39 protein-coding genes and 2 pseudogenes (1 of these 41 only partly in view) are annotated in these 45,665 nt (G+C 68.5%); 25 read left to right on the top strand and 16 right to left on the bottom strand.

What is annotated here, in order from left to right; translation table 11 throughout:
• Positions 1 to 535, bottom strand: a 535-nt coding sequence (locus A5730_RS25125; protein ID WP_067898021.1) for a hypothetical protein, incomplete at its 3' end; no start/stop codon positions are given.
• Between the two features lie 302 nt (positions 536 to 837).
• Between A5730_RS25125 and arc the strand changes: the two genes are divergently transcribed.
• The gene (gene arc, locus A5730_RS08025) at positions 838 to 2,667 is read left to right on the top strand and encodes a proteasome ATPase (protein WP_067898017.1); all 1,830 of its coding nucleotides are present in this window, start codon (positions 838 to 840) and stop codon (positions 2,665 to 2,667) included.
• A 39-nt stretch (positions 2,668 to 2,706) separates the two neighbouring features.
• Here arc and A5730_RS08020 read toward each other — a convergent pair whose 3' ends face one another.
• Together A5730_RS08020 and A5730_RS08015 are read right to left on the bottom strand one after the other, a co-directional pair.
• Complete coding sequence (locus A5730_RS08020) at positions 2,707 to 3,351, bottom strand: hypothetical protein (protein ID WP_067897983.1); 645 nt, start codon at positions 3,349 to 3,351, stop codon at positions 2,707 to 2,709.
• Between the two features lie 9 nt (positions 3,352 to 3,360).
• The gene (locus tag A5730_RS08015) at positions 3,361 to 4,551 is read right to left on the bottom strand and encodes a hypothetical protein (protein WP_082946747.1); all 1,191 of its coding nucleotides are present in this window, start codon (positions 4,549 to 4,551) and stop codon (positions 3,361 to 3,363) included.
• A 103-nt stretch (positions 4,552 to 4,654) separates the two neighbouring features.
• Between A5730_RS08015 and dop the strand changes: the two genes are divergently transcribed.
• From dop to A5730_RS07960, 11 genes are all read left to right on the top strand, one after another.
• A complete protein-coding gene (gene dop, locus A5730_RS08010; protein WP_055399388.1) occupies positions 4,655 to 6,163 on the top strand; it encodes a pup deamidase/depupylase in 1,509 nt (502 codons plus the stop codon).
• Between the two features lie 117 nt (positions 6,164 to 6,280).
• Positions 6,281 to 6,475 (top strand): ubiquitin-like protein Pup, encoded by a 195-nt coding sequence (locus A5730_RS08005; protein WP_007170369.1) that lies wholly within the window; start codon positions 6,281 to 6,283, stop codon positions 6,473 to 6,475.
• On the top strand, positions 6,472 to 7,350 hold the full coding sequence (prcB, locus tag A5730_RS08000; protein ID WP_067897978.1) for a proteasome subunit beta: 879 nt from the start codon (positions 6,472 to 6,474) through the stop codon (positions 7,348 to 7,350). Before A5730_RS08005 ends, prcB begins: the two co-directional genes overlap by 4 nt.
• Positions 7,347 to 8,120, top strand: coding sequence for a proteasome subunit alpha (prcA, locus tag A5730_RS07995; RefSeq protein ID WP_067897975.1), 774 nt, complete (start codon positions 7,347 to 7,349; stop codon positions 8,118 to 8,120). Before prcB ends, prcA begins: the two co-directional genes overlap by 4 nt.
• 182 nt (positions 8,121 to 8,302) lie before the next feature.
• Entirely contained in the window at positions 8,303 to 9,661 is a 1,359-nt protein-coding gene (gene pafA / locus A5730_RS07990) for a Pup--protein ligase (protein ID WP_156349405.1), read from the top strand.
• Positions 9,662 to 9,746: 85 nt separating this feature from the next.
• Complete coding sequence (locus A5730_RS07985; RefSeq protein WP_067897972.1) at positions 9,747 to 10,736, top strand: YafY family protein; 990 nt, start codon at positions 9,747 to 9,749, stop codon at positions 10,734 to 10,736.
• Positions 10,733 to 11,698: a YafY family protein gene (locus A5730_RS07980; protein ID WP_067897969.1), complete on the top strand. Its 966-nt coding sequence runs from the start codon at positions 10,733 to 10,735 to the stop codon at positions 11,696 to 11,698. The genes A5730_RS07985 and A5730_RS07980 overlap by 4 nt, the downstream gene beginning before the upstream one ends.
• Positions 11,699 to 11,770: 72 nt before the next feature.
• A complete protein-coding gene (gene tatA, locus A5730_RS07975; protein ID WP_055399400.1) occupies positions 11,771 to 12,025 on the top strand; it encodes a Sec-independent protein translocase subunit TatA in 255 nt (84 codons plus the stop codon).
• 45 nt (positions 12,026 to 12,070) lie between these two features.
• On the top strand, positions 12,071 to 13,039 hold the full coding sequence (gene tatC / locus A5730_RS07970) for a twin-arginine translocase subunit TatC (protein WP_156669657.1): 969 nt from the start codon (positions 12,071 to 12,073) through the stop codon (positions 13,037 to 13,039).
• Positions 13,040 to 13,058: 19 nt separating this feature from the next.
• The gene (locus A5730_RS07965; RefSeq protein WP_067897965.1) at positions 13,059 to 15,833 is read left to right on the top strand and encodes an RNA helicase; all 2,775 of its coding nucleotides are present in this window, start codon (positions 13,059 to 13,061) and stop codon (positions 15,831 to 15,833) included.
• Positions 15,834 to 15,913: 80 nt separating this feature from the next.
• The gene (locus tag A5730_RS07960; protein WP_067897962.1) at positions 15,914 to 16,672 is read left to right on the top strand and encodes a DUF4333 domain-containing protein; all 759 of its coding nucleotides are present in this window, start codon (positions 15,914 to 15,916) and stop codon (positions 16,670 to 16,672) included.
• A 4-nt stretch (positions 16,673 to 16,676) separates the two neighbouring features.
• On the opposite strand, the gene A5730_RS07955 is transcribed toward A5730_RS07960, so the two are convergent.
• Positions 16,677 to 17,648 (bottom strand): 5'-3' exonuclease, encoded by a 972-nt coding sequence (locus A5730_RS07955; protein WP_067897958.1) that lies wholly within the window; start codon positions 17,646 to 17,648, stop codon positions 16,677 to 16,679.
• 102 nt (positions 17,649 to 17,750) lie between these two features.
• Between A5730_RS07955 and A5730_RS07950 the strand changes: the two genes are divergently transcribed.
• The 4 genes from A5730_RS07950 to A5730_RS07935 all read left to right on the top strand — a co-directional run bounded on the left by A5730_RS07950 (position 17,751) and on the right by A5730_RS07935 (position 24,128).
• Positions 17,751 to 18,878, top strand: a complete 1,128-nt coding sequence (locus tag A5730_RS07950) for a Xaa-Pro peptidase family protein (protein ID WP_067897955.1) — start codon at positions 17,751 to 17,753, stop codon at positions 18,876 to 18,878.
• Positions 18,879 to 18,913: 35 nt separating this feature from the next.
• The gene (locus A5730_RS07945; RefSeq protein ID WP_067897952.1) at positions 18,914 to 21,169 is read left to right on the top strand and encodes a prolyl oligopeptidase family serine peptidase; all 2,256 of its coding nucleotides are present in this window, start codon (positions 18,914 to 18,916) and stop codon (positions 21,167 to 21,169) included.
• An 89-nt stretch (positions 21,170 to 21,258) separates the two neighbouring features.
• Positions 21,259 to 23,868 (top strand): hypothetical protein, encoded by a 2,610-nt coding sequence (locus tag A5730_RS07940; RefSeq protein WP_067897949.1) that lies wholly within the window; start codon positions 21,259 to 21,261, stop codon positions 23,866 to 23,868.
• Positions 23,865 to 24,128: a hypothetical protein gene (locus tag A5730_RS07935; protein WP_067897945.1), complete on the top strand. Its 264-nt coding sequence runs from the start codon at positions 23,865 to 23,867 to the stop codon at positions 24,126 to 24,128. The genes A5730_RS07940 and A5730_RS07935 overlap by 4 nt, the downstream gene beginning before the upstream one ends.
• 12 nt (positions 24,129 to 24,140) lie before the next feature.
• On the opposite strand, the gene A5730_RS07930 is transcribed toward A5730_RS07935, so the two are convergent.
• Positions 24,141 to 24,554, bottom strand: coding sequence for a F420-dependent biliverdin reductase (locus A5730_RS07930; protein WP_055399415.1), 414 nt, complete (start codon positions 24,552 to 24,554; stop codon positions 24,141 to 24,143).
• Between the two features lie 35 nt (positions 24,555 to 24,589).
• On the opposite strand from A5730_RS07930, the gene A5730_RS07925 reads away from it, so the two are divergent.
• From A5730_RS07925 to A5730_RS07910, 4 genes are read left to right on the top strand one after another with little or no spacing between them, the layout of a single operon-like run.
• Positions 24,590 to 25,339 carry an SDR family NAD(P)-dependent oxidoreductase gene (locus tag A5730_RS07925; protein WP_067897942.1) on the top strand — a complete coding sequence of 250 codons (750 nt, stop codon included), beginning with the start codon at positions 24,590 to 24,592 and terminating at the stop codon, positions 25,337 to 25,339.
• On the top strand, positions 25,336 to 26,508 hold the full coding sequence (locus tag A5730_RS07920) for a bifunctional cobalt-precorrin-7 (C(5))-methyltransferase/cobalt-precorrin-6B (C(15))-methyltransferase (RefSeq protein WP_067898009.1): 1,173 nt from the start codon (positions 25,336 to 25,338) through the stop codon (positions 26,506 to 26,508). The genes A5730_RS07925 and A5730_RS07920 overlap by 4 nt, the downstream gene beginning before the upstream one ends.
• Positions 26,505 to 27,260: a precorrin-4 C(11)-methyltransferase gene (gene cobM / locus A5730_RS07915; RefSeq protein ID WP_067897939.1), complete on the top strand. Its 756-nt coding sequence runs from the start codon at positions 26,505 to 26,507 to the stop codon at positions 27,258 to 27,260. Before A5730_RS07920 ends, cobM begins: the two co-directional genes overlap by 4 nt.
• Positions 27,257 to 27,985, top strand: coding sequence for a cobalt-precorrin-6A reductase (locus tag A5730_RS07910; RefSeq protein ID WP_197506210.1), 729 nt, complete (start codon positions 27,257 to 27,259; stop codon positions 27,983 to 27,985). Before cobM ends, A5730_RS07910 begins: the two co-directional genes overlap by 4 nt.
• On the opposite strand, the gene sigC is transcribed toward A5730_RS07910, so the two are convergent.
• Together sigC and A5730_RS25115 are read right to left on the bottom strand one after the other, a co-directional pair.
• A complete protein-coding gene (gene sigC / locus A5730_RS25120; RefSeq protein ID WP_231633729.1) occupies positions 27,982 to 28,539 on the bottom strand; it encodes an RNA polymerase sigma factor SigC in 558 nt (185 codons plus the stop codon). The genes A5730_RS07910 and sigC overlap by 4 nt on opposite strands.
• Before the next feature lie 180 nt (positions 28,540 to 28,719).
• Positions 28,720 to 29,337, bottom strand: a pseudogene (locus tag A5730_RS25115) (DUF2275 domain-containing protein); the annotation flags it as partial.
• Between the two features lie 154 nt (positions 29,338 to 29,491).
• Between A5730_RS25115 and A5730_RS07900 the strand changes: the two are divergent.
• On the top strand, positions 29,492 to 31,069 hold the full coding sequence (locus A5730_RS07900) for a PPE family protein (RefSeq protein WP_067897933.1): 1,578 nt from the start codon (positions 29,492 to 29,494) through the stop codon (positions 31,067 to 31,069).
• A 3-nt stretch (positions 31,070 to 31,072) separates the two neighbouring features.
• Here A5730_RS07900 and A5730_RS07895 read toward each other — a convergent pair whose 3' ends face one another.
• Genes A5730_RS07895 through A5730_RS07880 form a run of 4 tightly spaced genes read right to left on the bottom strand, consistent with a single transcriptional unit; the run spans position 31,073 to position 35,705 of the window.
• Positions 31,073 to 32,548 carry a precorrin-2 C(20)-methyltransferase gene (locus A5730_RS07895; RefSeq protein WP_067897931.1) on the bottom strand — a complete coding sequence of 492 codons (1,476 nt, stop codon included), beginning with the start codon at positions 32,546 to 32,548 and terminating at the stop codon, positions 31,073 to 31,075.
• The gene (locus A5730_RS07890; RefSeq protein WP_067897928.1) at positions 32,545 to 33,171 is read right to left on the bottom strand and encodes a precorrin-8X methylmutase; all 627 of its coding nucleotides are present in this window, start codon (positions 33,169 to 33,171) and stop codon (positions 32,545 to 32,547) included. Before A5730_RS07890 ends, A5730_RS07895 begins: the two co-directional genes overlap by 4 nt.
• Positions 33,172 to 33,175: 4 nt before the next feature.
• On the bottom strand, positions 33,176 to 34,273 hold the full coding sequence (cobG, locus tag A5730_RS07885) for a precorrin-3B synthase (RefSeq protein WP_067897925.1): 1,098 nt from the start codon (positions 34,271 to 34,273) through the stop codon (positions 33,176 to 33,178).
• A gap of 40 nt (positions 34,274 to 34,313) precedes the next feature.
• Positions 34,314 to 35,705 (bottom strand): EspA/EspE family type VII secretion system effector, encoded by a 1,392-nt coding sequence (locus tag A5730_RS07880; protein ID WP_156745727.1) that lies wholly within the window; start codon positions 35,703 to 35,705, stop codon positions 34,314 to 34,316.
• Positions 35,706 to 35,835: 130 nt separating this feature from the next.
• Between A5730_RS07880 and A5730_RS07875 the strand changes: the two genes are divergently transcribed.
• On the top strand, positions 35,836 to 36,504 hold the full coding sequence (locus A5730_RS07875) for a S9 family peptidase (RefSeq protein ID WP_067897918.1): 669 nt from the start codon (positions 35,836 to 35,838) through the stop codon (positions 36,502 to 36,504).
• Between the two features lie 3 nt (positions 36,505 to 36,507).
• The gene (cobN, locus tag A5730_RS07870) at positions 36,508 to 40,083 is read left to right on the top strand and encodes a cobaltochelatase subunit CobN (RefSeq protein WP_067897915.1); all 3,576 of its coding nucleotides are present in this window, start codon (positions 36,508 to 36,510) and stop codon (positions 40,081 to 40,083) included.
• Between the two features lie 79 nt (positions 40,084 to 40,162).
• On the opposite strand, the gene A5730_RS07865 is transcribed toward cobN, so the two are convergent.
• The 4 genes and pseudogenes from A5730_RS07865 to A5730_RS07850 all read right to left on the bottom strand — a co-directional run bounded on the left by A5730_RS07865 (position 40,163) and on the right by A5730_RS07850 (position 44,001).
• On the bottom strand, positions 40,163 to 40,966 hold the full coding sequence (locus A5730_RS07865) for an SDR family NAD(P)-dependent oxidoreductase (protein WP_067897912.1): 804 nt from the start codon (positions 40,964 to 40,966) through the stop codon (positions 40,163 to 40,165).
• A 473-nt stretch (positions 40,967 to 41,439) separates the two neighbouring features.
• Positions 41,440 to 41,649 (bottom strand): annotated as a pseudogene (locus A5730_RS25390) (helix-turn-helix domain-containing protein); the annotation flags it as partial.
• On the bottom strand, positions 41,636 to 42,781 hold the full coding sequence (locus A5730_RS07855) for a sulfotransferase (protein ID WP_067897906.1): 1,146 nt from the start codon (positions 42,779 to 42,781) through the stop codon (positions 41,636 to 41,638). The gene A5730_RS07855 and the pseudogene A5730_RS25390, both read right to left, overlap by 14 nt.
• The gene (locus A5730_RS07850; protein ID WP_067897903.1) at positions 42,778 to 44,001 is read right to left on the bottom strand and encodes a DUF1214 domain-containing protein; all 1,224 of its coding nucleotides are present in this window, start codon (positions 43,999 to 44,001) and stop codon (positions 42,778 to 42,780) included. The genes A5730_RS07855 and A5730_RS07850 overlap by 4 nt, the downstream gene beginning before the upstream one ends.
• 126 nt (positions 44,002 to 44,127) lie before the next feature.
• Here A5730_RS07850 and A5730_RS07845 point away from each other — a divergent pair, with 126 nt between their 5' ends.
• Positions 44,128 to 44,523: a PPOX class F420-dependent oxidoreductase gene (locus tag A5730_RS07845; protein ID WP_067897900.1), complete on the top strand. Its 396-nt coding sequence runs from the start codon at positions 44,128 to 44,130 to the stop codon at positions 44,521 to 44,523.
• Positions 44,524 to 44,529: 6 nt separating this feature from the next.
• Positions 44,530 to 45,384 carry a type 1 glutamine amidotransferase domain-containing protein gene (locus A5730_RS07840; RefSeq protein ID WP_067897897.1) on the top strand — a complete coding sequence of 285 codons (855 nt, stop codon included), beginning with the start codon at positions 44,530 to 44,532 and terminating at the stop codon, positions 45,382 to 45,384.
• A gap of 5 nt (positions 45,385 to 45,389) precedes the next feature.
• Here the strand turns inward: A5730_RS07840 and A5730_RS07835 are convergent, their stop codons facing one another.
• A protein-coding gene (locus tag A5730_RS07835; protein ID WP_067897894.1) for a dienelactone hydrolase family protein crosses the window boundary here: on the bottom strand, positions 45,390 to 45,665 show its final stretch. It continues 429 nt past the right edge of the window; 276 of the gene's 705 nt are visible here — the last part of the coding sequence; its start codon lies beyond the right edge, outside the window; it ends in the stop codon at positions 45,390 to 45,392.

The raw sequence follows: 45,665 nt of genomic DNA, 5'->3' as shown, positions 1-45,665 counted from the left end.
CGGGGGCGGGGGGCGGCGCCGGCGCCGGCGACTTGCCCAGCGCCAGCAGCATTTCGGCGGTCCGCCGCGACAACTGCCAACCCCCTTGGAACGGCGTGAATTCCATTGGGAAGCGGAAGCTGCCGTTGGCCCGCTGGGCGGTGTTGACGTCGATGGTCGCCACCACGTTGGCGGGGGTCTTGTCGGACCAGGCGATGTCGTGCGCGACGAAGTTGATGGGCAGGTAGCCGTTGTCGCGCAACGCGTTGGTGAACTTGTCCAGGGTGTCCGCGCTTTCGGGCGTCGCGCCTTCGACCAAATTCACTTTGTTGATACCGGGTACGTTCGGGTCCGCCAGCCGGGTCAAGATGTCGGTTAGGGCTTCAGGCGTCGGAAGCGGGGTACTCGGAGGAATGACAACCGTGCTCGATGTCGGCGGGGCCGCGGGGGGCGCGGAGGAGGCGATTCTGGGTTGTTGGTGCGACGAACATCCGGAGATCCCGACCGCCGCCAGGACGGCGACGGCGCCCAGCGTGGCGGACAGGTGTCGGTGCATCCAGTCGATCAGGCCGGCCGCGGGGTCGGGGCGCTCTTCGAAACTGGCGGACGGCGGCCAACGGGTGCAACCGAACTCACACTCGTGGCCGTCGGGCCGACGTCGGCTGCGCCGACCAAGCCCGTGGCGAGGCTTTTTGCGGTCACTGCGGCCCTTTCGATCAGCGAGATTAGTGGCCGAGATTACCAGCGAGACAAAAATCTTAACTTTTCGTGGGTATTTGACTCACCACATCATTGGTCAATCGCCGGTAGCTTTGAAGGTATCCACCGCGCCAATTCGGTGTGGGAAAGGAGCGCAACATGGGTGGCTCAGAGCGTTCTGAATCATTCGGTACCCCCCGCGAGTCAGGCTTGTCCAGCGGCGATGCTGCCGAATTAGAGGAACTACGCCGCGAGGCAGCGTTGCTGCGCGAGCAACTAGAGCATGCGGCCGGGGCGCAGGGTAGCGCCCGCTCCGCGCGCGACGTGCATCAGCTCGAAGCCCGTATCGACTCGCTTGCGGCCCGCAACTCGAAGTTGATGGAGACGCTCAAAGAGGCGCGCCAGCAACTGCTCGCGTTGCGGGAGGAAGTCGACCGGCTCGGGCAGCCGCCGAGTGGCTATGGCGTCTTGCTGGCCGCGCACGAGGACGAGACGGTGGACGTGTTCACCTCGGGTCGCAAGATGCGCTTGACCTGCTCGCCCAACATCGACGCCTCGTCGCTGCGGAAGGGTCAGACGGTTCGTCTCAACGAGGCGCTGACCGTCGTCGAGGCCGGCACGTTCGAATCCGTCGGCGAGATCTCGACGTTGCGCGAACTGCTTGCGGATGGACATCGGGCGCTGGTCGTCGGTCACGCCGACGAGGAACGCATCGTCTGGCTCGCGGAGCCACTGGTGGCTGAGGACCTGCCGGAGGGTCACCCCGACGCTCTCAATGACGACACCAGGCCGCGCAAGTTGCGGCCTGGCGATTCTCTGCTGGTCGACACCAAGGCCGGCTACGCGTTCGAGCGCATCCCCAAGGCCGAGGTCGAGGATCTGGTGCTCGAGGAGGTGCCCGACGTCAGCTACTCCGACATCGGTGGCCTGACTCGCCAGATCGAGCAGATCCGCGACGCCGTGGAGCTGCCCTTCCTGCACAAGGAGCTGTACCGGGAGTACGCGCTGCGCCCGCCCAAGGGTGTGTTGCTGTACGGCCCGCCCGGCTGCGGGAAGACGTTGATCGCCAAGGCGGTGGCGAATTCGCTGGCCAAGAAGATGGCCGAGGTGCGCGGCGACGACGCGCGCGAGGCGAAGTCCTACTTCCTCAACATCAAGGGCCCCGAACTGCTGAACAAGTTCGTCGGCGAGACCGAGCGGCACATCCGCCTGATCTTCCAGCGGGCGCGCGAAAAGGCGTCCGAAGGAACGCCGGTGATCGTGTTCTTCGACGAGATGGACTCGATCTTCCGCACCCGCGGCACCGGGGTCTCCTCGGACGTCGAGACCACGGTCGTCCCGCAGCTGCTGAGCGAGATCGACGGCGTCGAGGGGCTGGAGAATGTCATCGTGATCGGCGCCTCCAACCGTGAGGACATGATCGACCCGGCGATCCTGCGGCCCGGCCGTCTGGACGTGAAGATCAAGATCGAGCGGCCGGATGCCGAAGCGGCGCAAGACATCTTCTCGAAGTACCTGGTCGAGTCGCTGCCGGTGCACGCCGATGACCTCGCCGAGTTCGGAGGCGACCGGTCGGCGTGCATCCGGGCGATGATCGAGAAGGTCGTCGAGCGGATGTACGCCGAGATCGACGACAACCGGTTCCTGGAGGTCACCTACGCCAACGGTGACAAGGAAGTCATGTACTTCAAGGACTTCAACTCCGGGGCGATGATCCAGAACGTCGTCGACCGCGCGAAGAAGAACGCGATCAAGTCGGTGCTGGAGACCGGGCAACCCGGTCTGCGCATCCAGCATCTGCTCGACTCGATCGTCGACGAGTTCGCCGAGAACGAGGACCTGCCCAACACCACCAACCCCGATGACTGGGCGCGGATTTCGGGCAAGAAGGGCGAGCGGATCGTCTACATCCGCACCCTGGTCACCGGCAAGAGCTCGAGCGCATCGCGGGCGATCGACACCGAGTCCAACCTCGGCCAGTACCTGTAGGCGCCCAAGCCGCGTCGCGAGTTTCGACGGCTTCGGCCGTCAGTCGGTCACCAGCGAGTAGCTGTTGGTCAGGTTGTCCTGCAGCACTTGGGCCGCCCGGGTTTTGGTGTCCACGCGCAGTTCCTCGGTGAGCACCCGCGGCTGGTAGGTCCACCCCGCCGGCAGGTCGAGCCGGTCGGCGAGCCGCGGTAGGTCGGCTTGCGACAGGTTGGGGTCGGCGACCTGGCTCCAGGTCTGCATTACCCAGTGCTGTCCCTGCGGGTCGATGAGCTCGTAGACCTGTTGGCCGGCATTGAACACGAAGACCGTGTGACGATTGACCTTGTTCGGGATGTACGGCGCGGGATTCATCGAAGACAGCAGGACGGTGGCCTGCTGGATCATCTCGATCCCGCCGAAGTTCTTGGTCACCTGTGGGCCCTGGGCCTCTTTTTCGATCGCGTTCATCAGCCAGTACCGCGGGCCGTTGAGCAGCGCCGCGGCCACACCGTGTTCGGCGGCGATGGCGTGCGGGTCGAGCGCGGACCACAAGTCGGCCGGGCAGTCGTTCAGCGGGAAGCTGTTGTAGACCGTCGCCTGGGGGCCGGCCTCGCCGGCGGTGACGAGTAGCACCTCGCCGTAGCGCTTTCCTGCCAGGTCGAGTGCGTGTTTACCGACGACGCGGTCGGATTCGGGGGCGGACACACGGTGAAATTAGTCACTACCGCCGGTGCCGTCAACAGCACGGGCGGTGGGCGCCACGGCGCCGCGATAGCGGTTGCGCGCGATCAGGGTGGTGTGCAGGTCCTCGATCAGCGGGTCCAGGAAGGTGGAGCGGTACTCCGCGTCGCCGGCCGCGCGGGCGCTGATGTACATGAAGGTCAGCGCGCCGAGGAAAAGGCTCATGTGCACCAGCGAATCCGGAACCGGCAGCGTGAATCCCAGCACGGTCGCGGTGCTCTTGTAGGTGTGGGTCCATTCGTTGAGCAGCTCGGGGCTCAGCACGATCAAGCCGAGAATCAGGTAGATCGCGGCGGTCACCACCGCCACCACCAGGATCTGCGCCAGTTGCGAGGCGGCCAGCACGAACACCACGTTGAGGCGTTCCGTCTTCTTCAGCGGCGCGGAATCTCCGGCGTCGGGCAAGCCCGCGAACGGCGTGCCGGCGAGGTGTTCCTTTTCCGCGGGCAGCGCCGCCGTCGACTTCAGCATCGGCCGGACCCGCTCGACGGTGGCCGAGACGACGAAGGCCGCCGCGATGGAGACCAGGAACGCCATCGCCAGCCCCAGCCGGTTCCCGCTGATCGTCGCGGCCATCAGCCAGACGTAGGTGTTGAAGAACACCAACGCGGTCAGCAACACGACCGGCAACGCCCGAACCGCCAGCGCGCCGACCATTGTGAAGTGCGACAGCATCATGCGCATCGCCCAACCGACCACCGAGCCGATGCCGAAGCCGGTCAGGATCAGCACGACGACGATCACCGCCGCCTGCTGCGGCAGTTGCGCGGCGTCGCCCGTCGCCACCCCGACGCCGGCGACCACCAGAACCGACGCCGTCGCCAGAGCGGCCCGCGTCCGCCCGCTTCGTGACCGGGACACCAGCCAGCCGATCAGCACCATCAGCGGGAGGCTGAGACCGACGACCGCCAGCACGATCAGCTCGGAAGTTGTTGGCGTTCCGGTGATTTCGATGTCGTGGCCGCCGGTGATCAGATAGACCGGCAGCACGCACGCCTGCAACGTCGCGTATGCCGCCAGCATGGGCGCCGAACGTGGCCAGAGGCGTCGCCAGCGGGCGCGGCGGGTGAGGACCGACGGCAAACCCCGCTGCAGGAACCAGCTTTCAGCCGCACCGCTGGCCGCACCTCGCCGGCGCGGCGTGCGGCGCAGAGTTAGCTCCATGCCGGGTCACCCTACGGCGGGCGGCCCACCCGCGCTGGTCGTTTGCCCGCCACACCTCGCCCCGCATCGCGGGCCGCATCGTCGGCGGGCCTACGCTTAGGTCATGCAACGGATTATCGGGACGGAGGTCGAGTACGGCATCTCATCACCGTCGGACCCGACGGCCAACCCGATCCTCACCTCGACTCAGGCGGTTCTGGCCTACGCCGCCGCCGCCGGCATCCAGCGCGCGAAACGTACCCGCTGGGACTACGAGGTGGAGTCCCCGCTGCGGGACGCCCGCGGTTTCGACCTGAGCCGTTCGGCCGGCCCGCCGCCGGTGGTCGACGCGGACGAGGTCGGCGCCGCCAACATGATCTTGACCAATGGGGCGCGGCTCTACGTCGACCACGCCCACCCCGAATATTCGGCGCCCGAATGCACCGATCCGCTGGACGCGGTGATCTGGGACAAGGCCGGCGAGCGCGTCATGGAGGCCGCCGCCAGGCATGTCGCCAGCGTCCCCGGTGCCGCCAAGCTGCAGCTCTACAAGAACAACGTCGACGGCAAGGGCGCCTCCTACGGCGCGCACGAAAACTACCTCATGTCGCGGCAGACGCCGTTTTCGTCGATCATCGCGGGGCTGACACCCTTTCTGGTGTCCCGGCAGGTGGTGACCGGCTCGGGCCGGGTCGGCATCGGCCCGTCCGGTGACGAGCCCGGCTTTCAGCTGTCCCAGCGGTCCGACTACATCGAGGTCGAGGTCGGGCTGGAGACCACCCTCAAGCGCGGCATCATCAATACCCGCGACGAACCGCACGCCGACGCCGACCGGTACCGCCGGCTGCACGTCATCATCGGCGACGCCAACCTCGCCGAGACGTCGACCTACCTCAAGCTGGGCACCACGGCGCTGGTGCTGGACCTGATCGAAGTCGGCCCCGAACACGGAATCGACCTGAGCGATCTGGTGCTGGCCCGGCCGGTGCACGCGGTCCACGCGATCAGCCGCGATCCGTCGTTGCGGACCGCCGTGGCCCTGGCCGACGGCCGGGAACTGACGGGCCTTGCGCTGCAACGGATTTACCTGGACCGGGTGGCGAAGCTGGTCGACAGCCGCGACCCCGACCCCCGCGCCGCCGACATCGTTCAGACGTGGGCGCACGTGCTCGACCAACTCGAGCGGGACCCGATGGAATGCGCCGAGGTGCTCGACTGGCCCGCCAAGCTGCGCCTGCTCGAGGGCTTCCGGCAGCGGGAGAACCTGAGCTGGTCGGCGCCGCGGCTGCACCTCGTCGACCTGCAGTATTCCGATGTCCGGCTGGACAAGGGCCTCTACAACCGGCTCGTCGCGCGCGGCTCGATGAAGCGCCTGGTCACCGAACACCAGGTGCTCGACGCCGTGGACAACCCGCCGACCGACACGCGGGCCTACTTCCGTGGTGAGTGCCTGCGTCGGTTCGGCGCCGACATCGCCGCGGCCAGCTGGGACTCCGTGATCTTCGACCTGGGCGGTGATTCGCTGGTCCGGATCCCGACGCTCGAGCCGCTGCGCGGCAGCAAGGCGCACGTCGGGGCCCTGCTGGACTCCGTGGACAGCGCCGCCGAACTGGTGGAACAACTCACCAGCTAAGCCTGTTAGACCGGGGAACGTCGGGGTTGACCGGTAGGGTAGGGAGATAACAGCGAGCAGCGTGGCTTACAAGGCGAGCAGCCGCTGAACAAGTTCAGATGAAGCAGGAGGCCGGCGATGGCTCAGGAGCAGACCAAGCGTGGCGGTGGTGGTGGCGACGACGACGATTTCGCCGACAGCACGGCCGCGGGCCAGGAGCGCCGCGAGAAGCTAGCCGAGGACACCGACGATCTGCTCGATGAGATCGATGACGTCCTCGAAGAGAACGCCGAAGACTTCGTCCGGGCATACGTCCAAAAGGGCGGACAGTGACCTGGTCGAGTCCTGATCGCCTGTCCACCAACTTCGCACTCACGGGAAATTCCGCAGTCAACCTGTCGTCGTTTGCCGACTTCCTGCGCCGCCAGGCGCCGGAGCTGCTGCCGGTGAGCCTGGGCGGCGGCGCGCAATCCGCCGGGGCCGGCTCGCAGCTGCCGCACGGCACCACGATCGTCGCCCTGAAATATCCCGGCGGCGTCGTCATCGCGGGGGACCGGCGCTCGACCCAGGGCAACATGATCGCCGGGCGCGACGTGAAGAAGGTGTACGTCACCGATGACTACACCGCCACGGGCATCGCCGGCACCGCCGCGATCGCCGTCGAGTTCGCCCGCCTCTACGCGGTCGAACTGGAGCACTACGAAAAGCTCGAAGGCGTGCCGCTCACCTTCGCCGGAAAGGTCAACCGGCTGGCGATCATGGTGCGCGGAAACCTCGCCGCCGCGATGCAGGGCCTGGTTGCCCTGCCGCTGCTGGCGGGTTACGACATCGACGCATCCGACCCCGAAGGCGCCGGCCGGATCGTCTCGTTCGACGCCGCCGGCGGCTGGAACATCGAAGAAGAGGGCTACCAGTCGGTGGGCTCCGGCTCGATCTTCGCCAAGTCGTCCATGAAGAAGCTCTACTCGCGGGTCGTCGATGCCGATTCCGCGGTCCGGGTGGCCGTCGAGGCGCTCTACGACGCCGCCGATGACGACTCGGCCACTGGCGGACCCGACCTGGTTCGCGGCATCTACCCGACGGCGGTCACCATCGGCGCCGAGGGGGCGGCCGAGGTGCCCGAAAGCCGGATCGCCGAACTGGCCCGCGAAGTCATCGAAAGTCGTTCCCGCGCGGACACATTCGGCCCCGACGGCGGTGAGAAGTGAGCTTTCCTTATTTCATCTCGCCCGAGCAGGCGATGCGCGAGCGCAGCGAGCTCGCCCGCAAGGGCATCGCGCGCGGCAAGAGCGTGGTGGCGCTGGTCTACGCCGGTGGTGTGCTCTTTGTCGCGGAGAACCCGTCGCGCTCCCTGCAGAAGATCAGCGAGCTCTACGATCGCGTGGGTTTCGCGGCCGCGGGCAAGTTCAACGAGTTCGACAACCTGCGCCGCGGCGGGATCCAGTTCGCCGACACCCGCGGTTACGCCTACGACCGCCGCGACGTCACGGGCCGTCAGCTGGCCAACGTCTATGCCCAGACTCTGGGCACCATCTTCACCGAGCAGGCCAAGCCCTACGAGGTGGAGCTGTGTGTCGCCGAGGTCGCGCACTACGGCGAGACGAAACCGCCTGAGCTCTATCGCATCACCTACGACGGCTCGATAGCCGACGAACCGCATTTCGTGGTGATGGGTGGGACCACCGAGCCGATCACCACCGCGCTCAAGGAGTCCTACGCCGAGAACGCCGACCTGCGCGACGCGACGCAGATCGCCGTGAAGGCGCTGCGGGCCGGCAGCGCCGAGGGTTCCGGCGGCGACCAGCCGTCCCCGGACGTGGGCAGCCTGGAGGTCGCCATTCTGGACGTCAACCGGCCGCGGCGGGCGTTCCGCCGCATCAACCGGGCGACCCTGGAAAGCCTGCTGCAAGAGGGGGATTCGAAGCAGCCCGAAGCCAACGGCGAAAAGCCCGACTCCAACGGCGACTCCGCGGGCTGAATCGGCCGCACCGGCCCGGCCCGAGCGCGTTCGCTCAGGGCGAAACCCGTGGATTGGCACACGGACGACGGCGTTGCCGGCAAGCCCTCGCGGCGGCCCAGCCGCGGCGGCGTGAAACTCGTCGGGACCCGTAGGCGCGGCTTCCGCACCGTCCCGGTCGGACAACCAGTACCCTCGATTACGTGCAGCGGCGAATTATGGGCATCGAGACCGAGTTCGGTGTCACCTGCACGTTCCACGGCCATCGCCGCCTGTCCCCGGACGAGGTCGCCCGCTACCTGTTCCGTCGGGTGGTGTCGTGGGGCCGCAGCTCCAATGTTTTCCTGCGCAACGGCGCCCGCCTGTATCTCGACGTGGGCAGCCACCCCGAGTACGCGACGGCCGAGTGCGACAGCCTGGTGCAGCTGGTCACCCATGACCGGGCCGGCGAATGGGTGCTCGAGGACCTGCTCATCGACGCCGAGCAGCGCCTCGCCGACGAGGGCATCGGCGGCGACATCTACCTGTTCAAGAACAACACCGACTCCGCCGGCAACTCGTACGGCTGCCACGAGAACTACCTGATCGTGCGGGCCGGCGAGTTCTCCCGGATCTCCGACGTGCTGCTGCCGTTCCTGGTCACCCGCCAGCTCATCTGCGGGGCGGGCAAGGTGCTGCAGACCCCCAAGGCGGCGACGTTCTGCCTGTCGCAACGGGCCGAGCACATCTGGGAGGGCGTCTCCTCGGCCACCACCCGGAGCCGGCCCATCATCAACACCCGTGACGAGCCGCACGCCGACGCCGAGAAGTACCGGCGGCTGCACGTGATCGTGGGCGACTCCAACATGTGCGAGACCACCACGATGCTCAAGGTGGGCACCGCGGCGCTGGTGCTGGAGATGATCGAGGCGGGCGTCCCCTTCCGCGACTTCTCGCTGGACAACCCCATCCGCGCCATCCGGGAGGTCAGCCACGACATCACCGGCCGGCGGCCGGTGCGGTTGGCGGGCGGGCGTCAGGCCAGCGCCCTGGACATCCAGCGCGAGTACTACAGCCGCGCCGTCGAACACCTGCAGACCCGCGAGCCCAACGCCCAGATCGAGCAGGTCGTCGACCTGTGGGGCCGCCAGCTTGACGCCGTCGAGAGCCAGGACTTCGCCAAGGTCGACACCGAAATCGACTGGGTGATCAAGCGCAAACTGTTCCAGCGCTACCAGGACCGCTACGACATGGAGCTGTCCGACCCCAAGATCGCCCAGCTGGACCTGGCCTACCACGACATCAAGCGCGGGCGCGGCGTCTTCGACTTGCTGCAGCGCAAGGGCCTGGCGGCGCGCGTCACCACCGACGAGGAGATCGCCGAGGCGGTCGACCACCCGCCGCAAACCACCCGCGCGCGGCTGCGGGGCGAATTCATCAGCGCCGCCCAGGCCGCGGGCCGCGACTTCACCGTCGACTGGGTGCACCTCAAGCTCAACGACCAGGCCCAGCGCACCGTGCTGTGCAAGGACCCGTTCCGGGCGGTCGACGAGCGGGTCAAGCGGCTGATCGCCAGCATGTAGCTCGAGCCGCGAACGCGATATCGCGTGCGCTCGACTCGCCGACCGGTGCAGGCGCGCGGCGCGTGCCGGTTATAACCTGGTGCGAATGGCGACCTCCAAAGTCGAGCGGTTGGTCAATCTCGTCATCGCCCTGCTCTCCACCCGCGGTTACATCAGCGCGGAGAAGATCCGGTCCAGCGTGGCGGGTTATTCGGATAGCCCCAGCGCCGAGGCGTTCTCGCGCATGTTCGAGCGTGACAAGAACGAGTTGCGCGATCTCGGCATCCCGCTCGAGGTGGGCAGGGCGTCGGCCATGGACCCCACCGAGGGGTATCGCATCAACCGGGACGCCTACTCGCTGCCCGCGGTCGAGCTCACTGCGGACGAGGCGGCCGCGGTCGCCGTCGCGACGCAACTGTGGGAGTCGCCCGAACTGATCACCGCCACCCAGGGCGCGTTGCTCAAGCTGCGCGCCGCCGGGGTGGACGTCGACCCTGACGCGCCGGTGGCCATCGCCTCGCCGGCCGGCGTGCCGGGGCTGCGCGGTTCGGAGGAGGTGCTCGGAATCCTGTTGTCGGCCATCGATTCTCGCCAGGCGGTGCAGTTCCCGCACCGGCCGTCGCGCGCGGAGCCGTACAGCATGCGCACGGTGGAGCCGTGGGGCGTGGTCACCGAGAAGGGCCGCTGGTATCTGGTGGGTCACGACCGCGACCGCGGCGCCACCCGTACGTTTCGGCTGTCGCGGATCGGCGCCGAGGTCACGCCGATCGGCCCGCCCGGGGCCGTCGTCGTGCCCGAGGACGTGGACCTGCGCCAGATTGTGGCCCGGACGGTGGCCGAGACCCCGACGGGCGGACACGCGCGGGTGTGGGTCGCCGACGGGCGGGCCACCGCGCTGCGCCGGGCCGGGACCTCTGCCGGCGCGCGACAGCTGGGCGGCCGCGACGGCGAGGTGATCGACCTCGACATCAAATCGAGCGACGGGCTGGCGCGCGAGATCGCCGGCTACGGTGCTGACGCCGTCGTGCTCGAGCCACAGTCCCTGCGCGACGACGTGTTGACGAGGCTGCGTGCGCAGGCGGGGGTATCGGCATGACTCCCGTGTCCACCCGCCTGATCCGGCTGCTCAACATGGTGCCGTACTTCCAGGCCAACCCGCGGGTCACCCGGTCCAAGGCGGCCGCCGACCTCGGGGTGTCGGCCAAGCAACTGGAAGAGGACCTCAACCAGCTGTGGATGTGCGGCCTGCCCGGCTACTACCCGGGCGACCTGATCGACTTCCAGTTCGCCGGCGACACCATCGAGGTGACCTTCTCCGCCGGCATCGACCGGCCGCTGAAACTCACCTCGCCCGAGGCCACCGGGCTGCTGGTGGCGCTGCGGGCGCTGGCCGACATCCCCGGCGTCGTTGATCCCGAAGCGGCCCGCAGCGCGATTGCCAAGATCGAGGCGGCCGCCGGCGCCGTCGGGCAGGACATCGCGGCGACGGCCGTCGATGAGCCCGCGCCCGTCGAGAGCCACGCGGCGGCCGCTGTGCGCACGGCGGTGCAGCACAAACACGCGCTGTCCATCGACTATTACTCCGCTTCCCATGACACCCTGACCAGCCGGATCGTCGACCCGATCCGGGTGCTGCTGATCGGCGGCCACAGCTACTTGGAGGCCTGGTCACGCGACGCCGAAGGGGTGCGGCTCTTCCGATTCGACCGGATCGTCGACGCCGCCGAGCTGGACCAGCCGGCGGCCCCGCCCGAACTGGCCGTGCACGCGCCGCCGGACACCTCGCTCTTCGACGGCGACCCGGCATTGCCGTCGGCCAAGCTGCGCGTCGCGCCGTCGGCGTCGTGGATGTTCGAGTACTACCCGATGCGCGAGGTCAACGAGTTGCCGGACGGTTCGTGCGAGGCGGTGATGACCTACGCCTCCGAGGATTGGATGACCCGCCTGGTGCTGGGCTTCGGGGCGGACGTGCGGGTGCTTGAACCGGAATCACTGGCAACACGTGTCCGGGATGCCGCGGCTGCGGCGTGCGAGTCCTATCAGGCGCTTACCCGCTGAGGCCACGGCGCGGGCGGCCCGGTGTATCGCCGGGCTGCGGTAGCATCGGGTAGACGTCTGGAGGTAATCAAAGTGGGCAGTCTTAGTCCGTGGCACTGGGCCATCCTCGCTGTGGTGGTGATCCTGCTTTTCGGTGCCAAGAAGCTCCCCGATGCAGCGCGTTCGTTGGGCAAGTCGATGCGCATCTTCAAGTCCGAGCTGCGCGAAATGCAGACCGAGAACAAGTCCGAAGCGCCTTCCATCGAGACCCCTCAGCCCGTGCAGTCGCAGCGGGTGGAGCCGCCGACGGCCACCGAGCAGGGGCACACCGAAGCACGCCCGGCGTAGCCCGCCGTCATCGTCGCGGTGCCCGAACGCCACTGAACGAGCGTCGTGAAAGTTTTCAAGGTTTCAGCGCGCACTGCCGGCGTCCTGAAGCGCCTCAACCCGCGTAACAGGCGCAGCCGAACCAATCCCGACGCGACGATGTCGCTCGTCGATCACCTGACCGAGCTGCGCACCCGGTTGCTGCTCTCGCTGGCCGCCATCCTGGTCACCACGATCTTCGGGTTCTTCTGGTACTCGCATTCCCTCTTCGGCCTGGAAAGCCTCGGCGAGTGGCTGCGCCATCCGTACTGTTCGCTGCCGCAGTCGGCGCGTGCGAGCATCAGCGCCGACGGTCAATGCCGGCTGCTGGCGACGGCACCGTTCGACCAGTTCATGTTGCGGCTCAAGGTCGGGCTGACCGCCGGGGTGGTGCTGGCCTGTCCGGTGTGGTTCTACGAGCTGTGGGCGTTCATCACGCCGGGGCTGTACCAGAAGGAGCGCCGCTTCGCGGTCGGGTTCGTGGTCCCCGCGGCGGTGCTGTTCGTCGCGGGCGCGGTGCTGGCGTACTTCGTGCTGTCCAAGGCGTTGGGTTTTTTGCTGACCGTGGGCAGCGACGTGCAGGTGACCGCGCTGTCGGGGGACCGGTACTTCGGCTTCTTGATCAACCTGTTGGTGGTGTTCGGAGTCAGCTTCGAATTCCCGCTGCTGATCGTCATGCTCAACATGACCGGCGTGCTCACCTATGAGCGCCTGAAGTCGTGGCGGCGTGGCCTGATCTTCGGGATGTTCGTATTCGCCGCGGTTTTCACCCCGGGGTCCGACCCGTTTTCGATGACCGCCCTGGGCGTCGCGTTGTCGGTGCTCCTCGAGTTCGCCATCCAGATCGCCCGCCTGCACGACCGACGCAAGGCCAAGCGCGAAGCGCAAACCGCGATTCCCGATGACCAGGCATCGGCCATCGAGCCGCCCACACCGATACAGGAGTCGGTCCCCGAGCCGTCGTTCACCGCCGGCCAGCACGACGATGTCACCTGAACCCTCGGCGCCGCAGGACGTGGCGGAGCTCGCCGAGCTGACCCGGTTCACCGCCGAATTGCCCTTCGCGCTCGACGGCTTCCAGCGGCGGGCATGCGCCGCGCTGGAACGAGGCCACGGCGTGCTGGTCTGCGCTCCGACCGGCGCCGGCAAGACGGTGGTGGGGGAATTCGCCGTGCACCTGGCGCTGGCCGCCGGCGGCAAGTGCTTCTACACCACGCCGCTCAAGGCGCTGAGCAACCAGAAGCACACCGACCTGACCGCGCGCTACGGCCGCGACCGGATCGGCCTGCTGACCGGTGACATGTCGGTGAACGCCGACGCCCCCGTGGTGGTGATGACCACCGAGGTGCTGCGCAACATGCTCTACGCTAATTCGCCTGCGCTGCAAGGACTTTCCTACGTCGTGATGGACGAAGTGCATTTCCTGGCCGACCGGATGCGCGGCCCGGTGTGGGAGGAAGTGATCCTGCACCTGCCCGACGAGGTGCGGGTGGTCAGCCTGTCGGCCACGGTGAGCAACGCCGAGGAGTTCGGCGGCTGGATCCAGACCGTGCGCGGCGATACCACCGTGGTGGTCGACGAGCACCGGCCGGTGCCGTTGTGGCAGCACGTATTGGTGGGCAAGCGGCTGTTCGACCTCTTCGATTACCGCAGCTCGGAAGCCGGCGGGCAGCCGGTCGCCGGCCACGAGTCACGCGTCAGCCCGGACCTGGTGCGCCACATCGCGCACCGCCGCGAGGCGGACCGGATGTCGGACTGGCAGCCGCGACGTGGGCGCGGCGGCCGCGGTGCGCCCGGCCGGCCGCGGTTCTACCGGCCACCCGGGCGGGCGGACGTGATCGCAACACTGGACTCCGAGGGGCTGCTGCCGGCGATCACGTTCGTGTTCTCCCGCGCCGGCTGCGACGCCGCCGTCCAGCAGTGCCTGCGCTCGCCGCTGCGGTTGACCACCGAGGAGGAGCGGGCGCAGATTGCCGAGGTGATCGAGCACCGGTGCGGCGATCTCGCCGACGCCGACCTGGCGGTGCTCGGTTACTACGAGTGGCGGGAGGGGCTGCTCCGCGGCCTGGCCGCCCACCACGCCGGGATGTTGCCGGTGTTCCGGCACACCGTCGAGGAGCTGTTCACCGCCGGCCTGGTCAAGGCGGTGTTCGCGACCGAGACCCTGGCGCTCGGCATCAACATGCCCGCCCGCACGGTGGTGCTCGAGCGGCTGGTCAAATTCAACGGCGAGCAGCACATGCCGCTGACGCCGGGGGAGTACACGCAGCTGACCGGCCGCGCCGGGCGGCGCGGCATCGACGTCGAGGGCCACGCGGTGGTGCTGTGGAATCCCGCCGACGAGAACACCGAGCCGGTAGCGGTGGCGGGCCTGGCCTCCACCCGCACCTTCCCGCTGCGCAGCTCGTTCGCCCCGTCGTACAACATGACGATCAACCTGGTGCAGCAGATGGGTCCCGAGCAGGCGCATCGGCTGCTGGAGCAGTCGTTCGCGCAGTATCAGGCCGACCGCTCCGTGGTCGGCCTGGTGCGCGGAATCGAACGCGGCACCGCGATGCTCGCCGAGATCGCCGGTGAGCTCGGCGGCCCGAAGGCGCCGATCCTGGACTACGCCCGGCTGCGGGCGCGCATCTCCGAGATGGAACGCGCGCAGTCCCGCGCCTCGCGGCTGCAGCGGCGCCAGGCGGCCAGCGACGCGCTGGCCGCGCTGCGGCGTGGCGACATCATCAACATCACCCACGGCCGGCGCGGCGGGCTGGCGGTGGTGCTGGAATCGGCGCGCGACGGCGAGGACCCCCGCCCGCTGGTCCTCACCGAAAACCGTTGGGCGGGGCGGATTTCGACGGCCGACTATCCGGGAGCGTCGGCCCCGGTCGGTTCCATGCCGCTGCCCAAGCGGGTCGAGCACCGGCAGCCGCGGGTCCGGCGAGACCTCGCGTCGGCGCTGCGGTCGGCGGCCGCGGGGCTGGCCATTCCGGCCAGGCGCCGCGGCGGGCGCGGCGACCAGGACGACGCGTTTCACAACCCCGAACTGGCGTCGCTGCGGGAGGAGCTGCGTCGGCACCCGTCGCACAACAGCCCCGGCCTCGAAGCCCAGGTGCGGCAGGCCGAGCGATACCTGCGGATCGAACGCGACAACGCCCAGTTGGAGAAAAAGGTTGCCGCCGCGACCAATTCGCTGGCGCGGACCTTCGACCGAATTGTCGGGCTGCTCACCGAGCGTGGTTTCATCCAAGGCCCGGACACCGATCCCCGCGTCACCGACGACGGCCGCCTGCTCGCCCGCATCTACAGCGAAAGCGACCTCCTGGTCGCCGAATGCCTGCGCACGGGCGCCTGGGCGGACCTGAAGCCACCCGAGTTGGCGGCGGTGGTCTCGGCGGTGCTCTACGAGAGCCGGGGAGGTGAGGGCCCGCGGGCGGCGTTCGCCGCCGAGGCGCCCACCCAGCGCGTGCGGCAGGCGCTGCAGCAAACCGCTCGGCTGTCGTACGCGCTGCGCAGCGACGAGCAGACGCACCGGATCGCGCCCAGTCGGGAGCCCGACGACGGTTTCGTCAACGTCATCTACCGCTGGGCCAAATCCGGCGACCTGGCCGCGGCCCTGGCGGCCGTCGACCCGGCGGGCACCGGCTCGCCGCTGTTGGCGGGCGATTTCGTGCGCTGGTGTCGCCAGGTGCTCGACCTGTTGGACCAGGTCCGCAACGCGGCTCCGGACGCTGAGCTGAGGGCCACCGCCAAGCGCGCGATCAATGACGTTCGGCGCGGCGTCGTCGCTGTTGACGCCGGGTAGGCTGAGCCGAAGCTACCGTAGATCCAACACATCACGACGCCGATAGTTCGTGCCGAGACACAAGGGGCTGAGGAGAGACGATGAGCGGACCGCAGGGACCGGACCAGCAGTGGCAACCGCCCGGCCAAGGTAGCGATCAGTCCTCCGAACCGACCCAGGTCGGTTCGCCGTGGCAGCAGCAGCCGGGCCAGGAGGCCACCTGGCAGGCTCCGGCGTACACGCCGCCCGCCGAGTACCCGCAGTACCAGCAGCCGGCCGAACAGGCTTACCCGCAGCAATACCCGCAGCAGCCCGGCTACGGGCAGCCTCAGCAGTACGCGCAGCCGGGCCAGTACGGGCAGCCGGGGCAGTATGGCCAGCCGGGTCAGTACGGTCAGCCCGGCCAGTACGCGCAGCCGGGCCAGTACGGGCAGCCGGGGCAGTATGGCCAGCCCGGTCAGTACGGCCAGCCCGGCCAGTACCCGCAGCAGTACTCGCCCTATGACCAGCAACCGGCGAAAAGGCGCTCGGTCGGGCTGATCGCCGGCGTGGGCGGGGCGATCGCCTTCCTGCTCATCGCGGTCGTGCTGGTGCTCGGCTTCTGGCAGCCGGGGTTCTTCGTCACCACCAAGCTGGATGTCAACAAGGCGCAGGCCGGGGTCCAGCAAGTCCTGTCCGACGAGACGAACGGCTACGGCGCCAAGAACGTCAAAGACGTCAAGTGCAACCACGGCCAGAACCCCACCGTCAAGAAGGGCGCCACTTTTGACTGCGACGTCAGCATCGACGGCGCCGCCAAGCACGTGACGGTGACCTTCCAGGACAACAAGGGCACCTACGAGGTCGGCCGGCCGCAGTAGCCGGTCACCCGGGCAGCGCGTCGAGCGCTTTCTGCAGCCGGGCTATCGAGGACCCGACGCCCAGTTTGGTCGCCAACTTGGCGGTGCGGCCCGGGTCGTCGGCCGCCAGCGGCAGCGCGTCGGTCGGGGTCGACAGGCTGACGGGCGCGTCGGTGGCGACACGCACCACCTTCCCGGCGGCCTCGATGTAGTCGGTCGCCCCCAGCAGTTTCGAGCGCAGGCCCTTGGCCATCTTCGATTTCGGGTCGCGGGCGGCCGCGAGGATCTCTTCCAGCGACCCGTGTTGGGCCAGCAGGGTCGCCGCCGTCTTCTCCCCGACGCCCGGCACGCCCGGCAGGCCGTCGGACGGATCGCCCCGCATCAGGGCGAATTCGGCGTAGGCCGGCCCGGCCCGGTGTTTTGGCACGCCGTAGTGTTCGGCGACTTCCGCCGGTCCGAACAGGGTGGCCTTGGTCAGGCCGCGGCCCAGATAGAGCACCCGGACGGGGACCGGCTCGTCGGAGACCACCTGCAGCAGGTCGCGGTCTCCGCTGACCACCACCACGGGGTCGCGGCGTTCGCGGGCGGCCAGCGTGCCCAGCACATCGTCGGCCTCGAACCCTTCGGCGCCCGCCGTCGGGATGCCGAAGGCGTCCAGCAGTTCCATGATCATGTCGATTTGCGGGGTTAGGTCGTCGGGGACCTCTTCGACGTCGGGTTCGCCCTCGGGCTCTTCCTCCGCCACCCGATGGGCCTTATACGACGGGACGAGGTCCACCCGGAATTGCGGGCGCCAGTCCAGGTCCAGGCAGACCACCAGCCGGGCGGGGCGTTGCTTGGTGATCACGACCGCCATCGAATCGATGAATCCGCGTACGGCGTTGACGGGCCGGCCATCGGGGGCGGTGATCGACGACGGCACCCCGAAGTAGGACCGGAACCACATGCTGGCCCCGTCGAGCAGCAGTAGCGGCGATCGCGAGCGCGGCGAAGGCATGCCGGTTATCGTCTCACGGCGCCGAGCGTCGACTTGTCGTCATCGCAAAGCGGGAATCGCCGCAACGACTCGACGCTCGGCCCAGCGGTTAGCCTGGCTGCCATGGAGTCTCACCGATTCGATGCCGGCGTGTATGCCCGACGGCTGGCCGCCGCGGCGGCCGCGACCGCCGAGGCGGGACTGGCCGGGCTGGTGATCACCCCCGGCTACGACCTGCGCTATCTCGTCGGGTCGCGCGCCCAGACGCTCGAGCGGTTCACCGCGCTGGTGGTGCCCGCCTCCGGAGACCCGTCGGTGGTGGTGCCGCGACTGGAGCTGGCCTCGCTCAAGGAGTCGGCCATTGCGGAATTGGGGCTCGCGGTGCGGGATTGGGTCGACGGCGAAGACCCCTATCGGTTGGTGGGTTCGGCGTTCGGCGCCGGCCCGGCCGCGACCGCCGTCACCGACTCCATGCCGGCGTTGCACCTGCTGCCACTCGCCGATGCGCTGGGCGTGCTGCCGGTGCTGGCGACCGACGTGATGCGCGGGCTGCGGATGGCCAAGGAGGAATGCGAGATCGATGCGCTGCGCAAGGCCGGTGCGGCCATCGATCGCGTGCACGCCCGAGTGCCGGAGTTTCTGGTTCCCGGGCGGACCGAGGCCGACGTAGCCGCCGATATCGCGGAAGCGATTGTGGCCGAAGGACATTCGGAGGTGGCGTTCATCATTGTCGGCTCCGGCCCGCACAGCGCCGACCCGCATCACGGCTACTCGGACCGCGAACTGCAAGTCGGTGACATCGTCGTCGTCGATATCGGCGGCGCCTACGAGCCCGGATATCACTCCGACTCGACGCGCACCTACAGCATCGGCGAACCGAAACCCGAAGTGGCGCAGCAGTATTCCGTGTTACAGCGGGCGCAGCGCGCGGCCGTCGACGCCGTCCGTCCTGGAGTCACGGCCGAACGGGTCGATGCCGCCGCCCGCGAGGTGCTGGCCGAGGCGGGGCTTGCGGACGTTTTCGTACACCGCACCGGACACGGCATCGGACTCTCGGTGCACGAGGAGCCCTACATCGTCGCGGGCAACGACCTGCCGCTGGCCACCGGCATGGCCTTCTCCATCGAGCCGGGGATCTACTTCCCGGGCCAGTGGGGCGCGCGCATCGAGGACATCGTCGTCGTGACCGAGGACGGCGCGCTGGCGGTCAACAACCGGCCGCACGAGCTGATCGTGGTGCCCGTGCCGTAGCAGTCGAGGCCCACCGGCGCGTACGTTGGGGCTTGATGTCACTTCTGGATTTGACTCTCCTGCCGATCCGCATCGCACGCCACATCGCCGACACGTTGGTCCATCCGGCCGCGACGGCACCCGCACCACCGGCTGAGCTTGTCGTGGTCGACGGCATGCCCGAGGGGGCGCCGCCGGCGGCGCTGCGCCCAGAGCCGCGACTACCGGTGCCGTCGGGATGGCCATTCGGGGAAGACTTTCCGCGTACCTGTGGCGTCGGCCGCCTGGCCGGCGGTGCGCTGTTTTGGACCGACTTCCTGTACGACGACCACGGCGCGACCGGCCTGCCGATCGGTGACCTGAAGGTGCAGGCGCCGCCCCGCGGCACCTACATCTATCCCGACGGCCCGGCGGCCCGCAACGGCGCCGACATCTTCCGCGTCGCGATCGGGCTCACCGCCACCGACACCTGGTGGCGGGTCGACTGGAACACCTTGCTGGACGCGTCGGTCCCCATCGCGCTGTTCACCCTCGACACCGACCCCACTCGCGCCGCGCCGGAGCAGTGGCCCGCCGGGGCCGGGGTGCGCTCGGCCGGCATCGACATGGCCCTGCTGGTTTCGGGTAGTGGCGCCGCGCTGATCGACCTGACCACCCGGGCCACGACGCCAGTGCAGCACACCGTCGACATGGAATCGCGAACGTTTCTGGCGCAAGTGCCCCGGACCCTGCTCGAGCCGCACGGCACGTGGACGGTGCGGCTCGCGGCAGGGCTCTCGAACGCGGCGGGCGATGGGTTCGCCGACGTGCCCGTCGAGCATGGCGCGCTGCCCGGGCAACCGAACGTTTACAACGTGGCGTTTCGCACCAACGAGCAAGAGCCGCCGCACCTGAACTTCTGGTCGGACGCCGCGCAGGCCGGCGCCTTGACCGCCGGCGACGTCTCGAAGTTCGCCGTGACGGTGCAGTGGGATCGGCTGGCGGCCGGCGAGACCGAGTCCGAGCCAATGATCACCGGCCCGTCGACTCGGTGGTATGTGTCCTCGGTCGAGCTGGGCCAGGGTGTGGCCGCCGACGATATCTTGAGCACCAAGCCGCAATTCCTCGGTCGGGTGCAGCCGTATTCGGTGTGTCTGCCCTCGAGTTTCAAGCCGGGCCAGCCCTTGCCGTTGACTCTGCTGTTGCACTCGCTTGCGTTGGGGCAGAGCCAGTTCGCCGCGATCGACCCGAACCTGCTGCACCAAGTGTGCGAGGGCCGGGACTCCGTCGTGGTCACGCCGCTGGCCCGGGGCCCGTCGACGTGGTACTTCGATACCGGAGAGCTCGACGTCTGGGAAGTGTGGGCGCGCGTCGCCGAGCAGCTGGGCACCGATCCCAACCGCACCGTGGTTTCGGGCTACTCGATGGGCGGATATGCGGCCTACAAGTTGGGATTGACCTACCCGCAGGTGTTTTCGCAAGCCGTCGTGCTGGCGGGGCCGCCGACGTGCGGGGTGCGGCTGCTGCCCGACATCGACATCCCGGCCGACCTCGACCCGCAATCGCCCTGTGCCCGCGAGGGCGATACCTGGAAGCTACTGGTGAACGCCCGTTGGTTGCCGTACGTCATCGCGCACGGAATGGTCGACGAGCTGGTGCCGTTCGCGTCGGCCGCCGAGCAGGTGCTCGAACTCGACCGGCTGGGCTACCGGCACCGCTTCACGGTGTATCCGTTCGAGGATCACCTCGCTTGGGTGTTGCAGGACAAGTTCGAAGACCCGATCGCGCACATGGAAACCGGCTTGCGGCAAGCCGATCCGGGACACATCACGTTTGCGTGGCATCCGCAACTGGTTCGTGACGACCTGGGCATCGGGCCGCATCGGGTGTGGTGGTTGTCTGGCCTGACCGCGGACCCTGCGGTGACGGCGCGGCGCGGGGCGATCGCGGAAGTCGACGCACGCTCGTATGCGCGCCCCGATTTGACGCACACCGTGCGGCATCGTCGCGGATTCCTCCTGAACTTCGACCCGACCCCGGGGGTGTACAGCGAATTGGACTGGCGGGTCGGCCCGCCCGTTGGTCCGTTGCCGTATCTCACGCTGCGGCTCACCGGCGTCGCCGCGATTACCGTGGATGCCCAGCGGGCCGGGCTGGCGGCGTTGCCGAAGTCGACGATCGCGGTCGCCACCGACACCGCCGCGCGCATCACGCTGAGTGGGTTGCCCGCCGGGATGGGCGTCCAACTCGACGGTGAGCCGGCCGAACCGACGCTGGCCGTATCGGCGGGACGGCACCGGATCACGCTGGCCGCGCGAGCTGTTAATGGATGAGTTGTGGCTTTTCGGTGAGGCTCGCTAGCGTTTCAAAGCCAGCATTGGGTGAATAGCGCCTGCGCGCGGTCTCGACCAAGATTTTGCGCGTGGCTCCGTTGGTGGTCGATCCCGAGGCGATGTTCGTCGCCGGTACGGGCATCGGCGCCGTAGGCGAGGGGCTCGCCGCGGCATTGGGCCCGCTTACCGCCGGCTTCGGCATCAACAGCGGCCAGGACGCTGCCGGGTTGATGTTCGGGTTGGGGTACCAGAATGCGGCCCAGTCGCTGCTGAACGGGGCGGCGGCCGGCATCTTCGCCTGCAGATATGTCGGCGCGAAGGTGCAACTGTGCGCGTCCAATTACTCGCGGGCCGAGGCGGCGTCCAATGTCCGCGGGAGCGGCCACGTGCTGCCCGCGCCCGCGCAACCGCAGGACTTCCCGGCCCCGGGCCGCCCCGGGACCGTAGGGGCCGGGGTCGCTCAACCGCTGCTGTGGGCGGTGGTAGAGGCGTTGGTCGACGACGTCTGGCCTAACGGCAACGGGCTCGGAATGCACGCGGCTGCCGGCTGTTGGCGGGGTTTCGGTGACGCACTTCGTGCGGTGGGGCACGGGCTTAACGGTCCGAAGTCGGTGGTCGCGGAACAGCAGGTCCCCGAAGCTCCGTTGGTGCAGCAGGTCTTGTCCGAACTGGGCAGCAAGCTGGACAAGTTGGCCGGTCGGTGCGACGACCTGGCCAAGGCAGTCGATGAGTTCGCGAACGTTGTGGAGAACGCGCAGAACAAGATTCGGGATCTGTTGGGCCGTCTGGCGGGCCTGACCAATCTTGCCCACGACGTGATGTTGATCTTCGAAGGCGATGCGGCCGACGAGCTCGAGAAGATCGTGCGAGACATCAACGACGTCCTGGACAACATGAAGCGGGAAGCGCAGGCCCGCGAACACGTCATCAAAACGGGGATGCAGATCATCGACGGTTTGGTCGGCGAGCTGAAGACCTACGTGCGCGGGCAGCTGGTCGAATTTCTGGGCAACACGGTGGGCAAGTTCGTGGCGGATGACTTCGATTTCACCGCCGATGCCGGTGAGGGCATCTTCAGGTCCACCGTCGGTATCGCGCAACTTCAAGACCAGCTCGACCCGACCCGGTTCGCCTTCGATTCCAAAGGCGCTGCGGCCAGTTGGGCGGCACTGGATCAGAGTGCGTTGAAATCTATTCCCGCGTATGCGCTTTTCGACCCGGAGGGCGCCGCAAAGAACGACTTGGGAATCCTGAAGGGTTTCACCCACTGGGCCGACTTGACCTCCGGCCGGCCTGGACTGGCGGTGGGGGAGTTCATCTTCGACGGCGCCACATTCGCGCTCGGAGGCGGCGCAGTCAAGGCCGGTTCGAAAGGTGCGGAGGCCGCGGCGGGTGGCGCCGAAGCGACCGAGGAAGTTACCGACGTCGAGGCGGCGGCCCAAGGTGCGGCGGGCGCGGCCGGCGAATTGAACGGCGTTGGCGGCACGCTCGCTGATATCGCGACGAACGGCGTCGATCTCACGAAGGGTCTTCAGAATCTCGGCGAAGATCTGCCGAAAGGAGATCCGCTTCCCGGTGGGAGCGCGATGGGTCTGCCGGCAGGAAAGTTGCCCGAGGCTCCGGTCGAATCCGTGCCCCACCCGCCGGTTCAGCCCCACGGCCCGGCAGATCCGGCGGCCGTTCCTCCCGAATCACCCCGCGGTCCCGGCGAGCGCCCCACGCCCGAACCGGTGGGCGGTCCACACGAGCCGGCTCCGGGTGGGGGTCCACGCGAGCCGGTTTCGGCTCCTGTTGCGGCCGCGCACGCCGGGACCGCGGTGGGCGATCGCATGACATCTGCCGCGCCGCGGTCGTTTGAGCATTCGCCGACTCTTCCGGTATCGCCCGCGAGCCCTCGCGTTGGACCGGCACCCGCTGCGCCACATTTTCCCCAACCAGCGCCGTCAGCGCCTTCAGCCGCGCCGCCGGCCGCCGCGCCGCATTTCGAGTCTCCGAGCGGCCACTCGACCGAGATGCCAGCAAATGGCGGAGGGCATTGGCCTAATGACGGTCTGCCTGCAGGCGAGCATGCGCATGAAAAGCCGCCGCACGACGGGAAGCCCGATGGGCTCGATGACGGAAAGCCGGGTGATCACCGGGACGGTACGTCGGATGGGAACAACGATCGCGAGCAAAATGCGAGCAACGAAGACACTGCTTCTGACGGATTGAGTGCAGAAAAGCGGAGTGAGATCATCGCGATGCCGAAAGGCACTCGGCCCGACCCGTCCGAATACTTGTCACCAGACTACATCGAGAACCATCTCCAAAAATTCAGCGATGGTGCTACCCGTTTTATGCCAGCACGTAATCTTGAGAAATATGGCATCGCGCAGTTGGATGGGACATCATTCGTCATGCCGAAAGATGAAGCTGACGCAATGCTCAAGGCGTCGACAGGAAACCCGCGGGTCATGGAGAAAGAGCTCGGCTTGCCTGAGGGATTTCTTGACTCTAACGAAATCGTTCGGATCGATATCGCAGAACCGGGTGAGTTCCACTTGCGGATGCCCTCAGGCAACGAGGCGGGCGCAAATGAAAATTGGATTCCCGGAGGTGTTCTCCCAGATGGCGCCTCAGAGGCTGTGGTAGATGGTGGAGAAATACCGCCCGGTGACTATACTGTGACGAATATCTTCGACGAGAAAGAGATGAGATGAGGTTTGACGACACCTATTTCTCTCGAGACGATAGGTATTCGCTCGGCGTGGAGTCGATGTCGGGCAAATACTATGCGTCATTGCCGGTAAGTAACGGCATCGTGGATTATGAAGAATATTACGAGCTCACGCCCGACGAATATCATCATCTGCTCCACGATAGGGACGCTGCAATCGAGTTCATAGAAGCGTGCCGTAGGCGAGAGCACGATGACCTTCTCTTGCAGAAGCCTGGCAGCAACCGAGGAACCCCGGTGTAGAAGAGACCGACGTTAATCCTCGCCGCGGTCCAGCAAGCCCGACGAACCCAGCACCCGCTCGACCCGCACCTCGATGACCACCCGGCGCGGGTTCGGGCGCGGGGTGCGGTAGCGCTGGGCGTACCGCAACTCCGCGTCGCGGACGGCATCCACGTCGGTGTTGACCTTCGATCGGCCCTCCAGCGACAACCACCGCGCGCCGTCGACCTGACTGAGCACCGCCACCCCGCCGCGGTCGGCGTTCACCGCCTTCTGCGAGCCGCCGGTGGTGATGACCCGGGCGATGTGCGTCTTGGGGTCGAAGGTGAATCCCACCGCCACGACATGCGGTGAATTGTCGGCTCGCAGCGTGGTCAGCATGGCCAGATGCCGTTCGGACAGAAACGCCAGCGCATCGTCCGTGAGCCGCGTAGTGGTATTCGCCATCACCGCCCACGCTAGCGCAGGTAATAATCGCAGCCGTGGGCGACACGGGCGCGGGCCCAGTACTAATCCTGGGTGGCCGCAGCGAGATCGGCGTCGAGCTGGCGCGGCTGCTGGCGCCGGGGGCGACGGTGGTGCTCGCCGCGCGCAAGGCCGACCACCTCGACGAGGAGGTCGCCACCCTCCAAGCGGCCGGCGCGACGGCGGTGCACACCACGGAGTTCGACGCCGACGACCTGGAGTCGCACGGCCCGCTGGTCGCCTCGGTCGTCGCGGAGCACGGGCCCATCGCCACGGCGGTGCTGGCCTTCGGAATCCTGGGCGACCAGGCCCGCGCCGAGACCGACGCCGCGCACGCGGTGGCCATCGTGCACACCGATTACGTCGCCCAGGTCAGCATGCTCACCCATCTGACGGGCGCGATGCGCGAAGCCGGTAAAGGCCAACTGGTGGTGTTCTCCTCGATCGCCGGCGCGCGGGTGCGCCGCGCCAACTATGTCTACGGCTCGGCGAAGGCAGGTCTCGACGGGTTCGCCAGCGGCTTGGCCGACGCGCTGCACGGCACCGGGATCCGACTGCTGATCGCCCGGCCCGGGTTCGTGGTAGGGCGCATGACGGAGGGCATGGAGCCGGCGCCGTTGTCCAGCACCGCGGCGCAGGTGGCCGCGGCGACCGCGCGGGCGCTGGCCAAAGGCCGCCGCTCCGTGTGGATCCCGTGGGCGCTGGGTCCCGCCTCGGCCGTAATGCGGGTGGTGCCGCAGTTCTTATGGCGCAGGATGCCGCGATGATAATCGTTGTCGGGATCGGCGCCGACGGCATGGCGGGGCTCGCGGAGTCGTCGCGTCACGAATTGCGCAAGGCCACAATAATTTACGGATCGAAACGGCAACTCGACCTGCTCGACGACACCGTTACGGCGCCCCGGCGGCAGTGGCCCTCGCCGATGCTGCCCGCGCTGCGGTCGTTGCTCGACGATCACGCCGAAGACATCCACGTGGTGGCCAGCGGCGATCCACTACTGCACGGCATCGGGGGGACGCTGATCCGGCTGCACGGCCCCGATCAGGTGCGCGTGCTCCCGCACGTGTCCTCGGTGACACTGGCGTGCGCGCGAATGGGCTGGAACGCCCACGACACGGAGGTGATCAGCCTGGTCACCGCGCCGACGCACACCGCGATACGCCGCGGCGGCCAGGCGATCGTGCTGTCGAAGAGCGGCGCCACCCCCAGCGAGGTCGCCGTGCTACTCGACGCGCATGGCCGCGGCAGCTCGGTCCTGACCGTCCTCGAAAACCTGGGTGGCCCAACCGAACACCGCCGGAACGGCACCGCGCACGAATGGGCCGATTGCGCGCCATCGGACATCGACGACCTCAACGTGATCGCCATCCGCTACCTGCCCGACGAACGCCTGTCGCCGCTGCCCGACGACGCGTTCGCGCACGACGGGCAGATCACCAAGCACGGGATCCGCGCGGTGACACTGGCGGCGCTGGCCCCGCGCCCCGGCGAGCGGCTCTGGGACGTCGGCGCGGGCTCTGGCAGCATCAGCGTCGAGTGGTGCCTGAGCTGGCGCGGCTGCACCGCGGTCGCATTCGAGCGGGACGAAAAACGCCGCGACAACATCGAGTTCAACGCCGCCCATTTCGGTGCCGGCATCGATGTGCGTGGCGACGCCCCGGCGGCATTCGACGGGCTGGACCCACCGTCGGCGATCTTCATCGGTGGCGGCCTCACCCAGCCGGGGCTGCTCGACGCCTGCCTCGACAACCTGCCGACGGGCGGCCGCCTGGTCGCCAACGCGGTCACCGCCGAATCTGAAGCGGCTCTGGCGCAGGCGTATTCGCGACTCGGGGGACACCTGCACCGCTTCCAACACTATCGGGGCGAGCCGCTGGGCGGCTTCACCGGCTGGCGTCCCCAGATGCCTGTCACCCAGTGGGCGATGACCAAATGACGGTGTATTTCATCGGCGCGGGCCCGGGTGCGGCCGACCTGATCACCGTCCGCGGCCAGCGGCTCCTCGAGTCCTGCCCGGTGTGTCTGTACGCGGGCTCGATCATGCCCGACGACCTGTTGGCGGCGTGCCCGCCCGGGGCGAAAGTCGTTGATACCGGACCGCTGACGCTGGAGCAGATCGTTGCCGAGATCGCCGACGCCGACGCCGCCGGCCACGACGTGGCACGGCTGCATTCCGGCGACCCGTCCATCTACAGCGCGCTGGCCGAGCAATGCCGACGGCTCGATGCGCTGGGGATCGCTTACGAAATCGTGCCCGGCGTACCGTCTTTCGCCGCGGCAGCGGCCGCGCTCAAGCGCGAGCTCACCGTTCCCGGCGTCGCGCAGACCGTGACCCTGACCCGGGTCGCCACCTTGTCGACGGCCATGCCGCCCGGTGAAGACCTCGCCACCCTCGCCCGATCCGGCGGCACACTGGTCTTGCATTTGGCCGCGGCCCAGATCGATGCCATCGTGCCGCAGCTTCTCGGGGCCGGCTACCGACTCGAAACCCCCTGTGCTGTAGTGGCATTCGCGAGCTGGCCGCAGCAGGCGGTGCTGCGCGGCACGCTCGCCGACATCGCCGAACAGACGCACGGGGCCGGCGTCACCAAGACGGCGGTGATCGTCGTCGGCGACGTGCTGGCCGCCGAGGGATTCACTGACAGCTACCTGTATTCGACCGGGCGCACGCGGGGGAGCAGGCACTGATGCGCGTGCTGCTGCTCGGCGGCACGGCCGAAGGTCGCGCGCTGGCCAAGGCCCTGCATCCGCGCATCGACGTCGTCAGCTCGCTGGCGGGCCGGGTGCCCGACCCCGCGCTGCCGGTCGGCCCGGTACGCATCGGCGGCTTCGGCGGCCCTGACGGACTGCGGCGCTGGCTCCTCGACGAACGCATCGACGCGGTGATCGATGCGACCCACCCGTTCGCGGCGACGATGACGGCGCACGCCGCCGCCGTCTGCGCTGAGCTGAAGATGCCGCACCTGGTGCTGGCTCGTCCGGCCTGGGACCCGGGCTCGGCGATCGTGGTCGAATCGGATCGCCAGGCCGCGGAAGCCGTCGCGCGACAATCGTTTTCGCGGGTGTTTCTCACTACCGGACGCTCGGGAACCAAGGCCTTCGCGGACAGCGACGCGTGGTTTCTCATTCGCGCGGTGACCGAACCCGAGCCGTCGTCCCTGCCGCGCCGACACCAGCTGGTGTTGTCCCGGGGCCCGTATCGTTACGACGGCGAGCTGGCGCTGTTGCGAGAACACCGCATCGACGCGTTGGTCACCAAGAACAGCGGTGGGGACATGACCCGTGCGAAGTTGGATGCGGCTGCGGCACAGGGCATTCCGGTGGTGATGGTGGCGCGGCCACCGCTACCGGCCGGCGTGGCGGTGGTGGGCAGCGTCGAGCAGGCCACCGACTGGGTGACGGGTTTGGGCTAGCCGGTCAGGTCGTCGCGCTCGGCGTCGGCGGCCAGCAGCGCGTCGCGGGCGCGTGCGACGCGGGATCGGATGGTGCCCACCGGGCACCCGCAAACCGCCGCGGCGTCGGCGTAGGGCAGCCCCAACAACTGGGTGAGCAACAGGGCTTCCCGTTGCTCGGCGGTGAGACTGGCGATCATTGTGGTGACCTCGACCAGGTCCTCGAATCCGCGGGCGTGCCGGTCGCCCCGCAGCACGTGCTCCGGGTCGGCGCCCAGCGCGGCGCGCGGCCGTGACTGGACGTGGCGGATGTGGTCCGCGACGACGCGGCGCGCGATCGCGAGCAGCCAGGTCCGGGCGCTCGAACGCCCGGAGAACCGCTCGATGGCGCCGATCGCCCGCAGGAAGGTCTCCTGTGTCAGGTCGTCGGCGCTGCCCGCATCCGACAGATACGTGACGAACCGCCACACGTCTTGCTGGGTGGCTTTGATGAATGCCTCGAGCGCACGATCACTTCCACGCGCGGCGGCCAACGCGAGTTCGGTAACGGCCTCGTCATCGCTTGACGCGATCATGGCGAACCACCTTTGTTTCGCGGGCTCACTGAGTCTACGACGGCCTGTCGTAGCGGCTGTGGCGGGGTCGGCGGCGGACCGGTTGATGGGCCACAGGTGGGCGCGTCGTCGGCCCGCAGGAGCCTCCGGTCGCCAACCGGCGTCGTCCGTCGCGTCGGAGGCGCCCGATCGGTCGGATCGCACCCGCTCCCGCGCCACCAGCAACGCGAACGCGAGGCCCAACAGCAAGGGCATGTGACTGGCGATACGCGTCGCCGTCACCTCGCCCGCGAACGCATCCACGATCACGTAACCGAGCAGCGCAACCGAGTAGACGCCCGTAATCGCCGCCACCCCAATCGCGGTGACGGGCCACACGCCGGCGGCGACCATCGCCAAACCCAACGCCAGCAACCAGGCGGTGGACTCGTGCATCAGGTGCTCACCCGACATCGCGCCGTGCATGTGAGCCGACACCATGCCGAAATCGATCCCGCTGATCTGCGCGGCGGCAATCGCCACCTGGAACAAACCGACAGCGATCAGGCCCCACCGCCGGTAGTGCGCACGCAGCCAACGCATCCGGCGCTGGCGTCCCGACGATTCCTCGCCGATGCTCGCCATGATCTTCGCCACCAGGTCCGGTCCGTCGCCGGGCTCGACCGAGGCCATCCGGCGGGTCTGCACCGCGGCGCCGATCAGCCACGAACGGCAACGGCGGCACGATTCGAGATGCGCGTCAACCTGCTGCGCGAGCGCTTGGGGACGTTCGCCGTCCAGTCGAGCCGAAAGCGCTTCACGCGCCGCGTCACACCGCATCACTGCATCGTTGCGCATGCCCGGTCCGCGCGCAAAGAGCACCCGAAATCAACCGGCGGGAACTAATCCGTCCGGCAAACCGACCACTGAAGGTACGCAGCCCCAGCCCACCCACCGAAGAGGTATTCGTGTTCGTGCCCGCAGGCCACCGACGATGACCGCCCCGATCTGGATCGCCTTCCCGCCTGAAGTGCACTCGACCTTGCTGAGCAGCGGCCCCGGACCCGGGCCGCTGCTCGCCGCTGCGGCGACCTGGTCGTCGATGAGCAGCCAATACACCGACGCCGCAGACGAACTCGGCGGGCTCCTGGCCGCCGTGCAAGGCGGTGCCTGGGGCGGCCCAAGCGCCGAACAATACGTGGCGGCCCACGCCCCGTACCTGGCCTGGCTGCTGGAGAGCTCCGCCAAGAGCGCGACGGCGGCCGCGCTGCACGAGACGGCCGCCGGCGCCTACACGGCGGCGCTGGCCACCATGCCGACCATGCCCGAGCTGGCCGCCAACCACGCGACCCACGCGGCGCTGGTGGCGACGAACTTCTTCGGCATCAACACGATTCCAATCGCGGTGAACGAGGCCGACTACGCGCGCATGTGGCTGCAGGCCGCCGAGACCATGACCACCTACCAGGTGGTTGCCGAGTCCGCCCTCGCGGCGGTCCCCGCGTCCACGCCCGCGCCGTCGATCGTCGCCCCGGCCGCGGAGGCGAGCGTCGCCGCCGCGCAAGCCGCCGACACCCAACAGCAGGCCACCCAGGCCTACCCGTCCTGGCAGGACCAGCTCACGGCGTGGCTACAGCAGTACACCAAGAACTTCGCGTGGCCGGTGTCCAAGGACCTCAACCCGGGTGGCTGGCCGTTCCCACCGGTGCCGTTCGTCAACGGCCTCGCCTCGTTTTTCGGCCAGTTGGGGTTCTCGCCGGCCCTGTCCAGCGCGCTCGGCTGGGCCATCTTCCACACCCTGATGATCTTCTGGCCCTTCATGCAGGCCGCCATCCAGATGGCGGTCGTGCTCGCACCGATGGCCGTTTCCCTGCTGGCCGCCGCCGCGGCGGGGGGCGCGGCCGCGGCCGTTACCGCGGTCAGCGTCGTGGCCCCGCTCTCGGTCGCCGCACCGCTGCCGGCGGCCGCTCCCGCGCCGGCGCCGATGGCCTCCGCGCCGGCCCCGACCCTTGGCACCGCCCCCGCCAGCGTCAGCCATGTCCAGACGGTGTCCAGCGCCCCCGCCTCGACCGTGGCCACCCCGGCCGGCGGCGGACCGATCGCGGGCGGGCCGGGTGCCGGCTTCAGCCCCACGGCCACCGACGGGATCGGCGCGGGGATGTCCGACGCCCTGTACGCCGTGGGAATTTCGGGTCTGGCGGCGCGCGGCAGCGCCAGCGGCTGGGCGCGCCGCAAGGCCGAGGAGCCGGCGCCCGACGACGTGGACGCGCCCGCCGCGGTCGCGGCGTTGGCAGCCGCCAAGAGAAAGGCCCGCGCGCGCCGGCGCCGCGCGGGAACGGCCACGGACCGTGCGTACCGCTACGAATTCATGGACCTGGACCAGGAGGCTGTCGACGACGACCGCCCGGACGCCGTGGGCGCCTCCGATCAGGGCGGCGGACCGCTTGGATTCGCCGGCGCCGCAGCGCGATCCGGTGTCGCCCGGCCCGCCGGGTTGGCGACGCTGACGCGCGACGGGTTGAGCGACGGCCCCACCGTGCCGATGATGCCGAGCACCTGGAGCGAAGACTAGGCCCTAGCTCGGGTACCGCCGCGGGGTGAACACCCGATCACCGAAATCGCTTGCGTGCCATTGCGTTTGCGAAGAGCCGACGATCAGCAGGCAGCGCATGTCCACCGTGGCGGGGTCGAGGTCGGCCAGCCGCACCACGCGGACGTCCTCGTCGGGTCCGGACACGTTGCGGCCGATCACCACCGGCGTCCCGGGTTCGCGGTGTTCCAAGAGCAGGTCGCGCATCGCGCCGACCTGCCAGGTGCGTGTCTTGGACGCCGGGTTGTAGATCGCGAGCACGAGGTCGGCGGCGGCCGCGGCGGCCAGCCGCTCGGCGATGATGTCCCAGGGCTTGAGCCGGTCGGATAGCGAGATGACGGCGTAGTCGTGGCCCAGGGGAGCGCCGACGCGGCTGGCGACGGCCTGGGCGGCCGTCATCGCCGGAATGACGCGCACCCGCACACCCGGCCACTCCTTGGCCTCCTCCAATACGGCGGTGGCCATCGCGAACACCCCGGGGTCGCCCGACGACACCACGGCGACGGCGCGGCCCTCTTCGGCCAGCGCGCAGGCCAGCCGGGCCCGCGCCGGTTCGTCGGTGTTGTCGCTGGGGTGCCGTCGTTGCCCGTCGCGCACCGGGACGCGGTCCAGGTAGCCGCCGTAGCCGATCAGGTCGGTCGCGCTCGCGAGCTCCCGCCGGCTCTGCGGCGTCATCCAGTCGGTGTCGCCGGGGCCCAGGCCCACCACCGCGACGGTGCCGGCCGCCGACTGCCGCCCGCGTCGCCCGCCCGGCAACATCGCCAGCGAGAAGTAAGGCACGCCCGTTTCGTCGACCTCGGCGGCGGGCAGGATGCGCTGTCCGGCCGTGCTGGCCCGTTCCACGTAATAGGCGTCGTCAAGCTGGCCGGATGCTGAAAGGGCTTCCCGCACAGCGTGATACGAACGCCCGAGTTTGAGCACCACCGCGGCGTCGGCGTCGGCCAGGCGGCGGGTCAGCTCGGCGACCGGCAGGGTGCCCGGCAGTACCGAGAGCACCTCGTCGCCGGCCACCAACGGCGTCGCGATGGCCGCCGAGGCGGCGCTCACCGACGTCACACCCGGCACGATGACGGCATCGAAGCGTTGCGTCAGCCGGGTGTGCAAATGCATGTAGGAGCTGTAGAAGAGCGGGTCGCCCTCGGCGAGCAGCGCCACGTTGCGGCCCGCGTCGAGGTGCGCGGCGATGCGCGCGGCGGCCTCGACGTAGAAGTCCTCGAGCGCCCCGGCGTAGCCGCCGGGATGATCGGTCACCTCCGTGGTCACCGGGTAGATCAGGTGCTCCTCGATCTGGCCGGGCCGCAGGTACGGTTCGGCGATGCCGCGCGCGATGCTGCGGCCGTGCCGCGCGCTGTGGTAGGCCACCACGTCGGCCTCGCCGATCACCCGGGCGGCCTTGACGGTCACCAGTTCCGGATCCCCGGGCCCGAGCCCGACGCCCCAGAGCGTGCCTCGCGCCGTCATTCGCGCTCGCTCGCGATCGCGTTGACGGCGGCTGCGGCCATCGCGCTGCCGCCGCGGCGGCCCCGCACCACCAGGTACGACATCCCGCGCGGGCGGTCGATGAGCTCCTGCTTGGACTGTGCCGACCCGACGAATCCGACCGGGCCGCCCAGCACCCCGGCCGGCGGGTCGACACCCTCGTCGATCAGCTCGAGCAGCCGGAAAAGTGCGGTCGGCGCGTTGCCGATCGCCAGCACGGCGCCGGGCAGCCGATCGGCCCACAGCTCCACGCCGGCCGCCGACCGGGTGGTCTGGCGCCGGGCGGCCAGCTCGGGGGCGCGCGGATCGGCGACCAGCGACACCACCTCGTTGCCGGCGGGCAGCCGCGCCGCGGTGATCCCGGCCGCCACCATCGACGAATCGCACAGCACCGGGGCGCCGTTGCGCAGGGCGGATCCGACGCGGGCGGCGACGTCGTCGGTGTAGGCGACGTGCTCGGCGACGTCGACCTGCCCGCAGGTGTGGATCAGGCGGACCACCACCCGGGCGATGTCCTCCGGGAACCGGGCCAGGTCGGCCTCGGCGCGAATGGCCGCGAACGACTGGCGATAAATCTCCGCCGCGTCGCGGATGTAGTCGAGCACCCGATTACCGTAGCGGGCGGTATCCGTCGCCGGTCGCCAGCAGCACCTCGCCCGTAAGCGGGCTGCCGCAGGCGCGCTCGCAGCCGACGAAATGACGGTGCACTCCCGAATCCTCGTCCAGCGCCCGCGCGGCGTCGGCCCGCACATCGGCGAGCGAATGCGCGCACCCGGGTCTGCCGGTGCACGCGCTGAGGTTCAGCCAGGGGGAGTTCTCGTCGAAGACCAATCCCAACGGCGCCAGCACCCGCAGCGCGACGTCGGCGACGGCCTCGTCGAGATCGCAGACGAGCACCGATCGCCACGGCGTGATCACCAGCGGGACCTCGATCGCGGCCAGGTACTCCGCGACGCGTGCGGTCAGGACGCCCAACGGCACCGCGGCGCCGAGCGCCACCCGGCCGTCATTCTGGTTGATCCAGCCCACCGGCGGCCTGGTGACCGCCGGAAAGGGATCGTCACCGAGTTCGACGCCCGGCAGCAGGCTTTCGACATCGTCCAATTCCTTGACGCGCCAGGCTGTTCCGCGTGTGGTCGCGAAACGGGTCGCGATGACGACGAGCGTCTCGATCACCTCGCCGTCCGCCAGCCGGACGCCGGTGTCGCAGCCCGCAAGCAGCAACGCCCAACCGTCGGGGAGCGCGTGCACGCCGAGGTCGGCGCGCAGGCCCGAGACGTCGCCGCGCCCGTCGTCGAGGCTGAACCAGAACCGGCCGCCCAGCTCGACGAGGCTCGGTTCGGCGCGGATCGCCGCGTCCAGTTCGGCGACCCACGGCCGCACGTCGGCGGTTCCACCGGTGCGGCCGGACAGCGGGGACGCGACGATGTTGCGGACCCGTTCATGCGTCTCGGACGGCAGCAGTCCCGCGTCGGCGATGGCTTGGGCGGCCGCCGTCACATCGGTGATGCCGCGCAGTTGGATGTTGCCGCGCGCGGTGAGCTCCAGCGTCGACGAGCCGAATTCGGTGGCCACCCGTGACAACGCGGCGAGCTGGGCGGCTGTCAGCCCGCCGCCCGGCAGCCGGACCCGGGCCAGGGCGCCGTCGGCCGCGCGGTGCACCTGCAGCGCGCCGGGGCAGGCGTCGGCGTCGCGCATCCTGGCCATCCGTCCACGGTACGGGCGGCGCGGATCGTCAGTCGAGGTGTTACTGGCCGGTCTCGCTTCGAGCGATCCGCTGCGCCTCACCGGCGACTTCGACGGGTGCGCGGTCGGCGGCCCCGGAACCCGCACCCGCCCCCATGGCCTTTACCGCCGCCGCTGGTTCCTGGTCCGCCACCGGATCAGGCCGCCGTCCTCGTCCGACCAAAGGGTTAAGCGCGTCAGCGCGACCGGGCGATTGCGCCGAGTCATTTCCCGCTTGGTTCGACATTTGCATCAATGTGCTCAGGGTCGGCATCCCGGCGGATTGGCTGCCGCCTTGAAGGTTTTCCGGTATCTCGGGCGTATCCGCCTCGGCGCCGTCGGATTCCCGCGCAGCCGCCTTTCGCGAGGTTGGTTTCTGGCCCCTCGGGGCGGCGAGTGTCGGCGACGGCCCGTTGGAAAGAGTTTGGAATTCGGAGGCTCGCGATTCAGGTGCCGTAGCAACCACGCTTTGAGCCGTCGAATCGTTGACTAAATGTCTTGCGGCCGCACCCAGGCGCTCGATCTCGGTGGCCACATCGTCGGCTTTGTTGCCGTTCTCTACCGACATGCCGATCAGGGTGCCGAGCATGCCCAGGGCGGCAGAGATCGCCAGGGTGGAGGCAAAAATTGCCCAGCCGCTGGCCCACAATGCGCCGCTCGGAACGTAAGCCAGGGCTATTCTCAGCAGGACTTCGATGGCTATGGCGGTGGTAAGCAGGTTGAGCAGGATCCCGAAACCAAGTCGAATGTGCGTGACCCATTCCGCTTGGTCCGCGACGATATCTGCCAGTCGGCCGTCCAAATCGGCCAAATCCTTCGCAATGACTCGCAATGCCGTCACCTGGGCGGCATAGGCGTCAGAAGCGTCTCCCTCCCAGTCCTCGCTCGGCACGGCTGACTCCAGCTGTTCCTCGAGCGCGGCCCACAACTCCGCGCCGGATTTCAGATCGCTTCCCTCGTTCGGCGGGCCGAACCCCGTTAACAGTTCCAGGTATCCGACGACGCTGGCGGTCCACGGGAGGATGTTCACGGCCGCGCCGGTAAAGCCCCTAGTAGCGCCTCTCAGATTGGCGGCGACGTCACCGTCGCGTGCGATCTGCAGTCGACGGGTGGGGTCGTATAGGTACTTCGAATGCTTTTGCCATCTCGCATCGCTAAATGCCGTACGCACCCCTTTGTCGCGGTCGTATTTCGTGATGAAGTCGCCCGGCTCAAACATTCCCGAAAGCATTTGGCGAGACGTGAATGAGCTTCCCAGGCCACCGGTCATGCCCGTCAGGCTGGCCGCAAGGTATTCGCTGCCGCCGTCGGTGTCGGAGGTGGGCGGCGTGAGGTTGGCGTCCAGCCCGATGAACTGCGATCCGAAGTTTCCCAAGTTGGTGAGCATGCGGAGTGCATCGGCAACTATCGACATTCGGGCTTCCTCGGGTCAGCTTGTCGTTCTTGGTGTTCGAACAACGCTAACACCGGTTAAGGTACGCGAGCGTCACCAATTTTTTCCGGGCCGCGATTGAATACATGCAGCGCGGGGCACACTCGTCCCCATGCAGACGGTCGAATACGCGCCAGGCCGGTTGGTCGATGTCTACGGCGATCCGGCGCAGCCCACGGTCCTGTTATGGCACGGCATGCAGACCGATGCGCGGGCGGCGTTCGGACCCCTCGCCGGCATGCTCGCCGAGCGCGGCGCGGCGGTCGTGGCGCCGGACTGGAATTCCCACGCCGAGGACGGCGGTCGCGGGGATCTGTTGGGATCGCTCGACTTCGCTCGCAAACACGCCGCCGAACCCGACGCCATCGTGCTCGTCGGGTGGTCAATGGGAGGCGCCGCGGCGGCGGCGCTGGCCGTCAGCGGCGATGTGCAATTGGCGCATACCGTCTGCCTGGCAGGCGCGTTCATAGTCCCCGACCCGATTTTCGGTCGACGCGTCAGCGACGAACTCTCCCCGGAGCGTGTCGGCGCACCGTTCACGTTGCTGCACGGCCTGGGCGACGACGTCGTACCGGTGGCGGTCAGCACGGAGTTCGCCGCCAGCCTCCAACGGGTCGGGTGGCCGGTGAAGCTAGTGGAGCTGGCCGCCGACCACGGGTCCATCGCCGGCGCCGACTACGACGCCGCGGCGGATCGCTACGAGCCGGGCAAGAGCGAGGAGGCGCTGCGGGTCGCCGAGGAGGTCGCCGCCCGGATCGCGGCGACGTTCCGGTACGAATAGAGGGTGGCTGAGCCGACCATCCTGCTGCTCTCGACGTCCGACACGGACCTGATCAGCGCCCGCTCCAGCGGCAAGAATTATCGGTGGGCCAACCCGTCCCGACTGGATGAAGCGCAACTGCCCGACCTGCTGTCCGACGCCGCCATCGTGGTGGTCCGCATCCTGGGTGGCTACCGCGCCTGGCAGAGCGGTATCGACGCGGTGATCGCCAGCGGCGTGCCGACGGTGCTGGTCAGCGGCGAGCAGGCCGCCGATGCCGAGCTGACCGGTCTGTCCACGCTCGCGGCCGGCATCGCGGTGCAGGCGCACATCTACCTCGCGCACGGCGGCGTCGAAAACCTCCGCCAGCTGCACGCCTTCCTGTCCGACACCGTGCTGATGACCGGCTTCGGGTTCGGCCCGCCCGTCGTCACCCCCACGTGGGGCGAGCTGAAGCGGCCGAAGGCGGGCGGAACCGAGGGGCCCACCATCGCGGTGCTGTACTACCGCGCGCAACAGCTGGCCGGCAACACCGGCTATATCGAGGCGCTGTGCCACGCCATCGAGGACGCCGGCGGGCGGCCGTTGCCGGTGTACTGCGCGTCGCTGCGCACCGCCGAACCCGAACTGCTGCAACGACTGGGCGACGCCGACGCCATGGTGGTCACCGTCCTGGCCGCCGGGGGACTGAAACCGGCCACGGCGTCCGCCGGCGGCGACGATGACAGCTGGAACGTCGAACACCTTGCCGCCCTGGATATTCCGATCCTGCAGGGATTGTGCCTGACGAGCTCTCGGGCCCAGTGGAGCGGCAACGACGACGGGCTCAGCCCGCTCGACGTGGCCACCCAGGTGGCGGTGCCCGAGTTCGACGGCCGCATCATCACCGTCCCGTTCTCGTTCAAGGAGATCGACGACGACGGGCTGATCTCCTATGTCGCCGACCCGGAACGGTGCGCGCGGGTCGCGGGCCTGGCGATCCGGCACGCGCGGCTGCGCCACATCGCCGCGGCCGACAAGCGAGTGGCCCTGGTGTTCTCGGCGTACCCCACCAAGCACGCGCGGATCGGCAACGCCGTCGGCCTGGACACCCCCGCGAGCGCGGTCGCGCTGCTGCGAGCGATGCGCGAGCGCGGGTACCGGGTGGGCGACGTGCCCGGAGTCGACGCCGACGACGGCGACGCGCTGATCCACGCGTTGATCGAGCGCGGCGGGCAGGACCCGGACTGGCTCACCGAGGGTCAACTGGCCGGCAACCCGATTCGGTTGTCCGCCAAGGACTACCGCGACTGGTTCGCCACGCTGCCAACGGAGCTGACCGACGCGGTGACCAAGCATTGGGGGCCTCCGCCCGGGGACCTCTTCGTGGACCGCACCAACGACCCCGACGGTGAAATCGTCATCGCCGCAATGCAAGCGGACAACCTGGTGCTCATGGTGCAGCCGCCCCGAGGTTTCGGCGAGAACCCGGTGGCGATCTACCACGACCCGGACCTCCCGCCCAGCCACCATTACCTGGCCGCCTACCACTGGCTGGATGCCGGTTTCGGCTCGCACGCCGTGGTGCACCTGGGCAAGCACGGCAACCTGGAGTGGCTGCCCGGAAAGACGCTGGGCATGTCGGCGGCCTGTGGATCCGACGCCGCGCTGGGCAATCTGCCGCTGATCTACCCTTTTCTGGTCAATGACCCCGGCGAGGGCACCCAGGCCAAGCGGCGGGCGCACGCGGTGCTCGTCGACCACCTCATCCCGCCGATGGCGCGCGCCGAAACCTACGGCGACATCGCCCGGTTGGAGCAATTGCTCGACGAGCACGCCAACGTCGCGGCGTTGGACCCCGGCAAGCTGCCCGCCATCCGCCAACAGATCTGGACGCTGATCCGGGCCGCCAAGATGGACCACGACCTCGGGCTCACCGAGCGGCCACCGGAGGACTCGTTCGACGACATGCTGCTGCACGTCGACGGTTGGCTGTGCGAGATCAAGGACGTGCAAATCCGCGACGGCCTGCACATCCTCGGGCAAAAGCCCTCGGGCGAAACCGAACTCGACCTCGTGTTGGCAATCCTGCGGGCCCGCCAACTTTTCGGCGGCGAGCACGCCATTCCGGGTTTGCGGCAGGCGTTGGGCCTGGCCGAGGACGGCACCGATGAGCGTGGCGTGGTCGATCGGACGGAAGCGGCCGCCCGTGAGCTCGTCGCGGCCCTTCAGGCCGGCGGCTGGGATCCCGATGCGGCCGAACGCATTACCGATAACCCCGAGGTGGCGGAAGTGCTGCGGTTCGCCGCCACCGAGGTGGTGCCCCGGCTTGCCGGCACCGCCGCCGAGATCGACCAGGTCCTCAATGCCTTGGATGGCCACTTCATCCCGGCCGGGCCGTCCGGATCGCCACTGCGCGGTCTGGTGAACGTGCTGCCCACCGGGCGCAACTTCTACTCCGTCGACCCCAAGGCGGTGCCGTCGCGGCTGGCATGGGAAGCCGGTGTGGCCCTAGCCGATTCGCTGCTCACCCGCTACCGTGACGACCACGGGCGGTGGCCGCAATCGGTGGGGCTGTCGGTGTGGGGCACCTCGGCGATGCGCACCGCCGGCGACGACATCGCCGAAGTGCTTGCGCTGCTGGGTGTTCGGCCGGTCTGGGACGACGCGTCGCGGCGCGTCGTCGACCTCGCACCCATTCCGCTGGCCGAACTGGGGCGCCCACGCATCGACGTGACCGTGCGGATCTCGGGGTTCTTCCGCGACGCCTTCCCGCATGTGGTGACGATGCTCGACGACGCGGTGCGGCTGGTCGCCGAACTCGACGAGCCAGCGGACGACAACTACGTGCGTGCGCACGCCCAGGCCGACCTCGCCCAGCACGGCGACCGGCGGCGCTCGACGACAAGGATTTTCGGCTCCAAGCCGGGCACCTACGGCGCCGGGCTGCTGCAGCTGATCGACAGCCGCAACTGGCGCGACGATGCCGATCTGGCGCAGGTGTACACCGCGTGGGGTGGCTTCGCCTACGGCCGCGACCTGGACGGGCGCGAGGCCGTCGATGACATGAACCGTCAGTACCGGCGAATTGCGGTGGCTGCCAAGAACACCGACACCCGCGAACACGACATCGCCGACTCCGACGACTACTTCCAGTACCACGGCGGCATGGTCGCCACGGTGCGGGCGTTGACCGGCCAGGCGCCGGCGGCCTACATCGGCGACAACACCAGGCCCGACGCGATCCGCACCCGCACGCTGTCCGAGGAGACCACGCGGGTGTTCCGCGCCCGCGTCGTCAACCCACGCTGGATGGCCGCCATGCGCCGGCACGGCTACAAGGGCGCGTTCGAGATGGCGGCCACCGTGGATTACCTGTTCGGCTACGACGCGACCGCGGGCGTGATGGCGGACTGGATGTACGAGCAACTCACCGAGCGCTACGTGCTGGATCTCGAGAACCGCAAGTTCATGGCCGAGTCCAACCCCTGGGCGCTGCACGGGATGGCCGAAAGGCTGCTGGAGGCGGCCGGCCGCGGCATGTGGGCGCAGCCCCAATCGGAAACGCTCGACGGGTTGCGGCAGGCGCTGCTGGAAACCGAGGGCGACCTGGAGGGGTGAGCCCGCGAGCGTGCGGCTGGCCGCACAGTCGGCACCGAACGTGCGGCTGGCCGCACACTCGGCGCGAGCCGGCCGGCGGTCAGATGAAGTCCGATCCGCCGTCGACGTTGACGGTGGCCCCGGTGACATAACCGTTTCGCCGCGATACCAGGTAGGCGGTGATGGAAGCGACCTCTTCGGGGAGCCCGGCGCGGCCGAGGTCGCAGGGCTGGTGAAAGTTAGTGTCAATCCACCTCATGACGTCTACCGGATCCGTGGCGTCGAGCCCATCGGCGGCAAGGATATCCTTCAGCGCCTCGGTGAAGCTGGCGGTCACAATGGTCCCAGGGCACACGCAATTGACCAGGATGCCGTCCTTGGCAAGGCTTTTCGACAAGTTCTTGGTGACGCTCGCCAGTGCCGCCTTCGCCGCCGTGTAGGCGACGATGCGCGGGTTCTGCCGTTGGATCGAATGCGCGGACAGCGTGACGATGCGGGCCCAGTCGGCGGAGCGCAGCAGCGGCAACGAGACCCGGATCGACCGCACCGCCGACATCGTGCCGAGGGTGAACGCCTCGTCCCACTGCGCGTCGTCCATCTGCTCGAAATAGCCGTCGCCCGGGCCGATCGTGTGGATCAGGCTATTGAGCCGCCCCCAACGCTGCGCGACGGCGGCGAAGCCGTCGGCAATGGAGTCGGCGTCGGCCATATCGACGCTGATGCCCACGGCGTCCGGAGCGCCGGCGCGGCGCAGCGACGTCACGGCGGCATCCAGCGTCTCGGGGGTTCTGGCCATCACGGCCACGCTGGCTCCCTCGCCCGCGAGGGTTTCGGCGATGGCCAGTCCCATGCCCTTGCTGCCGCCGGTGACCACGGCCGTCGATCCCGCGAAACCTAGATCCATCGTCGACTCCTTCGCTACGTGTGGGAGCAAATCCGTTCGATCGCTTCCGGCGCCGCCCTCAGGCCGGTCAGGCAGAAACGCATCGTGCGCCGGCGGAGATCGTCGCGGGTGAACCCGCCGGTCGACCATTGCTGGTCGATGCCGGCCCAGACCACGCCGTGGATGAAGTGGGCGTCGATCAAGGGATCGATGTGGTGGAACGTCCCGTTGTCCAGGCCGCGCCGAAGTGCCTCGCTGAGTGGTCCGAGTATTTCCGCGTAGGCGGGCTGGATGAGGACGGGGGAGGCGAACATCTGAGACTGAGCCTCCTGTGAGAGCCGCCGCAGGTCCGCTCCGATGCCTTGATCGAACGCCAGGTCGAGGCGCCCCTCGATCCAGGCCGCCACGGCCTCGACCTCCGTTGTGGCACGCCGCATTCGGCGACTAAGCCGTCGCTTCTCGGCGCGTGCGGCCTCCAGGAAGACGGCGGCGAGCAATTCGTCTTTGGAGGCAAAGTGCCGATAGAACGCGCGGGTGCTCAGCTCGGCTCGACCTAGTACAGCGGCGACACCAAAGCCGCGGATGCCTTGTTCCCGCAGAATGAACGACGCGGCGGCGAGAAGATCGCGGCGCACCGCCGGGTCAGGATCCAGCTTGTCGCGTCGCCGCGTGCGAGGGGCCGTCACGTCGTCAACCGGTGGCATCGTAGGTGGCGAGGTAGTCGGCGAATCGTGCGCGCACGCCGTCGGGTGACAAGCCAAAGTCGGCGAGGTCATACTCGTGGGCACCCCGCGAGCCGGGTCGGTGCTCCTGGGCCCACCGGTTGACCGAATTCAAGGTGGCTTCGGAGAAATCGAGTCCGAGCGACGCGTAGCTGGCTTGCAGCGTCCGCACCGGGTCAGTTTGCAAATCCGCGAAGGAGACGTCGGCGAATCGCTCGTCACCCACTCGGCTGCGGAAATCCATTGCTCTCCTAATAGCTTCAACCCAGCTATCCAGTTGTTCGGCGCCGAGTTCATCGGCATCGTTGCGGTCGCTACTCCAGCTGCGCACGTACTGAATGAGGCTGCAAACCGAGCCCATCACCTTGGCCGGATCACGATGACTCCATAGGAACTTTGCGTCCGGGTAGGACTCAACGAGCGCATCGAGGGCGAACATGTGAACGGGAGTCTTGAGATGCCAGAGCGAGGGTGGACAGTGCCATTGCAGCAGCTTGAGGACTCGCCGGTGGTAGGTGTAGGTCTCCCGCATGTCGCATTGCATGACCCAGGCCAAGTACCTTGGCGCGCGGACGGCGCCATCGAAGTGGAACGTTCGGAAACTCATGCCCATCAAGTCCTGGCATTCCGTCGGGGCCGTCGCCTCGGAGTTGTAGAGCGTCTTCATCAACGGGAACATGTCGTTGAGCATCGCCAGTCCGGCCTCGGCTTGCGCGATCCGCGGATCTGTGTGTTGTGTGGCGGCTTCCGGTGGCGGGGCGGGGGATTGGGATTCCCACATTCGCAGTGACCGGAACTGCGGATCCGCGGCCACCAGTTGGCTCAGCGCCGTGGTACCGGTGCGGGGCAGACCGATGACAAACACCGGACCGCTGATTTCCTCGCGGTCTATTTCGGGATGTTGCGCGTAGGTCTCCTCGATCCTGAGGCGCTGGATCAAGGCGTTGGTGATGGTGGCGTGCTGGATGACCCGCCCCATGTCGTTGAGGTCGGCCTCGGTGTTCAGCGCTTCGACGATGCGTTCCAGCCCTTCCCGGTAATAAGGCGAGCCGAAGTCATCGAAACCAGTTGCGGCACAAGCGCCGTATTCCAGTTCGTCGGGATCGAACGTCATCGCCCGAACCGTTCTCGTACGGCGCGACACCGCGCGGCCAGGATGGCCGTCCGCTCCCGGGAGGTGACCTCGGGTGTGTCCGGGGGCAACGCGGCGCGCAGATCGGAGAACGCCACCACGCGTGTGGACGGCGTTGGAGCGGATTCCGTCCGCACGCAGCGCAAGATGATGGGTCCGTTGCTATGGCCCGCCGTGTCGAGCCAATTCGCAACCCCGGGATCGCGCTCACTCAGCACCACGCGCACCAGTCCGTCCGAATCCAACACGGCCTGATGGGCATTGAGGCTGGACTGGTGGCGCCCGTAGTGGATCGTCTCCCACCACGGATTGCCGATGGAAAAGCTCCAGTAAAGACCCTGGGGCGGCTCCACTTCCACAATGAGCGCTTCGCCGGAGCGCAACTCCCAGCGACCGATCACCGGCCTGTTCTCGGCGGCTGCGCCCATATCGGTGCGGTCGATCGGCGGCAGGAATCCGTTGGCCGGCGCCGCGGCGCCGAACTGCAGGAAAAAGGCCAGGTTGTCTGCGACGAAGTCGCCGAGGGCGGCGATCTGTCGGGCCACCACCGTGTCCGGATCGACTGAGAGGCCTTTGGTTTTCACCGCCGTACCGACTCGTTCGACGTGCAGCGACGAGGGCACTTCGGCATCCCAGTCGTAGAAGAAGTGCCGCACGGTCAAGGTGGGGTTGTCGCCCTCGATCCGCATCCAATTCCCCGGGCGTTCATCAGCCGACAGGATGACCTCGAAATTTCCGTCGGCATCCACCTCGAGTTCGTCCACCAGCTCGTTGGCCGTCGCGACAATGCCGTTCATCGTCTGCAGCCCGACATATCGAGCGGTGCCGCGATTGCCGAACAGCCGGTAACTTTCGCCGCCGCGCAGCGCGGCCCGAGTGTAGAGGCAGTCCGGGCACTCCATGCCCCAGGTCACCATGTCGTCGGTGCTGGTACGCCGCACGCTCAGAACCGGATCCGGGTCGAAGCGCAGCACCTCGTCGATACCCGCGGTGAGCAACACCAGAAGATGGCGCATGCCGGCGGCAAGGTCTGTGCGATTTCCGCCCGTCGGGTCGGATTCCACGACCTGGGCGGCTTCGCGGAGCCGGCTCAGCAGGTGCGACCAGGCCTGAAATAGACCGAGGTCCCCTGGCTTTCCCGATAGCGCGGCCTCGGTGATCGAAAACGGCAGCCAGGTGAGCGGTGTTGTCGGATCGCTCACGCTTCCCGCTTCCGTCGCCGCTGCCGAGGCCTTAACTGAAAATAGTATTTTCGTTTAAGGTGCCCTGACTATCGCAGCCGAAGGTGGGCGATGTCAATGCCGGGCCGCTGGGGGTAGGTTGACAGCGTGACGCCCAGCTTCGCCGACCTCGCCAAGGCGCAATACATCCTGTTGACCACCTTCACCAAGGACGGCAAGCCCAAGCCGACGCCGATCTGGGCGGCCCTGGACAAGCAGCGGGGGGACCGGCTCCTGGTCATCACCGGCGAAAAGTCGTGGAAGGTCAAGCGAATCCGCAACACGCCGCGGGTCACGTTGGCCACCTGCACGATGCAGGGCAAGCCGACCAGCGAGGCCGTCGAAGGCACCGCTGCCATCCTCGACAAGTCGCAAACTGCGGCGGTTTACGACGCGATCGGGCAGCGCTACGGCGTCGTGGGCAAGGTGTTCAACTTCGTCAGCAAGCTGCGCGGCGGCATGGAGAACAACGTCGGCCTCGAGCTGAAGGTGGCGCAGGCCTAGGGCCTCATGGGCGCCGTCCTCATCCCGATCCCGGACCGCGACTTCGACCCCACCGAGGTCGCCGTCAGCTGGCGCGTCCTGACCCGCGACGGTCATCGGGTGGTGTTCGCCACCGAAAGCGGCGCGCCCGCAAGAGCCGACGACATCATGGTGACCGGCCGCGGACTGGACGCCTGGTCCGCCCTGCCGGTGCTCGGCGGCATCCCGCTGATCGGGCTGATGCTCAGGGCCAACAGGGACGGGCGCGCCGCCTATCGAGATATGTTGGCGTCAAACGAGTTTCAGCATCCGATTGCCTGGTCCCAAGCCGGCCTCGACGGCATCGACGCGCTGTTGTTGCCCGGCGGCCATCGCGCCCGCGGAATGCGCAGCTACATCGACAGCGAAGTCCTGCACCGGCTCGTCGTGAACGCCTTCGCCCGCGGGCTGGTGGTGGGCGCCATCTGCCACGGTGTGCTGCTGGCCGCGCGCAGCGTCGACCCCGCGACGGGTCGCTCGGTGCTCTACGGCCGCAAGACCACGGCGTTGACGTGGGCGATGGAGGGCCTGGCGTGGCGCTTGACGCGGATCACCCGATTCTGGGACCGGGACTACTACCGCACCTACACCGAGCAACCCGGCCAGGCGAACGGCTACATGTCGGTGCAGGCGGAAGTAACTCGCGCGCTTGCGGATCCAACGGATTTCCGCGATGTGGTGCGCGGTTCGCCGGGCTGGCGGCGCAAGGCCTCGGGGATGGCGCGCGACACCCCGACCGATTCGCGGCCCGCGTTCGTCGTTGACGACGGCAGCTACGTGTCGGCCCGCTGGCCCGGCGACACCCACACCTTTGCCGCCGCCTTGTCGCGCAAGCTCAACTGACGCAACTAGGTCGAAGCGCCCGCCAAATGTTCGCCGAAGAACGCGAAAACGCGGCGCCAGGCGTCCTCGGTAGCGGCCTCGTCATAGCCGAAACCGGTGATCCTAAGCAATGATTGGGCGGGCAGATCGTTGGCGAAGCTGTGCCCCACGCCCGGATAGACCTTTACGTCGGCCGTGATGTTCTTTCTGGCGATGACCTCGTTCAGCTTCTCGGGCGCGCCCCGCCCCAGCGGGTCCTTCGCGCCGAAGCTGGCCACGATCGGGCACGCCCCGTCCAGCGT

Source organism: Mycobacterium sp. ACS4054, assembly GCF_001667275.1.
Lineage (GTDB): Bacteria > Actinomycetota > Actinomycetes > Mycobacteriales > Mycobacteriaceae > Mycobacterium.
The sequence above is the reverse complement of the archived record's forward strand: the minus strand, read 5'-3'. Positions and strand labels throughout refer to the sequence as shown.

Coding starts and splice junctions, on each gene's coding strand:
- A5730_RS07935 (WP_067897945.1), top strand. CDS start 23,865: ATGAGGTTTGACGACACCTATTTCTCTCGAGACGATAGGTATTCGCTC.
- sigC (WP_231633729.1), bottom strand. CDS start 28,539: ATGATCGCGTCAAGCGATGACGAGGCCGTTACCGAACTCGCGTTGGCC.
- A5730_RS07865 (WP_067897912.1), bottom strand. CDS start 40,966: ATGGATCTAGGTTTCGCGGGATCGACGGCCGTGGTCACCGGCGGCAGC.
- A5730_RS07855 (WP_067897906.1), bottom strand. CDS start 42,781: ATGACGTTCGATCCCGACGAACTGGAATACGGCGCTTGTGCCGCAACT.
- A5730_RS07920 (WP_067898009.1), top strand. CDS start 25,336: ATGATAATCGTTGTCGGGATCGGCGCCGACGGCATGGCGGGGCTCGCG.
- A5730_RS07930 (WP_055399415.1), bottom strand. CDS start 24,554: ATGGCGAATACCACTACGCGGCTCACGGACGATGCGCTGGCGTTTCTG.
- A5730_RS07945 (WP_067897952.1), top strand. CDS start 18,914: ATGTCACTTCTGGATTTGACTCTCCTGCCGATCCGCATCGCACGCCAC.
- arc (WP_067898017.1), top strand. CDS start 838: ATGGGTGGCTCAGAGCGTTCTGAATCATTCGGTACCCCCCGCGAGTCA.
- A5730_RS08005 (WP_007170369.1), top strand. CDS start 6,281: ATGGCTCAGGAGCAGACCAAGCGTGGCGGTGGTGGTGGCGACGACGAC.
- A5730_RS07985 (WP_067897972.1), top strand. CDS start 9,747: ATGGCGACCTCCAAAGTCGAGCGGTTGGTCAATCTCGTCATCGCCCTG.
- A5730_RS07895 (WP_067897931.1), bottom strand. CDS start 32,548: ATGACGGCGCGAGGCACGCTCTGGGGCGTCGGGCTCGGGCCCGGGGAT.
- A5730_RS07880 (WP_156745727.1), bottom strand. CDS start 35,705: ATGTCGATAGTTGCCGATGCACTCCGCATGCTCACCAACTTGGGAAAC.
- A5730_RS07960 (WP_067897962.1), top strand. CDS start 15,914: ATGAGCGGACCGCAGGGACCGGACCAGCAGTGGCAACCGCCCGGCCAA.
- dop (WP_055399388.1), top strand. CDS start 4,655: ATGCAACGGATTATCGGGACGGAGGTCGAGTACGGCATCTCATCACCG.
- cobG (WP_067897925.1), bottom strand. CDS start 34,273: ATGGCCAGGATGCGCGACGCCGACGCCTGCCCCGGCGCGCTGCAGGTG.
- A5730_RS07900 (WP_067897933.1), top strand. CDS start 29,492: ATGACCGCCCCGATCTGGATCGCCTTCCCGCCTGAAGTGCACTCGACC.
- A5730_RS07875 (WP_067897918.1), top strand. CDS start 35,836: ATGCAGACGGTCGAATACGCGCCAGGCCGGTTGGTCGATGTCTACGGC.
- A5730_RS07980 (WP_067897969.1), top strand. CDS start 10,733: ATGACTCCCGTGTCCACCCGCCTGATCCGGCTGCTCAACATGGTGCCG.
- cobM (WP_067897939.1), top strand. CDS start 26,505: ATGACGGTGTATTTCATCGGCGCGGGCCCGGGTGCGGCCGACCTGATC.
- A5730_RS08015 (WP_082946747.1), bottom strand. CDS start 4,551: ATGGAGCTAACTCTGCGCCGCACGCCGCGCCGGCGAGGTGCGGCCAGC.
- A5730_RS07955 (WP_067897958.1), bottom strand. CDS start 17,648: ATGCCTTCGCCGCGCTCGCGATCGCCGCTACTGCTGCTCGACGGGGCC.
- A5730_RS07840 (WP_067897897.1), top strand. CDS start 44,530: ATGGGCGCCGTCCTCATCCCGATCCCGGACCGCGACTTCGACCCCACC.
- A5730_RS07950 (WP_067897955.1), top strand. CDS start 17,751: ATGGAGTCTCACCGATTCGATGCCGGCGTGTATGCCCGACGGCTGGCC.